Here is a 57483-nt window from a genome sequence, read left to right on the forward strand (position 1 = left end):
TTCCTCGCGAACACCGGAGAGGGATTGTCCGGCCGGCTGCGGCCCGGAAACGCCGGCGCCAACACCGCGAGCGACCACATCACGGTGCTCGACCAGGCACTCGCGCAGATCCCCGACGCCCACCGGCACGGCACTGACATCCTTGTCCGCACCGACAGCGCCGGATCCGCGAAGGTCTTCCTCGCCCACGTCCGAGATGGGCGGAAACGAGGAATCCGTACCTTCTTCTCAGTCGGATACGCGGTCACCGAGCCTGTCCGCCACGCGATCCGAGCCATGCCCGACCGTCTCTGGCATCCCGCCCTGGACCAGGACGGCTCGCTCCGCGCCGGCGCCGAGGTCGCCGAGCTGACCGGCATGGTCGACCTGACCGGCTACCCGGCCGGCACGCGCATCATCGTGCGCCGCGAGCGACCACACCCCGGCGCCCAGCTGTCCCTGTTCGACCAGGACGAGGGCCTGCGGCACCAGGTGTTTCTCACCGACACTCCCTACTCCGGTGGTGGTTCCGCCCAGTTCCTGGAGGTCCGTCACCGCGGGCATGCCACCGTCGAGGACCACATCCGGTGCGGCAAGACCACAGGCTTCGGCCGTTTCCCCTCCCGCCACTTCGCGATCAACTCGGCCTGGCTCGAACTCAGCCTCGCGGCGATCGACCTGCTGGCCTGGATGCGCGTCCTGCTGCTGGACGGGGAGCTGGCGGCTGCCGAGCCGAAGAAGCTCCGCTACCGGCTGCTGCACGTCGCCGCCCGTCTGACCCGGGGCGGTCGGCGACTGCGCTTGCGGATACCGCAGACCTGGCCCTGGAGAAACGAACTGGCCATGGCCTTCCACCGCCTTGCCGCACTGCCCCGTCCCGCCGGCTGACCGGCAAACCCCTGACCGCCCACGACCCGAAAGACCTTGGAGAACCCGACCCCCGCGCCGGGACTCCGCCATGCTCAAGCAACGAAGTCACCTCGCCCACCTGGCAGCAGACGATCAGCGACGTCTCATCACCCCAAGTGAAACGGCGAGGTTAAAGGGGGAGCCAAGACCGGACGAAGCCCTGTCGACCGGGGCAGGACGGGCAGTAAGCATCACCTGATCACCGACGCCACCGGCATCCCACTCGCGGTCACCCTGACCGGCGGCAACCGCAACGACGTCACCCAGTTGCTCCCACTCCTTGAGGCAGTACCGCCGGTGCGGGGCAAGTGCGGCCGGCCCCGGCGCCGCCCGGACGTGGTGCTCGGCGACCGCGGCTACGACCACGACAAGTACCGCCGGCTCGTCTGGGACCTCGGAGTGAAGCCGGTCATCGCCCGCCGGGGCACCGAGCACGGTACCGGCCTGGGTACCCAATGCTGGTTCGTGGAGAGCGCGTTCGCCCACCTGCACTAGTTCCGCCGCCTGCGGATCCGCTGGGAGATACGCGACGACATCCACGAAGCGTTCCTCACCCTCGGATGCGCACTCATCTGCTGGCGGCGACTGCGCGCTCTGCCATGCGAGAGAGAGCTAGTCGGCCGCCGCGAGTCGTATGAGGACTTCGACGGGAGTGAAACTCCATCCGACGAGACGGGGTCCGCTCCAGTTGATGCCGATCATGAGTCCCTCACTGGCGGCAGCAGGCAGGTCGCTGTCGCGCCAGGCATCCAGAGGCATGGATTCAACCCGTAGCCCATTTGCCCAGATCTTCGCCGCCCGCGCGGCGCGGGCCGACGTCGACCAGTAAGGAAGACTCCGGGTGCCGTCAGCCGCGAGGGGAGCCGGACTCCCCTCGTCATCCCGCACAAGCCAGACCACTCCGCTCTGGCGGACGTCTCGGAAGAATGCTGCTGTTTGCGAACCACTCTGACTCATGATCACCTGAGCCTAACGTTCCGCGCCACTCATTTCGTTAGGAGTTCTAAAAGAGCCCGACGCAAGAGGGCTGCGTTCAATGAAGCCCTCAACCTGCGGTGGAGAAGGGGTACTTCGCAGAGAACCCCCTCAAGGGGCTCCGGTGGCAAGCGCCAGCAGTCAATGAGGAGGTGGATCCGGCCGCCGTTCCCAATCCGGCCCAGGTGCTTCGGCTGCTCGAGGCCGTTGCTCGCCAGCGGGGGCGGGGTGCTCATCTTGAAGCATTCTTCGGTTGCATGTACTTCGCGGCTATGCGGCCAGCTGAGGTCATCCACGTTCGGATCGAGCAATGCCACTTGCAGAAGACGGGATGGGGGATGCTGAACCTCTCGGGCGGGGTTGCCACGTCTGGCAAGGGGTGGACCGACGACGGGGAGGTGCACGAGGTGCACTCGCTCAAGCGTCGTGCGGCAAGCGCGACGCGGCCTGTTCCCATTCCGCCGCAGTTCGTACGCATGCTGCTGACGGCCTTCGAGAGCAGGCGAACCGTCTCATCGAGCAGTCCATGAACGAGTGGCAGCGCGTCAGCCAAGGTGACGTACCCGAGGGCTGAACCGGGGGTTTGGTCCGTGACTGGTCCGGAAGCACTGGTCAGGAGGGGTGCAGTCGTGGGAGGAACTGGGAGTTGGCGCGCAAGCCGGGCCGGTCGAGAGCGGGTGGCAAAGAAGGGCGCCTGACGGGTGAAAACCCAGGTCAGGCGCCCTTTCGCAGGTGTCTAGAAGAAGCCCAGCTTCTTCGGCGAGTAGCTCACCAGCAGGTTCTTCGTCTGCTGGTAGTGCTCCAGCATCATCTTGTGCGTCTCGCGGCCGATGCCCGATCCCTTGTAGCCGCCGAACGCCGCGTGCGCCGGGTAGGCGTGGTAGCAGTTCGTCCAGACGCGGCCCGCCTGGATCGCGCGGCCCGCACGGTAGGCGGTGTTGATGTCCCGCGTCCACACGCCCGCGCCGAGACCGTACAGCGTGTCGTTGGCGATCTTGATGGCGTCGTCGAAGTCGTCGAAGGAGGTCACCGAGACGACCGGGCCGAAGATCTCCTCCTGGAAGATCCGCATGCGGTTGTCGCCCTCGAAGATGGTCGGCTGGACGTAGAAGCCGCCCTTCAACTCGCCCTCGTGCTCGATCCGTTCACCGCCGGTGAGGACCTTGGCGCCCTCCTGGCGTCCGATGTCCAGGTAGGAGAGGATCTTCTCCAGCTGGTCGTTGGACGCCTGCGCGCCGATCATCGTGTCCGTGTCGAGGGGGTGGCCGGTCTTGATCTGCCGGGTCCGCGCGACCGCCGCCTCCATGAACTCGCCGTAGTGGCCCCGCTGCACCAGGGCGCGCGACGGACAGGTGCACACCTCGCCCTGGTTGAGGGCGAACATCGTGAACCCCTCGAGGGCCTTGTCGCGGAAGTCGTCGTCCGCCGACCAGACGTCCTCGAAGAAGATGTTCGGGGACTTGCCGCCGAGTTCCAGGGTGACCGGGGTGATGTTCTCCGAGGCGTACTGCATGATCAGCCGGCCGGTGGTGGTCTCGCCGGTGAACGCCACCTTCGCCACCCGGGGACTGGACGCCAGCGGCTTGCCCGCCTCCACGCCGAAGCCGTTGACGATGTTGACGACGCCCGGCGGCAGCAGGTCGGAGACCAGGCTGAGCCAGTAGTGGATCGACGCCGGGGTCTGCTCGGCAGGCTTCAGCACCACCGCGTTGCCCGCGGCCAGCGCCGGGGCGAGCTTCCACGTGGCCATCAGGATCGGGAAGTTCCACGGGATGATCTGCGCGACGACCCCGAGCGGCTCGTGGAAGTGGTACGCCACCGTGTCGTCGTCGACCTCGCCGAGCGAACCCTCCTGCGCGCGGAGCGCCCCCGCGAAGTAGCGGAAGTGGTCGATGGCCAGCGGAATGTCGGCCGCCAGCGTCTCCCGCACCGGCTTGCCGTTCTCCCAGCTCTCGGCGACCGCCAGCGGTTCGAGGTAGGCCTCCATCCGGTCGGCGATCTTCAGCAGGATGTCCGAGCGTTCGGTGACCGACGTACGGCCCCAGCCCGGGGCGGCCGCGTGCGCCGCGTCGAGCGCCCGCTCCACGTCTTCCGCCGTACCGCGCGCTATCTCGGTGAACGGCTGTCCGTTCACCGGTGACGGGTTCTCGAAGTACTGCCCGCGAACCGGCGGCACGTACTCGCCCCCGATGAAGTGGTCGTAACGCGCCTGGTAGGAGACGATCGCGCCCTCGGTACCGGGCGCCGCGTAACGGGTCATGCCGGAGTGCCTCCTTCGACAGCGCTGCCCGCCGTTGGGCAGCGTCCGTCCGGAGGCTAGGGACGCGCACGTTGCAACCACGTTGCCGCGTCCGGCCGGCGGACCGCCGCCCGGCGCCCGCCCGCCTCCAGCGCCAGTTCTGCCTCCAGAGCCAGCTCCGCCTCCAGCGCCGCGAGGCGCGAGCGGACCGCCGGTGACGGCCGCACCGCGGCGAGCGCCCGCCAGACGTCCAGGTCGTCCTCGCCCCACGGCGCGTGCGCCCAGTCGGCGAGCAGGTCGGGATCGCGGCGGGCGATCAACGCCGTCCGCAGCCCGTCCGCCACGCGGTGCCTGAGACGTACGACCGCCGGGGCCCGGGAGCCGGGCAGCAACGGTCCGGTGTAGGCCGCCGCGGCCGAGGTGACCGCGCCGGTCCGCAGCCGCCGCTCGACGACGCCGACGTCGGACTCGACGGGAACGGTGAGCCGGTACGGCCGTGAGGCCAGCAGGCCCGGGCCGAGGATCCTGCGCAGCCGCGCCAGCTCGGCGCGCAGCGTCACCGGCGTCACCGACTCGTCCTCGTACAGCGCGCACAGCAGCTCGTCACCGGTCAGTCCCTCCGGGTGACGGGAGAGCAGGACCAGTATCTCGCTGTGCCGACGGCTCAGTCTGATCCGGCGCCCGTCCGTGAGCAGCCGCGCCTCGTCGCGGCCCAGCGCGGTCAGCTCGGGCGGGCCGGCGGCCGGCCGCGGCGGATCGAGCAGCGCCAGCTGCGACTCGGCGGCTCGCGCGACCGCCTGCACGAACGCCAGGCTGTGCGGATGCGCGAGCCCGTCCCCGCCGGTGACGTCCACCGCGCCGAGCACCCGGCCGGTACGCGGGTCGTGCACCGGAGCCGCGGCGCACGTCCAGGGCTGCACCCGCCGGATGAAGTGCTCGGCCGCGAAGACCTGGACGGGCCGGTCCACCGCGACCGCCGTGCCCGGCGCGTTCGTCCCCATCGCCGTCTCCGACCACCGGGCGCCCGGCACGAAGTTCATCCGCCCCGCCTTCCGCTGCGTCGTCGGGTGGCCCTCCACCCACAGCAGCCTGCCGTGCGCGTCGCACACGGCGAGCAGATGTTCGCCGTCCGCCGCGAACGTCCCCATCAGCTCCCTGAACAGCGGCATCACCCGCGCCAGCGGATGCTCGGCTCGGTAGGCGCCGAGGTCCCCGTCCACGAGCTCCACGCTCGCCGTGCCGTCGGGCCCCACCCCGGCGCGCGCGGAACGCCGCCAGGACGCGGCGACCACCGGCCGCACCGGTCCCGGCACGGTACCCGCCTCGGTGAACGTCTCATGCGCGCGACGCAGTATCCGCGCACGCTCGGCGGGGTCGGCCCCCGGCTCCAGGGCCACCCACGGCTCGGTCACTCGGCCTCCCCGAAGTGCGATGCGGCTGGGGACATCGTCACCCCCGGCCTGCGCGGGGACAACCTTTTCGACCGGCGTCACCCGAACGTGGTGCCGCCTTTGGACTTCAGGCGAAATTGACGAGCCTTATGTACCGTGTCCAGTCCCAGTTCGGGCCCGGGTCGGTGTGGTCCGTCCCCGGCACCTCGTAGTGCCCGATGATGTGTGCCCGGTCCTTGGGGATGCCGTACTTGGTGCAGATCGCCGCCGTGAGCGCGGCCGACCGCTCGTACAGGGCGTCGGTGAACCAGGCGGGCTGGTCGACCCAGCCCTCGTGCTCGATGCCGATGCTGCGCGTGTTGTAGTCCCAGTTCCCCGCCTGCCAGGCGATGTCGGCCTCGCGGACGCACTGTGCCACGTGCCCGTCGGCCGAGCGCACCACGTAGTGGGCGGACACCTTCTTCTTCGGGTTCTGGAAGATGGACAGGGCGCCGGCGTAGGTCACCTGCGTGACGTGGATGACGACGTAGTCGAGGGGATAGGCGGCCGGCCGGTTCGACACCGTGTAGTTGGAGGTGCTCGCCGGCCGCCACTCGGCGAGCGGGTAGTCGACGGCCTGGGCGTCGGCCCCGGCCCGCGTGCTGGGGAGTAACGCGTAAGGGACGACGGCCAGCGCGGTGCCCTTGAGGAACCGCCGCCTGGTGCCGTCCGGTCTGGTGCTTTCCATGGAGTCCTGCCTCTCGGTCCCTTGTCGTCCCTTGTCGTCCCTTGTCGTGTACCGGTTGAAATGAACGCGGTCCGCCGCCGGATGCGGCTCGCGTGCATCACGGTACGGCGCACACGGGTTGGGCAGGAGGATGATGCGTGGTTCGGTGGACAACGGCGCAATTGTGGATAACTCGGTCACCCGCGCGAGTGGCCGACGCTGCGTCAAAAGGCGGAGTCCGCGGGGAATCAGGCCCGTGCGGCCACGGACGCCGGGTCGTCCAGTACCGCCCGTACCACCGAGTGCGCGGCGCCGAGCAGCGGTCCCTCGGGGCCCAGCCGTGACACCGACACCGGGCAGGCCGGTCCCGCGGTCCGGCGGGCCAGCTCCGCCTCCAGGGACGGCAGCAGCCAGGGGGCGAGCGCGGCCAGCGCGCCGCCCAGGACCACGCTCTCCGGGTCGAGCAGATTGACCGCTCCGGTCAGGGCTATGCCGAGTGCTGTGCCGGCGTCGCGCAGGGCGCGCCGTACGGCCTCGTCGCCCTGCGCGGCCCGGTGTGCCAGCAGTCCCACCCGGTCCTCGCCCGGCTCCAGCCCGGCCGCGCGCAGCACCGCCTCCTCGCCGGCGTACTGCTCCAGGCACCCGTGCCCGCCGCACGGGCACGCGGGCCCCTCCGGACGCACCGGTACATGCCCCAGCTCACCCGCGAAGCCGCGGGTTCCGCGCAGCAGCCCCCCGGCCACGACGACCGCGGCGCCGATGCCGATCTCCGCCGACACGTGCAGGAAATCGCGCGGAATGCCCTCGCCCAGCCAGAGTTCCGCCAGGGCGCCGAAGTTGGCCTCGTTGTCGACCGTCAGCGGGAGATCGGCCGGCAACAGGGCCCCGAGGTCGGTGTCGTGCCACTCGAGGTTCGGGGCGCGGACGACGGTTCGGGCGTCGCGGGCCACCAGACCCGGCACGGCCACCGCGAGCCCCGCCGGCCACAGACCCTCCCGCTCCGCCTCGGCGGTCACCCGGCGCACCAGACCGGTGAGTTCCGCGATCACCGGCTCGGGCGCGCGGCCGCGGTTCGCGCCGTGGCGCACGGCCCGGGACCGTACCTGACCGCGCAGGTCGACCGCACAGACCGCCAGGTGATCGACGCCGACCTCGGCGCCGATCCCGGCGGGGCCGCGTCCGCTGACGGCCAGTGCCGAACCGGGCCGGCCCACCCGGCCGGGCCGCTCGGGGCCCAGTTCCTCCAGCAGCCCCGTGCGTATCAGCTCGTCCACGAGGGTGGACACGGCCGCCCGGGTCAGCCCGATGCGCGAGGCGACGGCGGCACGGGAGAGCGGGCCCTCGGCGCTGACGGTGTGCATCACCCGGGCGAGGTTGCGGCGGCGCATGCCCTGCTGGGTGTCGGGCAGTGCCCGCCCCGGTCCGGCCGGGCGGGCCTCGTGCAGGGGTGCGGTCATGCCTCCGTGTCCTCAGTGAGCGCCGGTGCCCCGCTCCAGCAGCGGGGCCGCGTCGGAGAGTACCCCGGAGATCCTGGCCAGGGTCGCCTCGTCCCGTTCCACGGCCTCGAGCACCGGGCCCGCGGCCGTGTTCCAGCGCCGCGCGACCGCGGCCGGGTCCTCGCCGGTCAGCAGGCCCGCCGCCTGGGCGGCGGCGCCCAGCGCCACCAGCTCCTTGGCCTCGGGGACCTGGACCGGGCGTCCCGACAGACGGCGCACCGTCCGCTGCCAGGCCGCACCCCGGGCGCCCCCGCCGATCAGCAGCAGCGGGGCCGAGCGGTCCGCGTCCTCGTCGAGGACCAGGTCGAGCGCCCCGAGCAGCGAGTGCACCGCGCCGTCGTAGGCGGCCTGCAGGAGCTGGCCGGCGGTCGTGTCGTGACGCAGCCCGTGCAGCAGGCCCGAGGCGTTCGGCAGGTTCGGGGTGCGCTCGCCGTCCAGGTAGGGCAGGAGGGTGACGGCTGTGGTGGGCTCCACGGCCTCGCGGTCCAGGCCCAGCAGCGACGCGATCCGGTCGACGGCGAGCGTGCAGTTCAGCGTGCAGGCCAGCGGCAGCCAGTCGCCCCGGGCATCGGCGAAGCCCGCCACGGTGCCCGTCGGGTCGGCGGGCCGGTTCGCCGACACCGCGTACACCGTGCCGGAGGTGCCGAGACTCATGACCGGCGTGCCGGGACGCAGTCCGAGGCCGAGCGCGGCGGCGGCGTTGTCGCCGGTGCCGGGGGCGACCAGGGTGCCCTTGGAGAACGGCAGATCGTGGCTGTCGCGCACGGTGCCCGCCACCTCGCCGGGCCGCACCACACGGGGCAGCAGCGCGGGATCGAGCCCCACGTGGGCGAGGGTCTCCTCGTCGTACGACTCCGTCCCCGAAGCCCACCAGCCGGTCCCGGACGCGTCACCGCGGTCGGTCGTGCCCTGCCCGGTGAGGCGTTCGGTCAGGTAGTCGTGCGGCAGGCGGACCGCCCTGGTCGCGCGGACCGCCTCCGGCTCGTGCTCGGCGAGCCAGGCCCACTTCGTGACGGTGAAGGAGGCACCGGGCACGCTCCCCGTGCGCTCGGCCCAGGCCTTCGGCCCGCCCAGCTCCTCGACGAGCCGGCGGGCCTGCGGCGCGGAGCGCACGTCGTTCCACAGCAGGGCCGGGCGGACCGGCTCACCCCGGTCGTCCAGCGTGACCAGGCCGTGCTGCTGCCCGCCGATCGACACCGCGGCGGCCTCGTGCGCCGCGTCGCCGCACTGGCGCAGGGCCTCGCACAGCGCGTCCCACCACTGGCGCGGGTCGCTCTCGCGGCCGGCGCCCGAGGACACGGTGTGCGGTGCCTGGCCGCTCGCGACGACCTGCCCGGTGGCCGCGTCGACGACGAGCGCCTTGGTGGACTGGGTGGACGTGTCCACGCCGACGACGAGCGGACCTTCGGCTGCTGACATGCTCTCCCTCTTTCCGCGGCTCTACGGCTCTGACCTGCTGGTTCGAGGGCGTCCGAGTCAAGATCACCCGGACATCACCTCTTCGGGGACATCGTGTCCCTTCCCAGGGATGCGTCCGCATACTAATTTGTAAACCGCCATGACGAAATAGTCGCAAGCGAGCAAGGAGCCGCGGCATGAACTACCAGCCCACCCCCGAGGACAGGTTCACCTTCGGCCTGTGGACCGTCGGCTGGCAGGGAAGGGACCCGTTCGGCGACGCCACACGGCGTGCCCTCGACCCCGTCGAGACGGTGCAGCGCCTGGCCGAGCTCGGCGCCTACGGCGTCACCTTCCACGACGACGACCTGATCCCCTTCGGGTCCTCCGACAGCGAGCGCGAGTCGCACATCAAGCGCTTCCGCCAGGCTCTCGACACGACCGGCATGACCGTGCCGATGGCCACCACGAACCTCTTCACGCACCCCGTCTTCAAGGACGGCGCGTTCACCGCCAACGACCGCGACGTGCGCCGCTACGCGCTGCGCAAGACCATCCGCAACATCGACCTCGCGGTCGAGCTGGGCGCGAAGACGTACGTCGCCTGGGGCGGCCGCGAGGGCGCCGAGTCCGGTGGCGCCAAGGATGTGCGCGTCGCCCTCGACCGTATGAAGGAGGCCTTCGACCTCCTCGGCGAGTACGTCACCTCCCAGGGCTACGACCTGCGCTTCGCCATCGAGCCCAAGCCCAACGAGCCGCGCGGCGACATCCTGCTGCCCACCGTCGGCCACGCCCTCGCGTTCATCGAGCGCCTGGAGCGGCCGGAGCTGTACGGCGTCAACCCCGAGGTCGGCCACGAACAGATGGCCGGGCTGAACTTCCCGCACGGCATCGCCCAGGCGCTGTGGGCCGGAAAGCTCTTCCACATCGACCTCAACGGCCAGTCCGGCATCAAGTACGACCAGGACCTCCGCTTCGGCGCCGGCGACCTGCGCGCCGCCTTCTGGCTCGTCGACCTCCTGGAGAGCGCCGGTTACGACGGTCCCCGCCACTTCGACTTCAAGCCGCCGCGGACCGAGGACTTCGACGGCGTGTGGGCGTCGGCCGCGGGCTGCATGCGCAACTACCTCATCCTCAAGGAGCGTTCGGCCGCCTTCCGGGCCGACCCGGAGGTGCAGGAGGCGCTGCGCGCGTCGCGTCTGGACCAGCTCGCGCAGCCGACCGCGGCGGACGGGCTCCAGGCGCTGCTCGCGGACCGCGGCGCCTTCGAGGAGTTCGACGTGGAGGCGGCCGCCGCGCGCGGCATGGCCTTCGAGCAGCTCGACCAGCTGGCGATGGACCACCTGCTGGGAGCGCGCGGCTGAGCACACGCACGCGCGTGTGCGCGCCTTGAGCGGGCACACGCGCGTGCTCGATCACCGATGCGCACGGACCCAGGCGCGCACCTGGGATCACCGATGCGCACGGGCACACGTCGCGCACGCCCTCCGCGCGGACAATGCTCCGGAATCGTGCCGTCCATGGCATGGTGCCGTACCGACCTCCGCGCGGAGGCCGTCTCGTCGCCGGACGCGGGCGACGCTGGTCGGTATGGCCATCCCGCCCGTACCGCCTCAGCCGCCCGGCCCACCCGCGCCGTCCGGTCCACCCGAGCCCTTCGGTCCGCCCGCGCCGTCCGGTCCACCCGAGCCCTTCGGTCCGCCCGCGCCGTCCGGTCCGCCCGAGCCCTTCGGTCCGCCCGCGCCGTCCGGGCCGGGACGGCGCCGGAGGCCGGTCTTCGTGCTGCTCGTCGTGCTCGTGGCGGCGGCGGCCGTCACCGTGGTCGTGCTGCTGTCGGTCTCCTCGGGCAGCGGCGACTCGCCCGGCGGGAAGCCCGCCGGGGACGGCGCGAGCGGCGGCCGCACGCCCTCGCCGTCCCTGAACCTCCCGTCGGGACTGCCGAGCGAGCTGCCCACCGCACTGCCGTCCCGGCTGCCCACCGCACTGCCGTCCCGGCTGCCCAGCGGGCTGCCGAGCGGCATCCCGAGCGATCTGGAGTCGCTGATCCCCTCCCTGACGGGCGGCGCACTGCCGTAGCCGTCCGGGAGCGCGCCGCGTGCGCGTGAGCCGCGTCGCCTGTGGCGTCTCACGCGCCGGCGACGCGCGCGGCCGCGCCGCCGTCAGACGCCGTGCGGCAGCCGCACGTACGTCACCGTCGTCTCGACCCCGCTGTCGACCAGCCGGCCCCGCGCGTCGAACGCGCCCGCGCCGTCCGTCATCCCGAAGTCGTTGTCGTTGATCAGGGCGAGCGTGTCATGGTCCACGCGCGCGACACCCTCGATCTTCCCGGGCACGCCGGCGACGGCGCCCAGGTCGACGACGAGCCGCTTGCCGAGCACCGGGACGCCCGCGGCGGCGGGGTCGTCGAGCTGCTCCAGGGAGGGAGACGTCGTGTCGTCGTCCCAGGGACCTCCGAGGATGTCGGCGTTCTTGTCCAGCTTCACGAGCTGCAGACGAGCCGCCTTGTCCGTGCGTTCCTCCACCAGCAGCCGGTCACCGCCGACGGCGACCACGGAGGAGATCTTCAGCTCGGAGGTGTCGTCCTCGCTCGGGTCCACCACACTCACCGGGTCGAAGCGGTACGCGTACTCGGCGGTGACCGCCTTCCTGCCGGGGGAGAAGCGCAGCAGCCGGGTCGTGCGGGAGGCCTCCCCGGCGCCCGTGTCCGGCAGCGACAGCGGGCTCTGCAGGGCCATCACCAGGTCCCCGCCGGGCAGTTGCGCAAGGCCCTCGAAACCGCGGTTCGTCTTGCGGTGCAGCAGAACGGAGGGCAGCGCCTCGACGACCGGATAGTCGGCGCCCGTGAGGCCGAGCCCCTTCGGGACGTAGCGCGTGAGGACCTGCCCGCGCGCGGAGACGTGCACGAGCGAGGGCCCGTACTCGTCGACGAGCCAGAAACTCCCGTCCTGCGCACGCACGATGCCCTCGGTGTCGAGCCCGTTCGGGTCGTGGGCGAGCGCCGTCCGCGCGTCGTAGGAGTACGGGGCCTCGTCGCGCCCCGCCTGGTTCGGCAGCCCGGTGACGGGCTCGCCGGAGGCAGTGGTGAGCGGGACGGCGTCCAGCACCCGCACGGTGTCGCCCGACACGCGGATCTTCACGATCGCCGGATCGAAGCCCGGCACCGGGAAGGTGCGGCGCTTGGCGCCGTTCACCTTGATCTGGCCGTTGGGTCCGCGGTCGGTGACCGTCCAGAACTCGCCCTTGCGGCCGGCCGGGTAGATGTCGCTGCCGATGCCGCCGAGGTCGACGCCCCGGTCGTCGTCCACCGTCCCCGGCAGCAGGGCGTTGCTGAACGCGCCGAGCGGGATGTCGCCGAGCGTCGCCGAGCGGGTCACGTACGCGTCCTTCGGCGCGGCGCCCGAGGCCGGGCCCGCGGCCACGAGTGCACCGAGCACGGCGAGCGGCACACCCGCCGCGACGGAACGTCTGACACGGCGCCGGACGGTGGCGTGCGGGGACATCGGGCCTCCTGGGGAGAAGTTCGCTGACAGCGGCAAGGTTTGGGCCCCAGGGCGAACGCGCTCCGACCGTCCGGTGAACTCGGGGCGTCGGGCACCCGAGCACGTCGCTGTCGCCAGCGGCGCGCGCGTCTTCCGGTCTCAGGGATGCGTCGGGGGCGTGACTCAGGGACGTATCAGGGTCGCGATGCGGAACCGCGGGAAGCGCGGACCCGTTTTCACGACAGAGAGCGGCAGTGGCCGCGAAGGAGGCGACGCACATGTCGAAGAACGCGAAGATCGCCGCAGGAGGTGTGGCGGCCGGACTGATCCTGCTGATCTGGCTGCCCTGGTGGGCCGCGCTTCTGATAGTCCTGGGAGTCCCGGCCGCCGCCTACCTCGCCCTGGACCCCTCGCAGCGGCGGCGACTGCGCCGCGTCACCCGCAAGGAGCTCGGCCGCTGAGGCGCTAACGCGCGGAAACGGCCCGGTCGGACAGGGCGCAGGAGCCGACCACGTCGCCGTCCGCGGGCCTGGCCACGGTATGGTCCGCGGGCGGCTGCGCGCCTCGTTCCACCCATGACACCAGCGCGTCGAAGGCCGACCGGTAGCAGGGCAGGATCGGCCGCAGCCGGTCCGGATAGGTGTCGTACAGGCCGTCGACGTGCGTGCCGCCCTGGATCGTGTAATAGCGGTGCAGGAGGCCGCGTCCGCTCCCGTCGACCATGCGGGCGTACACATCGGAGTCGGCGGCCGCGGGCAGCAGCGCGTCCAGGTCGCCGTGCAGCGTGATCAGCGGCTTGCCGATGCGCCCGGTCAGCGACACCCGTGCCACGGCGCGATGGACGGACGCGGGCCGCGACGCGAAGTCGTACGCCGCGTCGGATGCGCACGGCGCCAGGATCTGCTCCGTGGTGGTCCCGGCCGAGGAGCCGGGGCAGGCGGCGTCGTAGCCCGGGTCGAACTCCGCACGGTAGATCTTCTGCGTGAGCCCCCAGTAGGCCTTCTCGTGGTACGGCCACAGGAACTCGGAGCCGCGCGCGAATCCCACCGCGTAGAGGTCCTCGTCCCGTGCCGTTCCCAGCGTGCGCGCCACGGCGGCCGGCAGCGAGGTGAGCAGGCTGGGACCGTCCTCGGTCCACAGGGCGCCCTCCCAGTCCACGCCGCCGTCGTACAGCTCCGGGTGGTTCTCCAGTTGCCAGCGGGTGAGATAGCCGCCGTTGGAGATGCCGGTCATGTACGTACGGCGCGGAGCGTGGCCGTACCGCTGGGCCACGGCGCGCTTGGCGGCCCGGGTGAGCTGGGTGGTCCGCGCGTTCCACTCGGCGACCGCGTCACCGGGCCGGGTGCCGTCGCGGTAGAAGTCGACCCCGTTGTTGCCCTTGTCGGTCGCCGCGTACGCGTACCCCTGGGCGAGGACCTGGTCGGAGATCGCCGTGTCGGTCGCGTACTGCTTGCGCGTGCCGGGTGCGCCGGTGACCACCAGACCGCCGTTCCAGTGGTCCGGCAGCCTGATGACGAACTGGGCGTCGTGGCGCCAGCCGTGCGTGGCGTTGAAGTGCGAGGAGTCCGGGAAGTAGCCGTCGATCTGCACCCCGGGCACTCCGGAGGGTTTGGGGGTCGCCCTGGCCGTCAGCCCGGCCTGGTCGGCCACGTCGGTGTACTGCGTGCCGGCGAGCCCGGCCGTCGTCAGGTCGGGCAGACAGGCGCTCTGCTGGAAGGCCGCACCCGGCGCGTGGACCCGCGTCTGCCACGCGCAGTGCCCCACGTCGTCGGCTCCCGTGGCCGAGGCGGGGACCGGCCAGGTGAGGGTCGCCGCCGCGAGCGCGGCGACGACGGGCGGGACATGACGGGACGGACGCATGGCAGCCTCCAGGCAGGCGGAAGGAAACGGCGACCGGTGGGAACAGGGCGCCGGGGCTGCCTCATGGTGCTGTCAGGCGTATGCCGCATCCATGGGCTGGGGCCACATGGAACGACCTCGTCACATAGGGATCGAGGACAGGAGTGGAAGTGAGGGTTGGGCGTGCGTCCACGGACCGGCGCGTGGATCAGCTGGGACGGACGGCCATCTTGTCGAGCGCCTCCAGCAGACCCGGCAGTTCCGGCCCCCTGCCCACCGGCAGCACCTCACCCGGCTCCTCGTCGAGCAGCACGAACGCGATGTCGTCGGTCCGGGCGACGAGCGACCAGCCGGGACCGTCGGCGCGCAGGGTCCGCGCGTCACCCGGGGCGAAGGACGACCGGACGCGGCCCAGCGGCGGGGGCGTGTCCACGTACGCGCGTGCCTCCGCGAGGACCCGCCGGATCCTGCTGGAACCCGCGCTCCCATCCGCCTTCCTCACCCGCTCGGCGCTCGCCGCCCCGCCGGCGTCCTCGGAGATCTCCGCGCCCTCGGAGGGCTCGGAGGCGCCCGGCGCCGACGGGAACTCGGAGTCGTCGATCTGCTCCCGCCACAGCGCCCACTGCAGCGCGATCTCGTCGGCCCCGAGCCGGCGCTGGGCAGGCCCCCACGTGGAGGTGTCCGGCGACGACAGCGGAGGCCGCTCGGCGACCTCCGGGTCCGGGTCGTGCGGGTCGGGCACGCCGGGGGCCGCGACGGCGACCGCGAGCGGCCAGCCGGGCAGGGCGGCGACGACCGAGCGCTCGTCGGGCGACAGGTCGTACTCCATGCCGCAGTCCCAGGACGCGATGGCGACGGCGACCAGGGAGACGTCGTCGACGACGACGGTCCAGCGGGCCCCCTCGCCGTCCTGGCCGAGCACCAGACCGTAACCGTCGGCCAGCGGCGCAAGGCCGAGCGCCGCGCAGGCCTCCGGGTAGTCGTCGCCCAGCACGCTCGGGAACTTCGCCGGCGTCAGCAGCACCGCCGTGAGCACATAGAGCGCGTCGTCCGCGGCGGCGACGGCGTCCTCGTCCGTCCCGGCCATCCCAGCCTCCCCATCGGTTCGTCCAACGGCGCGCACCCTAATCCGACCGGAAGGCGCTTGTCACGACTCCCCGGCCACGCGGAGCTGCGCAGTTTTCCGGCTGGACGGGGCGAATCGACCGCTCATCGACCCGCGCGACGGGCCGCCGGGACCCCCACGAGCGCCCGGGCGACGGCGCCCCGCCCGACTCCCCGCGCTCCCGCGCGAGCGCGACGACGGCCCGGCCCGCCGGCTCGCTGACCCCGAAGGACAGCGCTTCCGGCGACAGCCGGCCGGCCGCCCCGCCAGGTGGTCCCGGCCGTCCTCCGCGCGGCAGCGACAGACCCGGCGGCGGCTTCGAAAAGATTGTGTGTACGTTTGGCCCGGCCGGCGTTCCTCCCCGCACGGACCGGGCCGAGGAACCCGGCACCGGAGCTGCGCACCCGTCTGACATGCCGACCGTTCCTCCCCCGCGGCCGCCGCCCTCGCTGACCGTCCACGTCCCGTGACGCAACGTAGAGTTGGAGTCCCGGCGGCGGAAGAAGGAGCGCGCGGTGAAGCGGTTCGAGCGGCTGGAGCAGATCCGGCGGATGGACCCGTACGAAGACGCGTCCGAGATCTACCGGCTCAGTTCGGCGTACGAGTTCCCGTGGGACTTCACCCGCTCCCTCGAACTGGCCCTCTACCGCACCTACGCGGTCCCCGGCATCGGCCGGCTCCTCGCCGAGACGGCCGAACTCACGGAGCGGGCGCAGAAGCGCTACGACGACACCAGCCTGCTCCTCGACGCCGTCGTCGAGCACGGATTCGGCAGCCCGGAGGGCCGCACCGCGATCCGCCGCATCAACCAGATGCACCGCAGCTACGACATCAGCAACGACGACATGCGGTACGTGCTGTGCACGTTCGTCGTCATGCCCAAGCGGTGGATCGACGCCTACGGCTGGCGCAGGTTCTCGCGCCACGAGACCGTCGCGGCGAGCGTCCACTACAACACCCTGGGCCGCCACATGGGCATCAAGGACATTCCGGGATCCTACGAGGAGTTCGAGGCCTGCCTGGACGCCTACGAGGAGGCGCACTTCGCCTGGGACGAGGGCGCGCGGCGGGTGTCCGACGCCACGCTCGACCTGATGGCCTCCTGGTACCCGCGCCCGCTGGCGCCCGTGCTGCGCGCCTCGACGCTGGCCCTGCTCGACGAGTCGCTGCTGCGCGCCTTCCGCTACCCGGCCCCGCATCCGGCCACCCGGGCGCTGGTGCGGCGCGCGATGCGCGCGCGTGGCCGCCTCGTGCGCCTGCTGCCGCCGCGCCGGGCAGCGCACCACGCGCGCCAGAACTGGGAGGTCAAGGGCTACCCGAACGGCTACCGTCTCGACGAACTGGGCACCCGCCCGGTCCCCGGCGTGCGCGGCTGCCCCGTGCGGCACCTGGACGTATCGGCCGCCGAGTGACTCCGGCCACGCCCGAGGACCACTCCGGCGCGGCGGCGGTCGCCGGCCGCCGCTGAGCACCGGCGTCAGCCTTCACGTACCGCCAGCGCCAGGAAGCGGGCGTCCTCGTCGACGTACGAGGTCAGGCGGAAGCCGGAACCGGCCAGCAGGGGACGGAGATTGCCCTCCGCGCGCAAGTCGTCCGGGGTGAGCCGGCGGCCCTGGCGCGCGGCGAGCGCCGCTCTGCCGATCGGGTGGAACAGCGCCAGCGTGCCGCCGGGCCGCAGTACCCGGAACAGCTCCCGAAGATTCCGCGCCGGGTCGGGCAGGTGCGCGATCAGGCCGGCCGCGAACACCGCGTCCAGCGACTCGGACCGCAACGGCAGCGCGGTGACGTCGGCGAGCAGCAACCGCCCGTCCCGGTCCCGTCCGGCCCGTACGGCGGCCTGCAGCATGGCCGGGGTCAGGTCGGCCCCCACCACCACCCCGGACGGGCCCACGGCCGCCCGCAGCGGCGGCAGGGCGCGCCCCGTGCCGCAGCCCGCGTCCAGCACCCGACCCCCCTCCGGCAACCCGAGGGCGGCCACCGCGGCCGCGTAGGCCGGGCCGTCGTCCGGGAAGCGGCTGTCCCAGTCGGCGGCGCGGGCGGTGAAGAACTCCTGGACGTGTGTGTGATCGTCGCTCATGCCGCGCATGATCCCTCACCCACGGTCCGGAGCCGTTGCGCACATGCTCGACAGCCGGGCGGCAAGCGTCCACCCGGCTGCTCACCGGTGGCCGTCGGCCGGGAACGTCCAGCAGGAACCAGACCGGCGCCACATGCGGGCTCCCATCGGCCCGTACGGTCGAGAGCTTGCCGGTGCGGGTGCCCTCCGAGACGAACGCCCGCCGTTCCTCATCGGTCATCTTCTCTGCCATGCCCCCCTCCTCCTTGCCCGGCGATCGGAGGTGGGGAAGGCTGGCGAGCAGATCCTCCGGCCGGGGGGAGTCGTCACACGGGGAGACCGAAACATGGTGCAGAACCAGGGACTTGGCTGGCTCCTGGACGACCTGACCGAGCGCGTCGATCACGTACGGCACGCCTTGGTCCTGTCCAACGACGGGCTGGTGGCGGGAGCGAGCACCGGGCTGCGACGGGAGGACGCCGAGCATCTCGCGGCCGTCTCGTCCGGACTGCACAGCCTGGCCAAGGGTTCGGGACGGCACTTCGGCGCGGGCAGAGTCCGCCAGACGATGGTCGAGTTCGACGACGCGGTGCTGTTCGTCACCGCGGCCGGCACCGGCAGCTGCCTGTGCGTGCTCAGCGCCGCGGACGCCGACATCGGCCAGATAGCCTACGAGATGACCCTCCTCGTCAACCGGGTCGGCGAGCACCTCGGCGTGGAGGCCCGGCAGCCGGAGCGGAACTCGCCCGAAGACCTCTGACCGGAGGACTCCACAAGGAGACGAGGGTGTTCGCATGGATCCGAACGCCCGGAAACCATGCCCCAAATCTGTAGCGATCATGACAGATGGGGGTAGTCATGCCGACATGCCTTTACATCGGTCACGTTCGGGAACCAAAACGCCTCGCCGCGCTTGTCGCCACCGTGGCGCTGATCCTGGTGGGCTGTGACAGCGGCGGCACACCGCACTCCGGTGGCGGCCGACCGCAGGTGACCGTGGCGGCACTGCCGCTCACCGACTCCGCCGCCCTCTATCTGGCCCGGGACCGCGGACTGTTCGCCAAAGAGGGCCTGGACGTGCGCATCCAGCCCGTGCAGCAGAGCATCCAGGCGCTGCCCGCGCTGCTCAAGGGCCAGGTGGACGTCATCGCGAGCGCGAACTACGTCACCTACTTCCAGGCGTACGAGAAGGGCACCCTGGACCTGCGCATCCTCGCCGAGGGCGTGCGCATCGCCCCGCACATGATGGATGTCCTCGTGCCCGAGGACTCCGACCTGAAGTCGCCCGCGGACCTGGCCGGCAAGAAGGTCGCCGTCGCCGTCCTGAACAACATCCAGTCCCTGACCCTGAACGCGATCCTCGACGCCCGGCACGCCGGGCGACCCGTCTACCGGCAGATCCTGTTCCCGCAGATGGGCCCCGCTCTGCAGAGGGGCCAGGTGGACGCCGCACACGCGGTCGAGCCGTTCGACACGGCCATCCGGGGCGAGCTGGGCGCGAGGGTTCTGCTCGACGGCGGTTCGGGACCGGCGAGGGGCCTGCCCGCCAGCGGGTACGTCACCACGGCCGACTTCGTGAAGAAGAACCCGAAGGCGGCGGCGGGCTTCCGGCGTGCCGTCGAGGCGGCGTCCGAGCTGGCCGCCGAGAACCCGGCGGCGGTGCGCACCGAACTGCCGAAATACACCAAGGTGACCGCGGACCAGGCCAAGTCGATCCACCTGCCGGCCTATCCACCGACCGCCGATCCGTCCGTCCTGCGCCGGCTCATCCGGCTGATGCGCACCCAGGGACTGCTGAGCAAGGACATCGAACCGGCATCCCTGCTGGTGAAATGACCCGGCGTCAGGAGGTTCTGCTGGGCCTGAGCGGCGCGGCGGCAGCCTTCGGGACCTGTGAGGCGGTGGCCGGGGCCGGGATCGTCCGGCGCAGCTATCTGCCGCCCGCATCCGAAGTCCTCGCCCGCGCCGCTCGGTTGGCGGGTGACCCGGCCTTTCTCGACGGGATCGGGGTGACCCTGCGGGCTTGGGCGCTCGGCCTCGGGCTCGCCTGTGCGCTCGCCGTGCCGCTGGGACTGCTGCTGGGCGCGGTGCCGGTGCTGGAGGCCGCCGCGCGCACCCTGATCGAGTTCCTGCGGCCCCTGCCGTCCGTCGCGCTGATCCCGCTCGTGTCGCTGCTGCTCGGGTCGGGCACACAGACGGAGGTGACGCTGATCGCGTACGCCTCGCTGTGGCCGGTGCTGTTCAACACCGTCTACGGCCTCGGCGAGAGCGATCCGCTGGCCAAGGACACCCTGCGGGCCTTCGGGTTCGGCCGGCTCGCGGTGCTGCTGCGGGCGGAACTGCCGGCCACCGCCCCGTTCATCGCCGCCGGTGTGCGGATCTCGGCCGCGATCGCCCTGATCCTCGCCGTCGCGACGGAGATCCTCTCCGGCTTCGGCCAGGGCCTCGGCATCTTCATCGCCCAGGCCCAGACGGGGACCGACGGCACGCGGGACGTGCTGGCCGGGGTGGTCTGGGCAGGCGGCCTCGGGCTGGTGATCAACGGCGTACTGGTCGGTGCCGAGCGGCGGTTGTTCGCCTGGGCGCAGGAACCCCGCCCAGTGTCGGGGAAGCCGGAGCGGGGCCGCCCATGACGCAGACGCAGAGCGGATCCGCACCCCGCTCGCCGCACACCACCGCCGTGTCCTTCCTGCTGCGCTGGTCGGTGTTCCTCGGCACCGTCCTGTGCTGGGAACTGGCCGCCCGTGCGCTGCGCAGCGTGTACTTCCCGCCGCTGCGGATCGCCCGGCACGCCCGCGACCTGTGGTTCTCGGGCCCTGCCGGCCATCTGTTCGTCACCTCGGGCGCCGTCGGCACCATCCTGCCGAGCCTGGGCCGGATGGCGGCCGGGTTCACGTGCGCCGCTGTCGCCGGGATCGCCCTGGGGATCTCGGTGGGCCGCTTGCGCCGGGCGTACGCGCTGTGCAACCCGGTGCTCCAGTTCGCGCGGGCCGTGCCGCCGCCCGCGCTGGTGCCGGTGTTCGTCGTCGTCTTCGATGTCGGTACGCCCATGCAGGTGGCCTCGATCGTGTTCGGCGCCGTGTGGCCGGTGCTGATCAACTCGGCCGAGGGCGCCCGCGCCACCGATCCGCTGCGGCTCGAGGCGGCGGCCGTGCTGCGGCTGACGGCACCCGAGCGGCTGTGGTTCCTGATCCTGCCCTCGGCGCTGCCCCGGATCTTCGCCGGGCTCCGGCTCAGCCTGTCGCTGTGCCTGATCCTGATGGTGTTCTCGGAACTGCTGCCGGGTAGCGACGACGGCATCGGGTTCACGCTCACCGACGCCCAGACGCGCTCCGACCTGCTCACGGTGTGGTCCGCGCTGCTGCTGCTCGGCGTACTCGGGTATCTCCTCAACACCGGACTGCTGGCGGTCGAGAAGCGGCTCGTCGGCCCGGGATCGTCCGCAGGGAGGACAGCATGACGACGGCCACGGTGCGCGAGGCGGTCGTACGGTTTCTGCGCGACACCGGCATGACCACGATCTTCGGCAATCCGGGCTCCACGGAACTGCGGATGTTCCGCGACTGGCCGGACGACTTCACCTATGTGCTGGGCCTGCAGGAGTCCGTCGTCGTCGGCATGGCCGCCGGGCACGCGCTCGGCACCCGGCGGGCCGCGTTCGTCGGCCTGCACTCGGCGGGTGGGATGGGGCACGCGCTCGGTGCGGTCTTCAACGCCTTCCGCGACCGGGTGCCGCTGCTGATCGTGGCGGGCCAGCAGGCGCGCTCGCTGATCCAGCTGCGGCCGTTCCTCGGCGCCGACGAACCGGCCCTGTTCCCGCGCCCGTACGTGAAGTTCGCGCGCCAGCCGGAGCGGGCCGAGGACGTGCCGGCCGTGCTTGCCGAGGCGTACCGGGTCGCGATGGCGCCGCCCCGCGGCCCGGTCTTCGTGTCCGTGCCCGAGGACGACTGGGACCGGCCCGCCGAGCCCCTCACACCCCGCACGGTGCACGCGGGGTTCACCGCCGCCCCCGCCGCCCTCGACGCGCTCGCCGCCCGGCTGGCGACCTGTCGGCGCCCGGCGCTCGTGGTCGGTCCGGGCGTGGACGACGAGGACGCGCTGGAACAGGTGCGGGCGCTGGCCGAGCGGATCCGAGCCGGGGTGTGGATCAGCCCCCTGTCCGGCCGCTCCGGCTTCCCGGAGTCGCATCCGCTGTTCCAGGGCTTCCTGCCGCCGGTCGCCCGCCAACTGTCCGCACGCCTCGCGCCGTACGACGTGGTGGTCGCCCTCGGCGCCCCGCTGTTCACCTATCACGTGGCGGACGGCGGCCCGCCGCTCGCGCCCGGCACCGAGCTGTTCCACCTGGACTGCGACCCCGGCCAGGCCGCCTGGCTGCCGACCGGCACCAGCCTCGTCACGACGTTGCGGCCCGCCCTGGAACGGCTCACCGGGCTGCTGAAGGAACCCGACCGCGACCCACCGCCACCCCGGCCGGCACCCGTTCCGGCCGCCGCCGAGGGGCACATCACCCCGGAGCTGGTCTTCGACCTGCTGCGCGCCAGGCTGCCACGCGACCGGGTCCTCGTCGAGGAGGCGCCGAGCCACCGTGACGTGCTCCACGCGCGTGTGCCCGTCGAACAGAGCGGCGGCTTCCTCACCACGGGCAGCGGCGCGCTCGGCTGGGGCCTGCCCCTCGCGGTGGGCCGGGCGCTCGCCGACCGGCGCCGGGTGGTGTGCGTGGTCGGGGACGGCTCGGCGCTGTACTCGGTGCAGGCCCTGTGGACCGCGGCCCGCCACACGGCGCCGGTCACCTACATCCTCCTGGACAACGGCGGTTACGCGGCCGTGCGCGCGCTGGGCCGCCGGATCGGCATCGCACCCGTTCCCGGCACCGACATCACGGGCATCGACTTCGCGGCACTCGCGGAGTCCTTCGGCTGCCCCGCGGCCCGCGCCGAGCACCCCGGGGAACTGCCGGCCGCCCTGGACCACGCCCTGGGCCGGTGCGACGACGCCGGCCCCTTCCTGCTGCACGTCGCGGTGACCGGCAGCGCGGGCACCCTGTACGAGCCCTGGGCCGGGTGAGCGATGCTGCGCCTCGATTCCGTCAGCCGGCACTTCGGCGACCAGCACGTCCTGGACGGCATCAGCCTGACCGTGCCCGACGGGCAACTCCTCAGCGTCGTCGGGCCCTCCGGCTGCGGCAAGTCCACGCTGCTGCGCACCATCGCCGGGCTGCTGCCCGCACAGGAGGGCACGGTCACGGTCGACGGGACACCGGTGACCGGCGTCCCCGAGCGGCTCGCCGTGGTCTTCCAGGAGTACGGCCGCTCGCTGCTGCCCTGGCTCACCGTACGCGACAACGTGGCCCTGCCGCTGCGCCGCCGGGGCCTGACCCGCGCCGCCCGCCGAGCCGAGGCCGAGACGATCCTCGAACGGGTCGGCTTGCACGGAGCCGCCCGGCGCCATCCCCGGGAGCTGTCCGGCGGTATGCAGCAGCGCGTCGCCATCGCCCGTGCCCTCGTCTGCCGGCCCTCGCTGCTGCTCATGGACGAGCCGTTCGGCTCGCTGGACGCCGGCACCCGCGAGGATCTGGAGGACCTGCTGCTGGAGGTCCACCGCGCCGACGACACGACCATCGTGTTCGTCACCCACGACATCGACGAGAGCGTGTACGTGGGAGACCGTGTCGTCGTCCTCTCTCCCGGCCCCGGCTCGCGTGTCGTCCGGGACCTGCCGGTCGCCCTGCCGGGCGAGCGGGACCAGATCACCACGCGCAGTTCTCCCGGTTTCGTGGCGCTGCGCACGGAGGTCGGACGGGCGGTGCGAAACGCTCCGCCGGAAGGGCCGAAATGAGTGACCGCCACGATGTGCCGCCTGCCGTCCGCGGCCCCGTGGGGTCTGGTTGCATCACGGCACCACGTCCCGCCTCCCGCACGCGGAACCGTGCGGCCAGGGAACCGGGTCACGAGCGGGTCGAGTTCGACTCGCGGCGGGTGACGGGCTCACCGGCCGCGCTCCTTGCCGGACGGATCATGACGGCGGACGATCCGGACGAGGTCGGCCGGCTCAACGCCGACCTCACCGGAGCCCTGGCGGCGGCGCGCGAGCACCGGCGGGTCCCGCGCCCGCTGCCGGCGCCGGCGACCGCCCGGCCGGCGCGGTCGCACGGCGCGCCGCCGCCGGTGACCGCCGGCCGACACGGTCGCACGGCGCGCCACCGCCGACGCGGCCGGAGCGCTTCCGCGGCGGCCTGCTGGTCCGGCTGCTCGGCAGGGAGGGCGGGAGACGCGAGGGCTACAGGGCCCTGAAGAGGCCTTCCTGCACCACGGACACCAGCAGCCGCCCCTTCACGTCGTAGATGCGCCCGCGGGCCAGGCCGCGTCCGCCCGTCGCGATCGGTGACTCCTGGTCGTACAGGAACCACTCGTCCGCGCGGAACGGCCGGTGGAACCACATGGCGTGGTCCAGCGACGCCATGTCGAAGTTGCGCGGCCCCCACAGGGGTTCGACCGGGAGGCGGACGGCGTCCAGCAGGGTCATGTCGCTGGCGTAGGTCAGCGCGCAGGTGTGTACGAGCGGGTCGTCGCCCAGCGGCCCGACCGCGCGCATCCACACGGCACTGCGCGGCTCGGCGCCCTTGACCTCCTCGGCGCTCCAGCGCAGTCGGTCGGCATAGCGGATGTCGAAGGGCTGCCGGCGCGCCATCCGCTCCAGCTGCTCCGGCAGCGCGCCCAGATGCGCCCGGACCTCTTCCATGACGGTCGGCAGGGATTCCGGATCGGGGACCTTCCGGGCCGGCGGCAGCTGGTGCTCGAACGGACCGTCCTCAGGCCGGTGAAAGGAGGCGGTGAGAATGAAGATCGTGCGGCCCTGCTGCACGGCGGTGACCCGGCGGGTCGTGAACGACCTGCCGTCCCTGATCCGCTCGACCTGGTACACGATCGGTACCCCCGGCCGGCCCGGGCGCAGGAAGTACGCGTGCAGCGAGTGCACCGGACGGTCGTTGTCCGTGGTGCGGCCCGCGGCGACCAGCGCCTGGCCCGCCACCTGGCCGCCGAAGACCCGCTGCAGGGACTCCTGGGGGCTGCGGCCACGGAAGATGTCGACCTCGATCTGCTCCAGGTCGAGGAGGTCGACCAGTCTGTCGGCCGGGTTCGTCATGCGGGGGAGTCTCCTTGGTTCACAGCTGACCGACGTCGGTGACGCGGACCACCGCGCGGCCCTCCGCGTCGGAGGCCGTGAGGTCGATCTCCGCGCTGATGCCCCAGTCGTGGTCGCCGTTCGGGTCGTCGAAGATCTGCCGGACGCGCCACAGGCGGTTGTCCGGTTCCTCCTGGATGACCAGCAGCTTGGGCCCCCGGGCGTCGGGGCCGGTGCCGAGGTCGTCGTACTCGTCCCAGTACTTGTCCATCGCCCGGCCCCAGGCCTCGGCGTCCCAGCCGGCCTCGGCGTCCATCTCGCCCAGCTCCTCGACCTGGTCCAGGGCGGCGAGCTCGACGCGGCGGAACAGGGCGTTGCGGACCAGCACGCGGAAGGCACGCGCGTTGGTGGTGACCGGCTTGACCTCGTCGGCCTTCTCCTGGGCCTCCTCGGCCGTCATCTCCTCCGGGTTGGCGAGCTGCTCCCACTCGTCCAGCAGGCTGGAGTCGACCTGGCGGACCGTCTCGCCGAGCCACTCGATCAGGTCCTGGAGGTCCTCGGACTTCAGATCGTCCGGGATGGTGTGGTCCAGGGCCTTGTAGGCGCCGGCCAGGTAGCGCAGCACGATGCCCTCGGTGCGGGCCAGCTCGTAGAGGGACACCAGCTCGGTGAAGGAAAGCGCCCGTTCGTACATGTCGCGGACGACCGACTTCGGCGACAGCGGGTGATCGCCCACCCAGGGGTGGCTCTTGCGGTAGGTGTTGTAGGCGTGGAAGAGCAGCTCCTCCAGGGGCTTCGGGTAGGTGATGTCCTGGAGGCGCTCCATGCGCTCCTCGTACTCGACGCCGTCGGCCTTCATCGCGGCCACCGCCTCGCCGCGCGCCTTGTTCTGCTGGGCGGCCAGGATCTGCCGGGGGTCGTCCAGCGTCGACTCGACGACCGAGACCATGTCCAGGGCGTACGACGGCGACTCCGGGTCCAGCAGCTCGAACGCGGCGAGCGCGAAGGTGGACAGCGGCTGGTTGAGCGCGAAGTCCTGTTGCAGGTCGACGGTGAGGCGCACGATGCGGCCCTCGGCGTCCGGCTCGTCGAGCTTCTCCACGATGCCGCCGTCGAGCAGCGAGCGGTAGATCGCGATCGCGCGCCGGATGTGCCGCAGCTGCTGCTTGCGCGGCTCGTGATTGTCCTCCAGCAGATGCCGCATCGCCTCGAAGGCGTTGCCCGGACGGGCGATCACCGACAGCAGCATCGTGTGCGTGACCCGGAACCGGGACGTCAGCGGCTCCGGCTCGGACTCGATGAGCTTGTCGAAGGTGTTCTCCGTCCACCCGACGAAACCCTCGGGCGCCTTCTTGCGGACGACCTTGCGGCGCTTCTTCGGATCGTCGCCGGCCTTGGCGAGCGCCTTCTCGTTCTCGATGACGTGCTCGGGCGCCTGCGCGACGACGAAGCCCGCCGTGTCGAAGCCCGCCCGTCCCGCGCGGCCCGCGATCTGGTGGAACTCACGGGCCCGCAGGGTGCGGACGCGGTTGCCGTCGTACTTGGTGAGCGCGGTGAACAGCACGGTGCGGATGGGCACGTTGACGCCCACGCCGAGGGTGTCCGTGCCGCAGATCACCTTCAGCAGCCCGGCCTGCGCGAGCTTCTCCACCAGACGGCGGTACTTGGGCAGCATGCCGGCGTGGTGGACGCCGATGCCGTGCCGGACGTAGCGGGAGAGGTTGCGGCCGAACTTGGTGGTGAAGCGGAAGCTGCCGATCAGCTCGGCGATCTGCTCCTTCTCCTCGCGCGAGCACATGTTGATGCTCATCAGCGCCTGCGCCCGCTCGACGGCCTGCGCCTGAGTGAAGTGGACGATGTAGACCGGCGCCTGCCTGGTCTCCAGCAACTCGGTCAGCGTCTCGGTGAGCGGGGTGAACCGGTACGCGTACGACAACGGCACCGGCCGGGTCGCCGAGCGGACCACCGACGTCGGCCGGCCGGTGCGCCGGGTGAGGTCCTTCTCGAACATCGAGACGTCGCCGAGCGTGGCGGACATCAGGATGAACTGCGCCTGGGGAAGTTCCAGCAGGGGGATCTGCCAGGCCCAGCCGCGGTCCGGCTCGGCGTAGAAGTGGAACTCGTCCATGACGACCTGGCCGACGTCCGCGTGCTTGCCGTCGCGCAGCGCGATCGACGCGAGCACCTCCGCGGTGCAGCAGATCACCGGGGCGTCGGCGTTGACGGACGCGTCACCGGTCAGCATGCCGACGTTCTCGGTGCCGAACAGCTTGCACAGCTCGAAGAACTTCTCCGACACGAGCGCCTTGATCGGAGCGGTGTAGAAGGTGACCTCGTCCCGGGCCAGCGCGGCGAAGTGCGCCCCCGCCGCGATCATGCTCTTGCCGGAGCCGGTGGGCGTCGACACGATCACGTTGGCCCCGGAGACCGCCTCGATCAGCGCCTCCTCCTGGTGGGGGTAGAGCGTGAGACCGCGCTCCTGGGCCCATGCCTCGAAGGCTTCGTACAGGGCGTCGGGGTCGGCGGTCGGCGGCAGCTGGTCGATGAGGGTCACGCACCCATCTTGCCTGGCCTTCTGCCCGGTAGGGGAATCGGATGTCCTGAGGAAGATCACGGCCGCTACGCTGTGTCGCCGACGGCGCGTCAGCGCACCGCGTCAACTGGACAGCGGCACAGGACGAATGGGGCGGGCAGCGGCGATGATGGGACCAGCACACTCACTGTCGGGGGCCGCCGCCTGGCTCGGCGTCGGTGCGGCCGCCGCCGCGACCGGGCACGCGATGCCCTGGCCCGTCCTGCTGACCGGCGCCCTGATCTGCGCCGGAGCCGCGCTCGCTCCGGACCTCGACCACAAGGCGGCCACCATCTCGCGCGCCTTCGGGCCGCTGTCGCGATGGCTGTGCGAGATAGTCGACAAGCTCTCCTACGCCGTCTACAAGGCGACCAGGAAGCAGGGCGACCCGCGCCGCTCGGGCGGCCACCGCACGCTCACGCACACCTGGCTGTGGGCCGTCCTGACCGGTGCGGGCGCCTCGGGCATCGCGATCACCGGCGGGCGCTGGGCGGTGCTGGCCATCCTCTTCGTCCACATGGTGCTGGCGATCGAGGGCCTGCTGTGGCGGGCGGCCCGCGGGTCCAGCAGCGACGTCCTGGTCTGGCTGCTGGCCGCGACCAGCGCGTGGATCCTCGCCGGGGTCCTGGACAAGCCGGGGAACGGATCGAGCTGGCTGTTCGCGGAGCCCGGTCAGGAGTATCTGTGGCTGGGGCTGCCGATCGTGCTGGGGGCGCTCGTCCACGACATCGGGGACGCGCTGACGGTGTCCGGCTGCCCGATCCTGTGGCCGATCCCGGTGGGCCGCAAGCGCTGGTATCCGATCGGCCCGCCGAAGGCCATGCGGTTCCGGGCGGGCAGCTGGGTCGAGCTGAAGGTGCTGATGCCGGCGTTCATGCTGCTCGGCGGAGTGGGCTGCGCGGCGGCGCTGAACTTCATCTGAGCCGGGCACCCGCGCGGGCCGTCTGCGGCGGGCCGGGCCGCACGCGGTTCAACGTCCGGCGCCGGGTGACACCCGCCCTGCCCCGCACCGCCCCGCACCGCCGCTCGAACCGGCCGAGGCGACCCTCGGAGTCCACGGTCCTGGCCTTCCCCGTGCGGAAGGGATGGCTTCGGGCGCACGACGCGGAGCGTCACGGTGAACCGGACAGGCCGTCCTCGTCGACGATGTGCATGGCGGCCTCCTCCGCGGACGCCGCCGCGCCGTCGATGCCCACGTCGGTGGCGATCAGCGCGCTCTCCTCGTCCTCGTGCACCCCCTCGTCGGGGGCCACCAGCCGGCCGGAGCGGACGGCGCCGACCTCGTTGTCCAGGGGTTCCCCGTCGGTGCCGTCGCAGTCGCCGATGCCGTCGCCGTCGGGCGGCGCGAGGTCGGGCAGTTCCTCGGCGAGCCGCTGGTCCAGGGTCTCCCCCTCCTGGCGTTCCGCCGCCGTGACCCCGACGTGGTCCACGGCCCAGGGCCTCTCCGGAGGGGACCAGCCCCGGTCGAGGGGGTCGTCGACCCCGTCGTAGTCCAGGGTGTCCTCCGCATCCAGCACACCCGAATCCTCCCGGATCTCGGACGCGTCTGGCTGGTAGACGTCGTCTCCCCATCCTTCGGCGCTGGTCACGGTACCTCCAGGTGCTGGGGACGGGCCCTTCTCGCCGCGGTCGGCGGCAGGCCGCCGGGACGCGGGGCACAGACCGCGCACGCGGAGGGACCGACGCTCCCCGGGCGCTCCCCGAGCCGGTGCCGATTTCCAGCCTTCCACCCCGGTTCGGGGCTGCGCAACGCCACGGCGCGTGTGCCGGGGCGATCGGGAGCCCGGCGGGCCGGCGTTACTCACCCACCGCGCCGTACGACGCCCCGGTCACCGCCCCCGGTCACCGCTCCCGGCAACCGCGCACGGTCACCCGTGCCACGACCTCCACAGCGCTGCGTAGGCGCCCTCCGCCGCGACCAGTTCGTCGTGGCTGCCCAGCTCACTGATGCGGCCGTTCTCGACGACGGCGATGACGTCGGCGTCGTGGGCGGTGTGCAGGCGATGGGCGATGGCCACGACGGTGCGGCCGTCGAGGACCCGGGCCAGCGACCGTTCCAGGTGCCGGGCCGCCCGCGGGTCGAGGAGCGAGGTCGCCTCGTCCAGGACCAGCGTGTGCGGGTCGGCGAGCACCAGCCGGGCCAGCGCGATCTGCTGGGCCCGGGCGGGGGTGAGCGCGAGCCCTCCCGAGCCGACCTCGGTGTCCAGTCCCTCGTCGAAGGCGCGGGCCCAGCCGTCGGCGTCGACCGCGCCGAGCGCCGCCCACAGCTCCGCGTCGGTGGCGTCGGTGCGGGCCAGCAGCAGATTGTCGCGCAGCGAACCCACGAAGACGTGGTGCTCCTGGTTGACGAGGGCCACGTGCGAGCGCACCCGCTCGGCGGGCATCCGGGCCAGTTCGGCGCCGCCGAGCAGGACCCGGCCGTCCCGGGGCGCGTAGACGCCGGCGAGCAGCCTGCCCAGGGTGGACTTGCCGGCGCCCGACGGGCCGACCAGCGCCAGCCGGGTGCCGGGGGCGACCTGGAGGGACACCTCGCGCAGGACGTCCACGCCCTCCAGGTAACCGAAGCGGACCCGGTCGGCGTGCACGTCCCGCCCGTCGGGGACCACCGAGGCGTCACCGGCCGCCGGCTCGATGTCCCGCACCCCTACCAGGCGGGCCAGCGACACCTGCGCCACCTGCAGTTCGTCGTACCAGCGCAGGATCAGTCCCACGGGGTCGATGAGCATCTGCGCGATCAGCGCGCCGGTCGTCAGCTGCCCGACCCCGATCCAGCCGTGCAGGACGAACACACCGCCGATGATCAGGATCGAGGACAGGACCGTCACATGGGTGACGCTGATGACCGGGAACAGCACCGACCGCAGCCAGAGCGTGTAGCGCTCCCAGGCCGTCCACTCCTTGATCCGCCGTTCCGACAGCGCGGTGCGGCGCGGGCCGAGCCGGTGGGCCTCGACGGTGCGCCCGGCGTCCACGGTCTCGGCGAGCGCGGCGGCGACGGCCGCGTACCCGGCGGCCTCCGACCGGTAGGCGGCCGGCGCCCGCCGGAAGTACCAGCGGCAGCCGACGATCAACAGTGGCAGCGCCAGCAGAACGACCGGGGCCAGCGGCGGAGCGGTGACGACCAGCCCGCCCAGCAGCAGCGTGACCCACACCACGCTGATGGACAGCTGGGGCACGGCCTCGCGCATCGCGTTGGCCAGCCGGTCGATGTCGGTGGTGATCCGGGACAGCAGGTCGCCCGTCCCGGCTCGTTCCAGGACGCCCGGCGGCAGGGCGACCGACCGCACCAGAAAGTCCTCGCGCAGGTCGGCCAGCATCCGCTCGCCGAGCATCGCCCCGCGCAGCCGCACCTGCCGCACGAACACGGCCTGCACGGACAGCGCGAGCAGGAACAGCCCGACGGTGAGTTCCAGATGGAGTTCCCGCGCTCCGTCCGACACGCGCTGCACGAGACCGCCCAGCAGCCAGGGGCCGACCATCGAGGCGCCGACGGCCACCGTGTTGACGGTGACGAGCAGCAGGAAGGCCCGGCGATGGCGCCGGAACAGTTCGGCCACGTAGGCGCGCACGGTCGCGGCGGCGCCGACCGGCAGGGTGTTCGCCGTCGTCGGGGCCGCCGGGTCGTACGCCGGCGGTGCCACGCCGATCATGCCGACTCCTCGATCTCTGCCAGGACGACCCGCAGGGCGCCGTCATCGTTCATGTCCGGTGCGCGCGGGGCGTCGGTGCCTGTGCCCCGTCCGCGGGGGGCGTCGGTGCCTGTGTCTCGTCCGCGGGGAACGTCAGCGTCTGTGTCTCGTCCGTGCAGGGCGGCGCGGGCGTCCACGTCCCGCGAGGCTGTTTCGGCGGCCGTCTCGCGGGACACCACCGCCCCGTACCGGGGCTCGGTGCGGACGAGCTCCCGGTGCCGGCCGACCGCCGCGACCTCGCCTTCGTGCACCAGCACGACCCGGTCCGCACGATCCAGCAGCAGCGGCGACGAGGTGAACACCACCGTCGTGCGGCCTGCCCGCAGATCCCGTACGCCCTGCGCGATCCGCGCCTCCGTGTGCGAGTCGACGGCGGAGGTCGGCTCGTCCAGGACGAGCACCTCCGGGTCCGTGACCAGGGACCGGGCCAGCGCGAGTCGTTGGCGCTGGCCGCCGGAGAGCGACCGGCCGCGCTCGGTGATGCGGGCGTCCATCGGGTCCGCCGCGTCGAGCGACCCCTGGGTGAGCGCCGCCAGCACGTCCGCGCACTGCGCCGCTGCCAGCGCCTCGGCCGCCGACACCTCCCCGGAGGCGGGGACGTCGAACAGCTCACGCAGCGAGCCCGACAGCAGGACGGGGTCCTTGTCCTGGACGAGGACGGCCGCCCGGGCCGAGTCGAGCGGCAGATCGTCCAGCGGCACCCCGCCCAGCAGCACCGACGTGCCCTTCTCGGCGGGATGTGCGGGGTGCCCGCCCAGCCGTTCGGCCAGCCGCCCGGCAGCGTCCGGGTCGCCGCACACCACGGCGGTCAGCAGGCCCGCGGGCGCGAGCAGACCGGTCTCCGGGTCGTACAGCTCTCCGGCGGGGAGGCCGTCGGCGCCCGTGCCCGCGGTGTCCGTGGCCCGCTCCAGCGACAGCACGCGCGCCGCCCGCCTGGCCGAGGGCCGCGAGAAGGAGTAGGCCATCGCGATCTCCTCGAAGTTGCGCAGCGGATAGGTCAGGACCATCACCGAGCTGTAGACGGTGACCAGTTCGCCCACGGTGACCCGGCCCTCGCGGGCCAGACGGACGCCGTACCAGACGACCGCGATGAGCAGCAGCCCCGGCAGCAGTACCTGGATCGCGGAAATCAGCGACCACATGCGGGCGCTGCGCACCGCGGCCCGCCGCACCTCCTGGGAGGCACGGCGGTAGCGGTCGAGGAACAACTCCTCACCGCCTATGCCGCGCAGCACGCGCAGACCCGCGACGGTGTCCGAGGCCAGTTCCGTGGCCCGGCCCGCCTTCTCGCGCTGGAGGTCGGCGCGCCGGGTCGCCCGCGGCAGCAGCGGGAGCACCGCCACCGCCAGCACCGGCAGGCCCACGGCGACGACGGCACCGAGCGCCGGCTGGTAGACGACGAGGGCGACGCAGACCAGCACGACCGTGACCGCTGCCGCGGTGAACCGGGAGACGGCCTCGACGAACCAGCCGATCTTCTCGACGTCGCCCGTGGAGACGGCGACCACCTCGCCGGCCGCGACGCGCCGGGTCAGCGCCGAGCCCAGCCGGGCCGCCTTGCGGGCGAGCAGTTGCTGCACGCGGGCGGCCGCGGTGATCCAGTTGGTGACCGCGGCCCGGTGCAGGAATGTGTCGCCGACCGCGTTGCCGGCACAGACGAGTGCCAACAGCCCGCCCGCCAGGGCGAGTCGGCTACCGGAGCGGTCGACGACGGCCTGCACGGCGATGCCCACGCAGAACGGCAGCGCGGAGACCGAGGCGAAATGCAGCAGTCCCCAGGCGAACGACGCGAACTGTCCACCGAGCTGATTCCGGGCCAGCCACCACAGAAATCGCGGCCCGGAGCGCGCGTCCGGCAGGCCGGGGTCGGAATAGGGAAGATCTTGGATCTGCATGACGGATGACGTCCCGGAAGCTCGTGTCAGGGACCCGGAGGCTCGGGTCGTGAAGGGTCGTGAAGGGGCGAGAAGGAGCGGGGAGGGCGGGAAGGGGCGGGAGGGGGAACAAGGACGAACCGCGCGGTGTGGCAGCAAACCGTGAAAGGCTCGCGTCAGAAAGCGGTCGGAGGCAAACGGTTTTCGACGCCACCGCTCAGAACCGGCTGTCGTGTCCGGTTCGCCGCAGCCGACGGTGCGACCATGGGGCGATGCACAGCGGCAGCCGTGTCCGGCACGCGATCGTCACCACAGCGGCCCTCTTCGGCCTCCTGGCCTCCCTGACCGTCCTGTCCGGATGCGACGGCGCACGCCACGCCGGAGGAGGCGACGGCGCGGACTCCCGGTCCGCCGGCCACCCCGCCGTCGACCACACCCGCGTTCCGGGCATCGGCGACCGTCTGCTGCGCAGGATCCCCGCCGGCTCCCGCCAGGTACTGGCCGTCTACGGCGAAGGCCGGGACTCCGCCGACTCCACCGCCGTTCTGTACACGAGGCACGGCATCTCCTGGCAGCGGGTCCGCGGCTGGCCCGCGCACAACGGCAAGAAGGGCTGGACCACCGACCATCACGAGGGCGACAACCGCAGTCCCGTGGGCGTGTTCACGCTCACCGACGCGGGCGGTGTCCTCCCGGACCCCGGGACGAGGCTGCCCTACACACGCTCCGCCGCCTTCGCGGCCCCCCGCTGGTGGGCCAGGTCGCACTGGCACGACTTCGACTACGTCATCGCCATCGACTACAACCGCGTCGAGGGCAGGCCGCCCAACGACCCGGCCCGACCGGAGGGCCAGGAGAAGGGCGGCGGCATCTGGCTGCACATGGACCACGGCAGCGGCACGTCGGCCTGCGTCAGCCTGTCGAAACCGGCGATGGAGTACCTGCTGCGCACCCTCGACCCGGCCAGCCGTCCGGTGGTGGTGATGGGGGACCGGGCCCACCTGAAGGACTGAACGACGTCGTGCCCGGCTCGCCACGGCACGAAGACGAGCGGCACGAAGACGGGCGACGCGACGCCGGGCAGCACGAAGACGGGCGACGCGAGGGGCGGCACGAAGACGGGCGGCGGAACGATACAGCGGCCCGTGCTCAGCAGGTGCTGCCCCGCTCGGGCGCCCCCTCCACCAGCGTGTCCAGCAGGTCGCCGAGCACCTCGCGCTGCTCGCCGGTGAGCGGCGCGAGGATCTCCTCGGCGGCCGACCTGCGGGCGCCGCGCAGCTCCCGCAGGGCCTTGCGTCCGTCGTCCGTGAGCTCGATCCGGATCACCCGGCGGTTGGCCGGATCCGGCACCCGGCGCACCTTGCCGCTCGCCTCCAGCCCGTCCACCAGCGTCGTCACCGCCCGCGGGACCACCTCCAGGTGCTCGGCCAGGTCGGCCATGCGGGGCGGCGAGCCGAAGTGCGCCAGGGTGCGCAGCAGCCGGGACTGGGCCGGGGTGACGCCCAGGCCGCACTGCTCGATGTGGCGCTTCTGGATGCGGTGCACGCGGCGCGTGAACCGCAGCAGCTGCTCGGCGAGCAGGCTGTCCGGATCGGGGGTCGTCATACCGGAACAATAACAGGACCTGGTTCATTGTGAGTATAGGTAACAATGAGCTAAGCTCCGTTCGTTCTCGTCCTCTCACTCCCCGTAGGAGCCCATGCATCCCGACCACGAACCCCGCTGGACCCCGCCGGCCGACGCCAAGGAGCAGCCCCGGCAGGTCCGCCGCATCCTGCGACTCTTCCGCCCCTACCGCGGGCGCCTCGCCGTCGTCGGCCTCCTGGTCGGCGCCGCGTCCCTGGTCTCGGTCGCGACCCCCTTCCTGCTGAAGGCGATCCTCGACGTCGCCATCCCCGAGGGCCGCACCGGGCTGCTCAGCCTGCTCGCGCTCGGCATGATCGTCAGCGCCGTCCTCACCAGCGTCTTCGGCGTGCTGCAGACCCTGATCTCCACGACGGTCGGCCAGCGCGTCATGCACGACCTGCGCACCGCCGTCTACGGCCGTCTGCAGCGCATGTCGCTCGCGTTCTTCACGCGCACGCGTACCGGCGAGGTGCAGTCCCGCATCGCCAACGACATCGGGGGCATGCAGGCCACCGTCACCTCCACCGCCACCTCCCTGGTCTCCAACCTGACCAGCGTGGTCGCCACGATCGTCGCGATGATCGCCCTCGACTGGCGCCTGACCGTCGTCTCTCTCCTGCTGCTGCCGGTCTTCGTGTGGATCAGCCGCCGCGTCGGCAACGAACGCAAGCGGATCACCACCCAGCGCCAGAAGCAGATGGCGGCGATGGCGGCCACCGTCACCGAGTCGCTCTCCGTCAGCGGCATCCTGCTGGGCCGCACCATGGGCCGCTCCGACTCGCTCACCCGGACCTTCTCCGACGAGTCCGAGCGCCTGGTCGACCTGGAGGTGCGGGCGAACATGGCCGGCCGCTGGCGCATGGCCGTGATCACCATCGTGATGGCCGCCATGCCGGCCGTCATCTACTGGACCGCGGGGATGGCCCTGCAACTCGGCGGACCCGAGGTCTCGATCGGCACGATCGTCGCCTTCGTCTCGCTCCAGCAGGGCCTGTTCCGCCCGACCGTCAGCCTGCTGTCGACCGGCGTGCAGATCCAGACCTCCCTCGCGCTGTTCCAGCGCATCTTCGAGTACCTCGACCTGCCGATCGACATCACCGAGCGGGACAACCCCGTCCGCATCGACCGGATCAAGGGCGAGGTCCGCTTCGAGGGCGTCGGGTTCCGCTACGACGGTCAGGACGGCCGCGACGGCAGGAGCGCCCCGATCCTCGACGGCATTGACATCGCCGTCCCCGCGGGCAGCAGCCTCGCGGTCGTCGGCCCGACCGGGGCCGGCAAGTCGACGCTGGGCTACCTGGTGCCGCGCCTGTACGACGTGACGGGCGGGCGGGTCACCCTCGACGGGGTCGACGTCCGCGACCTCGACTTCGACACCCTCGCCCGCGCGGTCGGCGTCGTCTCGCAGGAGACGTACCTCTTCCACGCCTCGGTGGCCGACAACCTCCGCTTCGCCAAGCCGGACGCCACCGACGAGGAACTGCGGGCGGCGGCCGAGGCGGCGCAGATCCACGAGCACATCGCGTCGCTGCCCGACGGCTACGACACGGTCGTCGGCGAGCGCGGCCACCGCTTCTCCGGCGGTGAGAAGCAGCGCCTGGCCATCGCCCGCACCATCCTGCGCGACCCGCCGGTGCTGATCCTCGACGAGGCCACCAGCGCCCTGGACACCCGTACCGAGCACGCCGTCCAGGAAGCCATCGACTCCCTGTCGGCCGACCGCACCACGATCACCATCGCGCACCGCCTGTCCACGATCCGCGGCGCGGACCAGATCGTGGTCCTCGACTCCGGGAAGGTGGCCGAACGGGGCACGCACGAGGAACTGCTGGAGCAGGACGGACGGTACGCCGCGCTCGTACGCCGGGATGCCCAACTGGAGCCGACAAGCTGAAAATATGCCGGGTTTGTGGCGGTATGCGGGTTAACGTGCCCGCATGCAGACGAACAATCCGCCTCGGAACACGATCCGACTGACGCGCCGGGGCCGGCTCGTCCTCATCGCGACCGGAGCCGTCGTGGCCGGCACCGCCGTGGCGGTGCCGCTGCTGACCCGGGAGGGGAACGGCGACACCCGGCCCACCTCGCTGGTGATCCCGGAAGGCTGGCGGGCGAGCCAGATCTACGCGGCCGTCGACAAGGCCCTCGCCCTGCCCCCGGGCAGCACGCGGAAGTCGCTCCCGAAGGCGAACCTGAAGCTGCCGAACGACGCCCGGGGCAACCCCGAGGGGTATCTCTTCCCGGCGACGTATCCACTGCCCGAGAAGGCGACTCCGGAGTCCCTGCTGTCGGCCATGACCGAGAACGCCGGAAGGAAGTTCAACGGCGCCCCGATCGCCGCCGGCGCGCAGCGCAACGCGATGAACGTCTACCAGGCGGTCACCATCGCCAGCCTCGTCCAGGCCGAGGCCGCCACCAAGGCCGACATGGGCAAGGTGGCGCGGGTCGTCTTCAACCGGCTGGAGCGCGGCATGCCGCTGCAGATGGACTCCACCGTCAACTACGCGCTCAACCGCGGGAAGGAGCGGACGACCGAGAACGACACCCGGATCGACAGCCCCTACAACTCGTACCAGCGCATGGGTCTGCCGCCCACGCCCATCGACAACCCGGGGGTGGACGCCATGCGCGCGGCGATCAGTCCGACGCCGGGCGACTGGCTGTACTTCGTCACCGTCAAGCCCGGCGACACCCGCTTCACCGCCAGCTACGCCGAGCACCGGCGCAACGTCGCCGAGTCCGACGCCCGCCGCCGTGGCGGAAAGCCGGCGCGATGACCGGGAGGCCGTCCGCCTCGGCAGTGCCGCCGCGGGGCGTCACGCGGCGACGGCCGGCTCCGGCTCCCCGGCGAGCAGGCGCCTGATGTCACGGACGGCGGCCCGGCCGGCCCGGTTGGCCCCGACGGTGCTGGCCGACGGCCCGTAGCCGACCAGGTGGACGCGGGGATCGGCGACCGCGCGCGTCCCCTCCATCCGGATACCACCGCCCGGTTCACGCAGCCGCAGCGGCGCCAGATGGTCGATCGCCGCCCGGAACCCGGTGGCCCACAGGATGACGTCGGCGGCGACGTGCCGCCCGTCCTTCCACTCCACCCCGTCCGGTGTGATCCGGTCGAACATCGGCTGCCGGTCGAGCACCCCGTCCGCGATCGCCTGCCGTACCGCGTCGTTCAGGGCCAGCCCGGTCACCGACACCACGCTCCGCGGCGGCAGCCCCTGCCGGACCCGCTCCTCCACCAGCGCGACGGCCGCCCGGCCCACGTCCTCGGTGAAGGGACCCTCGCGGAAGACCGGCGGCCGGCGGGTCACCCAGGTGGTGGCGGCCGCGTACGGGGCGATCTCCATCAGGTGCTGGGTGCCGGACGCGCCGCCGCCCACCACGACCACCCGCTGCCCGGCGAACTCCTCGGGCCCGGGGTACTGCGCCGTGTGCAACTGCCGTCCGAGGAAGGTCTCCTGACCGGGGTAACGCGGCCAGAACGGCCGCTCCCAGGTGCCGGTCGCGTTGATCAGCGCCCGCGTCGACCAGGCGCCGGCCGAGGTCTCGACGAGCAGCCGGCCGCCCGCGCCCTCCCGCACGGCACGCACGTCGACCGGCCGCCGCACGGGCAGGCCGAAGGCGCGCTCGTACGCGGCGAAGTACTCGGCGATCACCTCGGAGGACGGCCGCGCGGGATCGGCGTCCGTCAGCTCCATCCCCGGCAGCGAGTGCATTCCGTGCACCTTGCCGTACGTCAGCGACGGCCACCGGAGCCGCCAGGCGCCGCCCGGACCGGGGGAGTGGTCCAGCACCACGAAGTCGCGCTCCGGCTCGAAACCGGTACGACGCAGGTGGTAGGCGCCGGACAGGCCGGCCTGACCGGCGCCTATGACGACGACCTCGACCTCGCGCACGTTGTTCACGTTTCCACCAACCATGCTCGGGTCACGGGTCTTCCCGCCGCTCGGCACCCGTGGGCGCCGGACAGGTGGAACACCCGGAGCATGGGCCAGGATGGGGGCATGTCAGATGCCTTCACCACCCGAGTCCTGAACGTGGCCTCCGGCTCCCGCGAGCGGGTCGTGGACCTCACGCGCGACTGCGAAGCCTTCCTGCGGGAGGCGGCGGCCGGCCGTGACGGCCTGCTGAACGTCTTCGTCCCCCACGCCACCGCCGGCATCGCGATCATCGAGACCGGGTCCGGCAGCGACGACGACCTCCTCGCCGCCCTGCACACCCTGCTGCCCGCCGACGACCGGTGGCAGCACCGGCACGGCAGCCCCGGCCACGGCCGCGACCACGTCCTGCCGGCGTTCGTGCCGCCGCACGCCACGCTGCCGGTGCTGGGCGGCCGGCTGGAACTGGGCACCTGGCAGTCGGTGTGCCTGGTCGACACGAACCGGGACAATCCCGATCGAAAGGTGCGCTTGAGCTTCCTGGCGTGAAGAATCCGGCCCCCGACGGCGACCTGGCCTCCCGAACACCGGCCGACCGCGAGATCATGGAGGTGACCCATACGAGTCCGGTCAAGGAGAGCGTGATGGGAACGTACGAAGATGTCTTCCGCGCCAGCCTCGAAGCCCCGGAGACCTTCTGGCTGAAGGCGGCGCAGGGCATCGACTGGGAGGTGTTCCCGTCGCGGGCCCTGGACTCCACCGGTGCCCCCTTCCACCGCTGGTTCCCGGACGGGCGGCTGAACGTCTGCTTCAACGCGCTCGACCGGCACGTCGAGGCCGGCCGCGGCGAGCAGCCCGCGCTCGTCCACGACTCCCCGGTCACCGGCACCCGCCGCACCTACACCTACGCCGGCCTCCGGGACGAGGTGGCGGCCTTCGCCGGAGCGCTCACGCAGCTCGGCGTGGGACCCGGCGACCGGGTGGTGATCTACATGCCGATGGTCCCCGAGGCGGCCGTGGCGATGCTGGCCTGCGCCCGTATCGGCGCCGTCCACTCGGTCGTCTTCGGCGGTTTCGCCCCGCCCGAGCTCGCGGTCCGCATCGACGACGCCACCCCCAAGGTGGTCGTCTCCGCCTCCTGCGGCATCGAGGGCAAGCGCGTCATTCCCTACAAGCCGCTGCTGGACCGGGCGATCGAACTCGCCGCCCACAAGCCGGAGAAGTGCGTCGTCCTGCAACGCCCGCAGGCGGAGGCCGAGCTGGGGCCGGACGACCTCGACTGGAACGATGCGGTCGCCGACGTCGAGCCGGCCGGCTGCGTCCCCGTGGCCGCGACCGACCCGCTCTACATCCTCTACACCTCCGGAACGACCGGGAAGCCCAAGGGAGTCGTCCGCGACTGCGGCGGCTACGCCGTCGCGCTGCGCTGGTCGATGGACGCCGTGTACGACGTGGGCCCGGGCGAGACCATGTTCACCGCCTCCGACGTGGGCTGGGTGGTCGGGCACTCGTACATCGTCTATGCGCCGCTGCTGGCGGGCGCGACCACGATCCTGTACGAGGGCAAGCCGGTCGGTACGCCGGACGCGGGCCAGTTCTGGCGGGTGGCCGCCGAGTACCGCGTCAAGTCCATGTTCACGGCGCCGACCGCCTTCCGCGCCATCCGCAAGCAGGACCCGGAGGGCGCCCTCGCCGCGCAGTACGACCTCTCCCACCTGCGCTACCTGTTCCTCGCCGGTGAGCGCCTCGACCCCGAGACCTACCGCTGGGCGAGCGAACTGCTGGACATCCCGGTGATCGACAACTGGTGGCAGACGGAGACCGGCTGGCCCATCGTCGCCAACCCGGTCGGCATCGAGGCAGCCCCCGTCAAACCCGGCTCGCCCACCTTCCCGCTGCCGGGCTGGGACGTCCGCGTCGTCGGCCCCTCGGGGCAGCCGCTCCCGGCGGGCGTCGACGGCGCGATCGTCGTCAGGCTCCCGCTGCCGCCCGGCGCCCTGCCCACCCTCTGGAACGACGACGCGCGCTACGTCGCCTCCTACCTCTCCGCCTTCGACGGCTACTACCTCACCGGCGACAGCGGCCACATCGACGAGGACGGCTACGTCTTCGTCATGGGCCGCACCGACGACGTCATCAACGTCGCCGGGCACCGGCTGTCCACCGGCAGCATGGAGGAGGCCCTGGCCTCCCACCCCGACGTCGCCGAGTGCTGCGTCATCGGCGTCGCCGACGCCCTCAAGGGACAGGTGCCGCGCGGCTTCGTCGTGCTGAAGGCGGGCAGCGACCGTGATCCCGAGGAGGTCGAGGCCGAACTCGTCCAGCTGGTGCGCGAGCGGATCGGCGCCGTCGCCTCCCTCAAGGACGTCGCCGTCGTGCCCGCGCTGCCCAAGACCCGCTCGGGCAAGATCCTGCGCAAGACGATGCGAGGCATCGCCGACGGACAGGAGGAACCCATCCCCTCCACGGTGGACGACCCGAGCGTCATCGAGACGCTCCGCCCGGTCCTGCGCCGCACCGGCCAGCCGGGCTGAGCGGGACATCGCGCGCGGGGCGGGACTGGGCGGGCGGGGCTTCTACGACGCCGGGCGCGCCGAGTCGATCCCCTGCCGCACCGCCCTGGCCCAGGGAGGTACCCCACCGGGTCGGTCCGCATGGACTCGAAGTCCATGCGGGCCACCTCGCGGTACAGGTGCTCGACCGGAGACGGTCCCGCGCATGCCGCCGCTCTCGATGACCAGGGCCAGGCGCGGCCGTCGCGGCGTTCGCCGGGGTTGCTGCCGTCACAGACCTCGTACGGCGGGCGGTTCTCATGCTCACACGGGCCCGTCGCCCGCGGCGGCCGGGTGTGCCGGCCTCCACGGGCGACGGTCTCAGCCTTGTGGGATCCCCTTGCGCGCCAGGTACTTCGCGCGCCCCCGCCGGCCGATCGCCTCCGCCGGGCCCAGCAGGTGCGGCACCACCCACGGGAACGACTCGAGGATCCGGCACAGGACCGAGTCGCTGTACGGAAGGTAGTGCTCGAGGCGGCGCCGGCGCAGCGCACGCTCGAAGACCCGCGCGACGTCGTCGGCCGTGCTCACCTTGCCCAGGAAGTTGAGCAGGCTGCCGTCGTGTGTCGCCTCGTGGAGCAGCATCGGGGTGTCGACGGCGCTCGGGTAGATTCCGCTGACCGCGACCCCGCTCCCGCGCAGTTCGGCGCTCAGCGCCGCGAGATAGGCGCGCAGCCCCGCCTTGGCGGCCGAGTACGCCGCCGAGCCGGGGAGCGCGAGAATGCCGCCCGTCGACACCGTGGCGACGATGTGCCCCCGGCCGCGCGCCTTCATGACGCGGGCCGCGGACGCCGCGACCTCCGTGACGGACCCGAGCATGACGTCGAGCTGGAGGCGGAGCCGGGCGGCCGAGGAGTCCACGACGTCCCCGGGAACGATCACGCCGGCGTTCAGGAAGACCAGTTCCAGCCGGTCGGCCCAGTCCTCCTCGATCCGTGCGCACAGCGCCGCCACCGCGTCCCGGTCGGACAGGTCGCAGGCGACGGGGACGGCGTCCGCTCCGGCCGCGAGGGCCGCTTTCCCAGCGAGTGTCTCGTCGCGCTCGACGCACAGCAGGGTGCCGCCCTGTGCGGCGAGCCGGGCGCAGACGGCCTCGCCGATCCCGCCGGCCGCGCCGGTGACGAGCGCGAGGAACGGACGGTCAGACATGGGTGGGCTCCTTCGGCGGTTCGGATGTGCGGTTCGAGGAGGTCGGGGATGTCGAGGAGGTCGAGGAGGTACCGGCCGGCGCGTCGGCGCGCAGGCCGTCGTAGGTGCGGTCGTCGACGTCGTGCCAGCCGAACCGGTCGCGGAACTGCGCGAGGTAGGCCATGTACGTCGAGCGCTCGACGTAGTTGGTGTGCCGCGGGCTGTCGACGTACTTGACGCCACCGCGCAGGTCCGGGGTGTCGGTGCGCTTGAGCTCGGTCAGCTCGTCCTTGCGGACGCCGGTCTCCCGCGCGTTGATGTCGATCATGATGAGCTGGGCCATCTCGTCGAACCGCTTGTACGCGGCGTCCGCGAACTCGACGAAGCCCAGCACGTACAGGGAGTCCAGCTCCCGCGAGAAGACGTTGAGGTACAGCTGCGGGTGGCCGTGCTTCCACTCCAGCAGTCCCTGGTCGAGGAACGGCATCCGGTACTCGTAGCCGGTCGCGAGGAGGATCTCGTCGACCTCGGCCTCGCTGCCGTCGGCGAACACCACGCCGGTCTCGGTCAGGCGCGCGATGTCCGGCTTGGCGACCAGGTCGCCGTGCGCGAGGTGGTGCAGCACCTGGGTGTTCATGATGGGGTGGCTGCTCAGCGCGTCGTGGTCCGGCGCCGGGAGTCCGAAGCGGGTCAGGTCGCCGACGAGCGAGTCGAGCATCGCGTTGACGTCGCTGGAGAGCACGACACCCTTCGGCGGGTCGAGCTTCCCGGTGAGCAGGGCGTCGGTCGGCAGACCGGCGACGTGCTTGGGCACGAACCGGTAACCACGCCGCACCGACAGGTACGCCGTCTCCGCGTGCCGTGCGGCGTCGCAGGCGATGTCGACGCCGGAGTTGCCCGCGCCCACGATGAGCACCCGCTTGCCGCGGAACTCCAGGCCGTCCCGGAAGGTGACCGAGTGCCTGATCGTGCCGCGGAAGACCTCCTGTCCGGGCAGGGCGACCTCGTTGGGGTGCCAGGTGACGCCGGGGCAGCAGATGAGCCCGTCGTACTCGCGGACCGTGCCGTCGGAGAGCGTGACCCGCCACCGGTCGTCGGCGATCGGCTCGGCGGACGTGACCTCGGTGCTGAAGCGGACGTGCCGGTGGAGGTCGTACTGGCGGCCGAAGTCCCTGATGTAGTCGCGGATCTCCCGCCAGCGCGGGTAGTCCGGGAAGTGCGCGGGCATGGGCGCGCCGTAGAAGCCGCTGGTGTACTTGGAGCTGATGAAGTGGCAGCTGTCGTACATCGGGCTGCCGGCGAAGTCCGGGTCCCAGATCCCGCCGAAGTCCGGATTGCGCTCGTACCAGTCGAACGGCACGCCTTCGCGCAGCAGGTTGCGCGCCATGATCATCCCGGACGGTCCGGCGCCGACGACGCAGTAGCGCCGGGTGTACGCCGGCCGCTCGTCCGGGGTGCGCCGGTCGGGGCGGTGCCGGTTCCTGGTGCCGGCCAGTTGGGTGTAGGCGAGCGGGCGCCGGGAGCGCAGTCGCAGCGCGGCGACGACACCGGCGGCGGCCGTGACGACGATCAGCAGCGGAACGGCGTTGACGATCACGTTGTCCGAGCCGGTCAGGGTCTCGTAGTTGGTGGAGGCCAGGACGAACGCCGTCCCGAGTCCGAGCGCGCCGACCACCGGCGCCACGACGCCGGAGAACGGCCGCCGGTCGCCGCGGCCGCGGAAGAACAGCGCGACCGCCAGCGCCGTGCAGGCCTGGACGAGGACGATCGACAGCGTGCCCAGGCCGACGACCGCCGCGGCGATCGTCTCGTAGGGGTCCGCGCCCGCCAGACCCATCACGCCGACGACGCCGACCGTGACGGCGGTGACGACGGTGCTGCCGATGTGCGGGCTCTGGTGCACCGGGTGGTAGCGGCCGAGGGCCCGCGGCGCGACCTGCTCCCAGCCGAGCGCGAACAGGTAGCGGCTCGCGGCGTTGTGCAGCGCGATCCAGGAGGCGAGGACGCTCATGCACAGCAGCACCGCGCAGGCGTCGAGCAGCACGGTCCCGCCGTACTGCTGGGCGAGGGTGAAGACCAGGTTGCCCAGATCCTTGCGGGCCCGCGCCGGCGCCGCGGTGCCGCCGGCGCCGCCGATCACGATCCACGCGGTGAGCACGTAGAAGACGGCGATCGAGGTCACCGAGATGTACAGCGCGCGCGGGATGCTGCGCGCCGGGTCTCCGGTCTCCTCCCCGTACAGGGCCGCCGACTCGAAGCCCACGAAGCTCGTGAAGGCGAACATCAGCGCGATGCCGAGCGAGCCGCCGAACAGCTGGCCCGCCGAGAAGGACTCGGCCGGGAACGCGGCGCCGCCCTGGTGCCCGACGACGAGGACGTCGAGGACGAGCAGGACGGCGAACTCGAGGGCCATGAGGATGCCGAGGAAGCGCGCCGAGACGTCCGCGCTGCGGTGCCCGAACGCGGCCACGACCACCACCCCGGCCGCGGTGAACACGCCCCACGGGACGTCGACGCCGGACTGGGCGAAGACCAGGGAGGTGAAGTACCCGAACACCGCGGCCATCCCGACCGCGAGCGAGAGGTAGCCCAGGGCGGCGATGTACGCGGTGGCGACGCCGGCCTGCTTGCCGAGGCCGCGGGCGACGAAGACGTAGAACGCGCCGTCGTTCACGACACGCCTGCTCATCGCCGAGTATCCGACGGCGAAGCACAGCAGGACCGCGGCCGCCAGGATGTACGCGGCGGGCAGCGATATGCCGTTGCCACGGACGAGTGCGAGGGGTGCGTTGCCGGAAATGGCGGCCATGGGGGCCGCGGCGGCGATGACAAGGAAGACCACCCGGCGGGTGGACAGTACGCGGCGCGCTCGGCCCTTGCCCGCTTCGGGCGCGCCTGTGCTGGGCGCGGAACGTTCGCCTTGCTGATCGGTTCTCACGGTGCCTCCTCTTGCTGTGCTCGGCGAGGTTGGGCGTGAGCGTACGCGGCGTTTGGTCGGCTGACCAGATATCTTGGTCACGTGACCAAACCGAGACGCCGTGCGAGACTGAGGCCCATGGATGCCGAACCCGTCGAGTCCGGGCAGTCGCCGAGCAGACGCCGTCGCGCGCAGCGCGCCACGAGCGAGGAACTCGTCACGGCGGCCATCCGGGTCATCGGCCGGGAGGGCGTCGCCGCGGCCACGACCCGCAAGATCGCCGAAGAGGCCGGCGTTCCGCAGGGCACCGTCCACTACTGGTTCACCGACAAGAACGAACTGCTCCAGGACGTGGTCCTCGCCATCGTCGAGCGCCTGCGGAAGTCGGTCGCCGCGGGTGACCGGCTGGACGGCGTCGTGACGCCCGACGACCTGCGGGCGGGCCTGCGCGCCGCGTGGGCCGAGGTGTCCGGCGACGACCCCGGCACCCAGCTCGGGTACTACGAACTCACCGCGCTCGCGCTGCGGAACCCGTCCATGCGCGAACTGGCCAGGCGCCAGTACCGCAGCTACCGGGACCTGGCGGCGCACACCCTCGCGCCCCTGCTCGTGGACGTCGAACCCGGGCGGGCCGCCGCGCTCGCCCAGCTCGTGGCCGTCACCTTCGACGGCCTCGCCCTGGCCTGGCTCGCCGATCCCGAGGGCACGCGGCCCGAGCAGGTCCTCGACCTGCTCGCCGACGCGGTTCTCCAGGCGAAGGAAGCCGGCCGCGGCGTCGCCGCGCAGGCGGACGCCGGAGCCTGACGGCAGGAACGGCCGGTCGCCGAGTCACGTCGGCGCCGCGCCGGGCGAGGAAGGCGCGGGCCCGCGGGCCCGCGGGCCCGCGGGCCCGCGGCGGCCGGTCCGGGCCGTGCTCCGGGGCAGGGCACCCGGTGGGCCCGGCCTCCGTGCGCCGCTGAACGGGCGCGTCGTGCCGCGTGTGCCACCGGCCACCTGACGCCCGTCGGCTGAACGCCGTCGCCGACTACTGCCGGACGGCCACGCACGGGCGGTCGGCCACGCGCGGGCGGTCGGCCACGCACGGGCGGTCCGGCGTGCGCAGGCGGTCGGCCACGCGCAGGCGATCGGCCGGGCCCGCGCCCGTTCCCGGCTGTCGTCGGCCGCCGGCCTCGGACACGGTGTCGACCTCGACCGGCCCGGGGATCCCCGGCAGGGCCTGCCCGGTTCCGGAGCGGTGAGCCGGGTTCATGTCCGTGGTCGGAGCTCCGGCCCGGCGGCCGGGCGCGTCGGGGCCGCGGCATGCGCGCACCCCGCGGCCGGGGCCGGAGTCGGTTGAAGGTAACACCGATGCAATCCTTGCGAAAGAGCTTTCACGCACCGCGTTCCACTGTTGCCTGGTCAACTCCGTTTTCTGTGAGAAGGGTTGACCTCCGGTAACCCGCGGCTTACGGTCTCGACGAAATTTCTTGCAGCAAGAACCATCGACGAGGCCTTCCCTGGCACGGCGCGTTGTCACACGAGGCCGCCTCCGGTATCACCCCCTCCGGAACTGGAGAAAACATGGCCAGAAAGACCGTGGCCGCTGCACTCGCCCTGGTGGCGGGAGCCGCTGTGGCCGTCACGGCACCGACGCCGGCGCAGGCAAGCGCGCCCGGCGGCAAGGACGTCACCGCGGTGATGTTCGAATGGAACTTCGCGTCCGTCGCGAAGGCCTGCACGGACGAGCTGGGCCCCGACGGGTACGGGTACGTCCAGGTCTCCCCGCCCAACGAGCACATCCAGGGCAGCACCTGGTGGACGGCCTACCAGCCGGTCAGCTACAAGATCGGCACCAAGCTCGGCGACCGCTCGGCCTTCAAGAACATGGTCGACACCTGCCATGCGGCGGGCGTCAAGGTGGTCGTCGACAGCGTGATCAACCACATGGCGAACGCCTCAGGCACCGGCACCGCCGGGTCGTCCTTCACCAAGTACGACTACCCCGGCACGTACTCCGCCGCCGACATGGACGACTGCACGGCCAACATCACCAACTACGCCGACCGCTGGAACGTCCAGCACTGCGAACTGGTGGGCCTGCCCGACCTCGACACCGGTGAGGAGTACGTCCGCAAGACCATCGCCGGCTACCTGAACGACCTGCTCTCCCTCGGCGTCGACGGCTTCCGCATCGACGCCGCCAAGCACATCGCCGAGGACGACCTCGCCAACATCAAGTCCCGCCTGAGCAACCCGGGCGTGTACTGGAAGCAGGAGACCATCGGCGCCTCCGGCGAGGCGGTCCAGCCGTCCGAGTACTACAACACCGGCGACGTCCAGGAGTTCCACTACGGCTACGACCTGAAGCGGGTCTTCAACAACGAGAAGCTCGCCGAGCTGAAGAACTTCGGCGAGGCCTGGGGCTACGTCCCCAGCGGCAAGGCGTCCGTCTTCGTCACCAACCACGACACCGAACGCAACGGCGGCACCCTCACCTACAAGGACGGCGCCAACTACACCCTGGCCCACGTGTTCATGCTGGCCTGGCCCTACGGCTCGCCCGACGTGCACTCCGGCTACGAGTTCAGCAACACCGACGCCGGCGGGCCGAACAACGGCCAGGTGAACGCCTGCTACACCGACGGCTGGAAGTGCCAGCACGCCTGGCGCGAGATCGCGAGCATGGTCAAGTTCCGCAACACGGCCGCCGGCACGGCGGTGACCAACTGGTGGGACAACGGCAACAACCAGATCGCCTTCGGCCGCGGCGACAAGGCGTACGTCGTCATCAACCACGAAGGCGCCACGCTGAGCCGTACCTTCCAGACCTCCCTGCCCTCCGGCAGCTACTGCGACGTGCAGAGCGGCAAGGGCGTCACGGTCAACTCCTCCGGGCAGTTCACCGCGACGCTGGGCGCCAACACCGCGCTCGCCCTGCACGTGGGGGCGAAGAACTGCGACACCACCACCCCGCCCGACCCGGCGCCCACCGCCGGCGCCTCCTTCAACGTCAACGCCACCACCCAGTGGGGCGAGAACATCTACGTCGTCGGCAACACCTCGGCCCTCGGCAACTGGAACACCTCCGCCGCCCTCAAGCTGGACCCGGCGAGCTACCCCGTCTGGAAGCTCGACGTGTCGATGCCCGCGGGAACGTCCTTCGAGTACAAGTACATCCGCAAGGACGCGAACGGCGCGGTCACCTGGGAGAGCGGCTCCAACCGCACGGCCACGGTCCCGTCCAGCGGCGTGATCACGCTGAACGACACCTGGCGCGGCTGACCGCCGCTTCCCCCGGCACACCCGCACCGGACCGCCCCGGCACCTGCACCGGACCGTCCGGCCGCCTCACCGCGGCCGGGCGGTCCGGCTTCTCCGCAGGTTCGCCCCGTCGCTTCAGCGCCTCGTCCGTCAGCACCACGAGCGTGCCCCCCAAGCCCGCCTCCCAAGCCCGCTGGTCACTCCTGCTTCTCGCCGGAGGCGAACCGCGAGATGACCAGGGCGACGATGATGATCGCCCCGTTGAGGAACTGGTTCCACAGCGGGGGCACGCCCGCCAGCGTCATGACGTTGACGACGAGCTGGAGCGTCAGTACGCCGGTGAGCGCGCCGAAGACGGACCCCTTGCCGCCGTTGAGGCTGACCCCGCCGATCACGGTCGCGGCGAAGACCTGGAAGATCCAGCCGCTGCCCTGGGTGGCGGAGATGGAGCCGTAGTGGCCGCTGTACAGGACACCGGCGAACGCGGCCAGCAGGCTGCCGAGGACCAGCACCGCCCACACGATCCGGTCGACCTCGATGCCGGCCGTGCGAGCCGCTTCCGTGTTGCCGCCGATCGCGTACAGCGCCCGGCCGTGGCGCAGCCAGGCCAGCGCACTGCCGCCGAGGGCGAACAGCACCGCACAGATCCAGATCGCGGCCGGCGCACCCAGCCAGGACGCTCTGCCCAGGTAGGTGAAGGAGGAGGGCAGTGCGACGATGGACTGGCCCTGGGAGAGGGCCACCTGAAGGCCGCGCAGCATGGTCAGCATGCCGAGGGTGACGATGAAGCCGTTGAGGCGCAGCTTCAGGATCAGGAAGCCGTTCACCGCGCCGATCACGACGCCGACCAGCAGGCAGAGCGGTACGGCAGTCCACTCGGGCAGCAGTCCGAGCCCGTCGAACCGGCCGCCATGGGCCGGCAGCACCAGCCAGACCGCGATGACCGGCGCCACGCCGATGGTGGACTCCAGGGAGAGGTCCATCCGCCCGGAGATGAGGATCAGCGCGGTGGCGAGGACCAGCAGGCTCAGCTCCGTGGACTGCTGGGCGACCCCGATCAGGTTGTCGGCGGTCAGGAAGGCCGGCGAGACGATGAAACCGATCACCGTCAGCACGAAGATGGCCGGGATCAGGGACAGTTCACGGAAGCGGCCGAGGCGGAGCCCGCGCCGGGTGTCCCCGGCGACGGCCTGTGCGGTGTTCGCCGTGGAGTCGGTGACATCTGTGGTGGCGGACATGACTACCCTTCGTGCTCTTCGGTGTCGGATGCTCCGTGCCCGCCGGCCACGCCCTCCATGGCGGCGACCAGTTCCTCGTCCCTCCAGCCGTGCTCGAACTCGGCGACCGTCCGGCCGTGGAACATGACGACGACCCGGTCGCACGCCCTGAGGTCGTCCAGTTCGTCGGAGACGATCAGCGCGGCCTTGCCGCCGTCCGCCACCTGCCGGATCCGGTTCAGGAGGAACTCCTTGGACCTGACGTCCACTCCGTTGGTGGGGCGGATGGCCACCAGTACGTGCGGGTCGGTGGCCAGGGCCCGGGCGACCACGACCTTCTGCTGGTTGCCGCCCGAGAGCGCCGACACCGGGGTGGCCGCGCTCGGCGTCTTGATGCCCAGGTCACGGATCATCCGCTGGGCGAACGAGCGGGTGCGGGCGGGCAGGACCGTGCCGTAGGGGCCCAGTTGGCCGGTGACCGTCAAGGTGGCGTTCTCCGCCACGCTGCGGCCGTTGACCAGGCCCTGCAGATGCCGGTCCTCGGGGACCAGACCGACCCCCGCGGCGAGCGCGGACGGAATGCTGCCGGTGCGGACGGACCGTCCGGCGACCGAGATCGTGCCGGCCGCGGCGCGGTGCAGACCGGCGATGGCCTCGCCGACCCGGACGTTGCCGCTCGCCGTCGCGCCGGCGAGCCCGACGACCTCGCCCGCGCCGACGGACAGCGAGAGGCCGCGGCAGACGCCCTCCAGCGTCAGGCCGTCGACCGTCAGCAACTCCCCGGCGTCGGCCCGTCTCGCCGCGGGACCGGTTCCGGCGAAGACTCCGGTGGCCGCTGACTCACCGGTCATGGCCTCCACGAGCGCCTGGTGGCCCAGGTCGGCCACGGGCGCGGTGAGGATGTGGGCGGCGTCGCGGTAGACGGTGACCGTGCCGCAGAGGTCGTACACCTCTCGCAGGTGGTGCGAGATGAAGAGGAATGCGACGCCCTGGCTCCGCAGGTCGCGGAGCTTCTCGAAGAGCCTTCCGATGCCCCGCGCGTCCAGCTTCGCGGTCGGCTCGTCGAGGATGATGAAGCGCGCGCCGAACGACAGCGCCCGGGCGATCTCGACGAACTGCCGCTGCTCGACGGAGAGATCTCCGGCCCGTGCGGTGGGCTCTACATCCACGCCGTACTCGCCGAGCAGTTCCTCGGCCCGGCGCCTGAGAGCCTTCCAGCGGATGGGGCGCAGCGCGCGGTCGCTCTGCCGGTTGAGGAAGAGGTTCTCGGCGACGGTGAGGTCCTGGATGATGGTGGACCGCTGGTAGACACAGGCGACCCGGGAGCGCCAGGCGGCGATGTCCCCGAAACCGGGCGCCGGTTCGCCGGAGAAGCGCAGGGTGCCGGTGTCGGGCTGCTGCAGCCCCGTGAGGACCGACACGAGCGTCGACTTGCCGGCGCCGTTGCGGCCGACCAGCGCGTGTGCCTCACCGGCGGTGACGGTGATGCGTGCGTCCCGCAGGGCGACGGTGGCGCCGAACCGCTTGCTGATTCCGGCGGCCTCGGCCACCGGGACGGGGGGCCCGTCGCCGTACACGGGGACGGTCGCGGTGTCCGCCATGGTGGATACCCTCCTTCAGGTGGAGTGACCGGGGCCTGTCCGGCGGCCGGGCCGGAGCGGGTCTGGAGGCCCCGAGGCCCTGGACGCGGGGGCGGCGCGGGTGGGGCGGAGGCGACAGGCGCGCCCGGCTGTTCCGCGCGCGTGCCGCCCGGCGGCTCACTGGCTGACGGTGTTTCCCCACAGGCTCTTGTCGTCCACGTTGTCCTTGGTCACCAGCGGCGCGGGCAACTGGTCCTCCAGCCCGCCCGGGATCTTGACGATGACGGAGTCGTGGTCGGTCTTGCCGGGCTCGAAGGTCTTGCCGTCGGCCGCGGCCTGGGCGTAGTACAGCGCGTACTTGGCGTAGAGGTCCGCGGGCTGGGAGACGGTGGCGTCGATCCGGCCCTTGCGGATGGCGTCGAACTCCTGCGGGATGCCGTCGTTGGAGACGATCGCGATGTGGCCCTTGCTGCCGGCGGGCTTGAGCAGGCCCTTCTGCTGCAGCAGGGCCAGGGTCGGCTGCAGGAAGGCACCGCCGGCCTGCATGTAGACGCCGTTGAGGTCGGGGTGCTGGGCGAGCAGGCTCTGCAGCTTGGCGGAGGCCACGTCGCCCTTCCAGTCGGTGGGCAGCTCGAACACCTTGACGGCCGGGAACTTCTCCTTCATGCAGGCGGCGAACGCCTCGGAACGGTCCCGCCCGTTGATGGAGTCCAGGGCGCCCTGGAGTTCGGCCACCTTGCCCCTGCCGCCGAGCTGCTTGCCGAGGAACTCGCAGGCCTTGATGCCGTAGGCCTTGTTGTCGGCGCGCACCACCATGTAGACGTCTCCGCTGTCCGGCCGGGTGTCGACGCTGACCACGGGGATCTTCTTGGCCGCGAGGGCGTCGAGGGTGGAGGCGATGGCACCGGTGTCCTGCGGGGCCATGACAACCACCTTGGCGCCCGTGTTCTCGAACACCTGGACGTTGGCGACCAGTTTGGTGATGTCGTTCTGCGAGTTGCTCAGCGGCAGCGCGTTGATGCCGTCGCTCTTGATGCCCTTCTTCAGGTACTGCGCGTAGGAGTTCCAGAAGTCGGTGTCGGAACGCGGCAGGTCGATTCCGATGGCGGGCCTGTCACCGCCCGAGCCCGCCGCGCCGCCGCTGCTGCGGTTGCAGGCGGTGACGAGAGAGAGGGCCGCCAGGACGGTTCCTGCGACCGCGGCGGTTGAGCGCGTGCGAGCGAGCTTCATGACCGTGTTCTCTCCTTAGCCTGACGAGAGGCCGCGGACGACGCCGACAGGACGCGGGTCGCCCGGTGTCCGGGCGGATGGCGCGTGATTCCTCCGATGTATCTCGGGATGTCGAGGACGTTACGGTGGCCTTGCGGATGCTGACAAGGGGGGCGTCGCGACGATTTGCGGCCGGTGGCCGCGAGTTCGTCCATGCCGGTGTTTCTGGCGCGCGATGTGCCCGGAAAACAACAAATATGACGAACCGTCAGATGTGCGCGGGCCGGCTCGCGGGGTGCACGCGCCCGAGGGGTCCGTTGCCAGGCAGTCGTAGGGCGTCTACAGTCACGTTGCTGTCATTCCTCCGATGAATCCATAGTGAGGCGTTCGAGCGCGCTCTGGACCCCCCAGCCCGTGAGCCCATCACGCCTGCGCGAAAGGCACCTCTGTGACTGCAACCTCCCCCCGGATCACCGCGGTCGACACCTACGACGTCCGTTTCCCCACCTCCCGGGAACTGGACGGCTCCGACGCGATGAATCCGGACCCCGACTACTCGGCCGCGTACGTGGTCCTGCGCACCGACGCCGGCGACGGCCTCGAAGGGCACGGCTTCACCTTCACCATCGGACGCGGCAACGACGTGCAGGTCGCCGCGATCCGGGCCCTCCGCCCCCATCTCGTCGGCCGTTCGGTGGACGAACTGTGCGCCGACCCCGGGACACTGAGCCGGGACCTGATCGGAGACAGCCAACTGCGCTGGCTGGGACCCGAGAAGGGCGTGATGCACATGGCGATCGGGGCGGTCGTCAACGCCGCCTGGGACCTCGCCGCGAAGCGGGCCGGACAGCCGTTGTGGCGCCTGCTGGCCCACGCCGACCCGGAATGGCTGGTCTCGCAGGTCGACTTCCGCTACATCGCCGACGCCCTCACCCCCGAGGAGGCCCTCGCCCTGCTGCGCGAGGGCCGCGCCGGACTGGCGGACCGCGAATCCGTCCTGCTGGAACGCGGCTACCCGGGCTACACCACGTCACCGGGCTGGCTCGGCTACCCGGACGAGAAGCTCACCCGGCTGGCCAAGCAGGCCGTCGCCGACGGCTTCACCCAGATCAAGCTGAAGGTCGGCGCCGACCTGGACGACGACATCAGGCGCCTGCGCACCGCCCGGGCCGCCGTCGGCGACGGCGTACGCATCGCGATCGACGCGAACCAGCGCTGGAACGTCGCCGAGGCGGTCGAATGGACCACCGCGCTCGCCGGATTCGACCCGTACTGGATCGAGGAACCCACCAGCCCCGACGACGTCCTCGGGCACGCCACGGTCCGGGCGGCGGTCGCGCCGGTCAAGGTCGCCACCGGGGAGCACGTGCAGAACCGCATCGTCTTCAAGCAGCTGCTGCAGGCCGGTGCCGTCGACGTGCTCCAGATCGACGCGGCGCGGGTCGGCGGGGTCAACGAGAACCTGGCCATCCTGCTGCTCGCCGCGAAGTTCGGGGTCCCGGTCTGCCCGCATGCCGGCGGGGTGGGCCTGTGCGAACTCGTGCAGCACCTGTCCATGTTCGACTACCTGGCGCTGTCCGGCACCACCGAGGACCGGGTCATCGAGTACGTCGACCACCTCCACGAGCACTTCACCACACCGGTCGTCATGCGCGAAGGCCATTACACCGCCCCGCTCGCCCCTGGCTTCTCCGCCACCATGCGCCCCGAATCCATCACCGCATACCGTTACCCGGACGGCACGTTCTGGGCCGCCGACCTCGCGGAGCAGGAGGAGCGCGCATGACCGGTCTGACAGGCCTGAAGGCGATCGTTACGGGTGGCGCCTCCGGCATCGGTCTCGCCACGGCCCGGATGCTCGCCGGCCAGGGCGCCGCGGTGGCCGTGCTCGACCTGGACCCCTCCAGCGTGCCCGCCCCGTTGCTCGCCCTGAAGGCCGACGTCACCGACGACGCCGCGGTGCGCGGGGCGGTCGCCGACGCGGCCGGGCGGCTCGGCGGCCTCGACATCCTCGTCAACAACGCCGGGATCGGCGCGCAGGGCACCGTCGAGGACAACCCCGACGAGCAGTGGCACCGCGTCCTGGACGTGAACCTCCTCGGCATGGTGCGCACCAGCCGGGCCGCCCTGCCGCATCTGCGGCGCTCGCCGCACGCGGCGATCGTCAACACCTGCTCCATCGCTGCCACCGCCGGGCTCCCGCAGCGCGCCCTGTACTCCGCCAGCAAGGGCGCGGTCCTCGCGCTCACCCTGGCCATGGCCGCGGACCACGTCCGCGAGGGAATCCGCGTCAACTGCGTCAACCCCGGAACCGCCGACACCCCCTGGATCGCACGGCTGCTCGACGCCGCCGACGACCCCGAGGCCGAGCGCGCCGCCCTGAACGCGCGCCAGCCGATGGGGCGCCTGGTCACCGCGGAAGAGGTGGCGGCGGCCGTCGTCTATCTGGCGAGCCCCGCCGCCGCGTCCGTCACCGGCACGGCCCTCGCGGTGGACGGCGGAATGCAGGGGCTCCGGCTGCGTCCGGCGGCCGGCTCGTGAGGACGACGGCGCTGGGCGGCTCCGGAGTCCGGGTGAGCGAGCTGGCGTTCGGGGCCGCCGGCATCGGCAACCTCTACCGCCCCGTCACCGACGAGGCGGCCGCCGCGACCCTGGAGGCCGCCTGGGACGCGGGCATCCGGGCCTTCGACACCGCTCCCCACTACGGACTCGGCCTGTCCGAACGCCGCCTGGGCGCCGCCCTGCGCGGCCGGCCCCGGGACGCCTACACCGTCTCCACGAAGGTCGGACGCCTGCTGCTCCCGGACGACGACGGCGGCGGCGACGACCTGGCGAACGGCTTCGCCGTGCCGGCGAGCCACCGCCGCGTCTGGGACTTCAGCGCCGACGGCGTCCTGCGCTCACTGGAGGCCAGCCTGGGCCGGCTCGGCCTGGACCGGGTGGACGTGGTGCTGCTGCACGACCCCGACGACCACGCCGAGCAGGCCCTCCGCGAGGCGTACCCGGCCCTGGAACGACTGCGCGGCGAAGGCGTCGTCGGCGCGATCGGCATCGGCATGAACCAGTGCGCCGTGCCCGCCCGGTTCCTGCGCGAGACCGACATCGACGTCGTTCTGCTGGCCGGCCGCTACACCCTCCTCGAACAGGAGGGACTTGCCGAGGTGCTGCCCGCGGCCTCCGCCCGCGGCCGCGGCGTCCTCATCGGCGGCGTCTTCAACTCCGGTCTGCTGGCCGACCCGAGACCGGGCGCCGCATACGACTACGCGCCCGCGCCGCAGGCCGTGCTCGACCGGGCGCTGCGGCTGAAGGCGGTCACCGAACGTCATGGTGTGCCGCTGCGCGCCGCCGCCCTGCGCTTCCCCTTCGGCCATCCGGCCGTGGCCGCGGTGCTGACCGGCGCCCGCTCCGCCGACGAGGTGCGCGACTCCGTGGACCTGCTGCGGTGCGCCGTTCCGGACGCCGTCTGGGACGACCTGCGCGCGGAAGGTCTGCTGGACCACGACACGCCGGTCCCCGCGCCCGAACCGGCCGCCGGACAAGCCCCGCCGCCGAAGGCGCCGAGGTGCGGATCGCCCTGCACACCGAGGTCCGCGCGGACCGCGTCGAGGAGTACGAGGCCGCCCACCGGGAGGTCCCCGCGGAACTGACCGCCGCCATCCGCGCGGCCGGCGTCACCGCCTGGACCATCTGGCGCAGCGGCACCCACCTCTTCCACCTCCTGGAGGCCGAGGACTACTCCGCGATGATCGCCGAACTGGAGAAGCTGCCCGTCAACATCGCCTGGCAGGCCCGGATGGCCGACCTGCTGGAGGTTGTCCACGACTACTCCGCCGAAGGCGCCGACGCCTCGCTTCCCGTGGTGTGGGAGCTGTGAGCACCGTGCCGGACGAGCCGGCCGTCGTCGACGCGCACCACCACGTCTGGGACCTTGCCGTCCGCGACCAGGACTGGCTCGACGAAGCGGAACTGGCCCCACTGCGCCGTGACTTCACCCTCGCCCACCTCGAACCCGAGGCCCGTGCCGCCGGCGTCACCGCCACCGTGCTCGTCCAGACGGTCGCCGTCGCGGAGGAGACCCCGGAGTTCCTGGTCCTGGCGGCCGGCAGCGACCTGGTCGCCGGGGTCGTCGGCTGGAGCGACCTGACCGCCCCGGACATCGCCGACGCCCTGGCCGCGCTGCGCGAATCGCCGGGCGGCGAACACCTGGTGGGAATCCGCCACCTGGTGCAGGGCGAGCCCGACCCGCGCTGGCTGCTGCGGCCCGACGTCCTGCGCGGACTGTCCGCCGTCGCCGACGCCGGACTCGTCTACGACCTGCTGGTCAAGCCGCACCAGCTCCCCGCGGCCGTCGAGGCGGCGCGGCGTCTGCCGGGCCTCACCTTCGTGCTGGACCACCTGGCCAAGCCCCCCATCGCCTCCGGCGGGCTCCACCCCTGGGCAGAGGAGGTGCACCGGCTCGCGGCCCTGCCCAACACCGTGTGCAAACTCTCCGGCATGGTCACGGAGGCCGACTGGGCGTCCTGGACCGTCGACGATCTCGCGCCGTACGCGGACACCGTCCTGAACGCCTTCGGTCCCGAGCGGGTGATGTTCGGCTCCGACTGGCCGGTGTGCCGGCTCGCCGCCGGCTACGCCGACGTCCTCGGGGCGGTCCGCGTCCTGATCGCCGGTCTCACCCCGGCCGAACAGGGGGACATCCTGGCGGGCACCGCCGCCCGCACCTACGGGCTGCCGCCCGGTCCGCTGTAGGCGAGGGTCCTGCGCGCGGGCCGGTCCCGCCGGGGAGCGGCGGGACCGGCCCTGTCACGGCGTGACGGCTTTCAGAACTGTGTGAAGAACTTCCAGACCTCGCCCGGCACCCAGGTCCTGGAGCCGCTGTCGCCGCCGGCTCCGTCCTGGGGCGCGGCGATGTGTCCCTCGTCGAACGCGGCCCATTCGACGGGGTGCCCGGCCGAGCATCCCGAGTATGAGGTGACGCGGTGCGTCAGGCTGCCCTGCGCCGGCTCGGGCGGGTTCTGCGGGGTGCAGCCGTTGTTCCTGACGAACCTGTCGCGCAGCGACCGTCCCCCGGAGATGTTGAGGACGCCGTCCCGGATGCCGTGTATGCCGAGGTAGGCGATGGGCTGGGTGCCGCCGGCGCACCCGCTGAGCTGACCGCCGGACTGGACCGCGACCGCCCGGAAGACCGTCGCCCGGGAGCACGCCAGCGAGTAGCTCATGGCGGCGCCGTAGCTGAAGCCCACGGCGAAGAGCCGGGTGGTGTCGACGCAGAGTGCTCCCTCGATCTGACTGATGAGGTTGTCGACGAGG

The 57483-nt window shown here is 72.1% G+C and carries 47 protein-coding genes and 4 pseudogenes (2 of these 51 running past the window's edge); 26 read left to right on the forward strand and 25 right to left on the reverse strand.

All coding sequences use genetic code 11. The features are described 5' to 3' along the window. Positions 1-867: the 3' portion of an IS1380 family transposase gene (locus AB0G63_RS10130; protein ID WP_360747425.1), read on the forward strand. Its footprint begins 570 nt before the window's first position; only the last 867 of its 1437 coding nucleotides appear in the window; its start codon lies off the left edge, out of view; the stop codon is at positions 865-867. A 159-nt stretch (positions 868-1026) separates the two neighbouring features. After that, positions 1027-1479: pseudogene (locus AB0G63_RS10135) on the forward strand (IS5 family transposase); the annotation flags it as partial. A gap of 21 nt (positions 1480-1500) precedes the next feature. Here the strand turns inward: AB0G63_RS10135 and AB0G63_RS10140 are convergent. Beyond that, the gene (locus AB0G63_RS10140) at positions 1501-1845 is read right to left on the reverse strand and encodes a DUF2750 domain-containing protein (RefSeq protein WP_360747166.1); all 345 of its coding nucleotides are present in this window, start codon (positions 1843-1845) and stop codon (positions 1501-1503) included. Positions 1846-1943: 98 nt separating this feature from the next. Between AB0G63_RS10140 and AB0G63_RS10145 the strand changes: the two genes are divergently transcribed. Continuing rightward, positions 1944-2393 carry a hypothetical protein gene (locus AB0G63_RS10145; protein ID WP_360747169.1) on the forward strand — a complete coding sequence of 150 codons (450 nt, stop codon included), beginning with the start codon at positions 1944-1946 and terminating at the stop codon, positions 2391-2393. A 206-nt stretch (positions 2394-2599) separates the two neighbouring features. Here AB0G63_RS10145 and adh read toward each other — a convergent pair whose 3' ends face one another. The 5 genes from adh to xylB form a co-directional block, all read right to left on the reverse strand. After that, positions 2600-4123: an aldehyde dehydrogenase gene (gene adh, locus AB0G63_RS10150; protein WP_360747172.1), complete on the reverse strand. Its 1524-nt coding sequence runs from the start codon at positions 4121-4123 to the stop codon at positions 2600-2602. Positions 4124-4179: 56 nt separating this feature from the next. Further along, positions 4180-5514 carry a GAF domain-containing protein gene (locus AB0G63_RS10155; protein ID WP_360747175.1) on the reverse strand — a complete coding sequence of 445 codons (1335 nt, stop codon included), beginning with the start codon at positions 5512-5514 and terminating at the stop codon, positions 4180-4182. Between the two features lie 106 nt (positions 5515-5620). Beyond that, positions 5621-6220 (reverse strand): N-acetylmuramoyl-L-alanine amidase, encoded by a 600-nt coding sequence (locus tag AB0G63_RS10160; RefSeq protein ID WP_360747178.1) that lies wholly within the window; start codon positions 6218-6220, stop codon positions 5621-5623. 227 nt (positions 6221-6447) lie between these two features. Continuing rightward, positions 6448-7656: an ROK family transcriptional regulator gene (locus AB0G63_RS10165; protein WP_360747181.1), complete on the reverse strand. Its 1209-nt coding sequence runs from the start codon at positions 7654-7656 to the stop codon at positions 6448-6450. Positions 7657-7668: 12 nt separating this feature from the next. Further along, positions 7669-9114 (reverse strand): xylulokinase, encoded by a 1446-nt coding sequence (xylB, locus tag AB0G63_RS10170; RefSeq protein ID WP_360747184.1) that lies wholly within the window; start codon positions 9112-9114, stop codon positions 7669-7671. A gap of 176 nt (positions 9115-9290) precedes the next feature. Between xylB and xylA the strand changes: the two genes are divergently transcribed. Continuing rightward, positions 9291-10457: a xylose isomerase gene (xylA, locus tag AB0G63_RS10175; protein ID WP_360747186.1), complete on the forward strand. Its 1167-nt coding sequence runs from the start codon at positions 9291-9293 to the stop codon at positions 10455-10457. A gap of 415 nt (positions 10458-10872) precedes the next feature. Continuing rightward, positions 10873-11169: a hypothetical protein gene (locus tag AB0G63_RS10180; protein WP_360747189.1), complete on the forward strand. Its 297-nt coding sequence runs from the start codon at positions 10873-10875 to the stop codon at positions 11167-11169. An 83-nt stretch (positions 11170-11252) separates the two neighbouring features. On the opposite strand, the gene AB0G63_RS10185 is transcribed toward AB0G63_RS10180, so the two are convergent. Next, positions 11253-12593, reverse strand: a complete 1341-nt coding sequence (locus AB0G63_RS10185; protein WP_360747192.1) for an esterase-like activity of phytase family protein — start codon at positions 12591-12593, stop codon at positions 11253-11255. A gap of 257 nt (positions 12594-12850) precedes the next feature. Here AB0G63_RS10185 and AB0G63_RS10190 point away from each other — a divergent pair, with 257 nt between their 5' ends. Further along, complete coding sequence (locus AB0G63_RS10190) at positions 12851-13033, forward strand: hypothetical protein (protein ID WP_073943599.1); 183 nt, start codon at positions 12851-12853, stop codon at positions 13031-13033. Positions 13034-13037: 4 nt separating this feature from the next. On the opposite strand, the gene AB0G63_RS10195 is transcribed toward AB0G63_RS10190, so the two are convergent. Continuing rightward, the gene (locus AB0G63_RS10195; RefSeq protein WP_360747195.1) at positions 13038-14432 is read right to left on the reverse strand and encodes a tannase/feruloyl esterase family alpha/beta hydrolase; all 1395 of its coding nucleotides are present in this window, start codon (positions 14430-14432) and stop codon (positions 13038-13040) included. Positions 14433-14619: 187 nt separating this feature from the next. Beyond that, on the reverse strand, positions 14620-15498 hold the full coding sequence (locus tag AB0G63_RS10200) for a hypothetical protein (RefSeq protein ID WP_360747198.1): 879 nt from the start codon (positions 15496-15498) through the stop codon (positions 14620-14622). 533 nt (positions 15499-16031) lie between these two features. Here AB0G63_RS10200 and AB0G63_RS10205 point away from each other — a divergent pair. Then, positions 16032-16928 carry an oxygenase MpaB family protein gene (locus AB0G63_RS10205; RefSeq protein WP_360747201.1) on the forward strand — a complete coding sequence of 299 codons (897 nt, stop codon included), beginning with the start codon at positions 16032-16034 and terminating at the stop codon, positions 16926-16928. Positions 16929-16993: 65 nt separating this feature from the next. On the opposite strand, the gene AB0G63_RS10210 is transcribed toward AB0G63_RS10205, so the two are convergent. Together AB0G63_RS10210 and AB0G63_RS10215 are read right to left on the reverse strand one after the other, a co-directional pair. Beyond that, positions 16994-17593: a class I SAM-dependent methyltransferase gene (locus tag AB0G63_RS10210; RefSeq protein ID WP_360747203.1), complete on the reverse strand. Its 600-nt coding sequence runs from the start codon at positions 17591-17593 to the stop codon at positions 16994-16996. Positions 17594-17699: 106 nt separating this feature from the next. Then, a pseudogene (locus AB0G63_RS10215) lies at positions 17700-17825 on the reverse strand (pyridoxamine 5'-phosphate oxidase family protein); the annotation flags it as partial. Between the two features lie 93 nt (positions 17826-17918). Between AB0G63_RS10215 and AB0G63_RS10220 the strand changes: the two are divergent. From AB0G63_RS10220 to AB0G63_RS10245, 6 genes are all read left to right on the forward strand, one after another. Continuing rightward, positions 17919-18332 carry a roadblock/LC7 domain-containing protein gene (locus AB0G63_RS10220; RefSeq protein WP_360747206.1) on the forward strand — a complete coding sequence of 138 codons (414 nt, stop codon included), beginning with the start codon at positions 17919-17921 and terminating at the stop codon, positions 18330-18332. 164 nt (positions 18333-18496) lie between these two features. After that, the gene (locus AB0G63_RS10225) at positions 18497-19408 is read left to right on the forward strand and encodes an ABC transporter substrate-binding protein (protein ID WP_360747209.1); all 912 of its coding nucleotides are present in this window, start codon (positions 18497-18499) and stop codon (positions 19406-19408) included. Further along, a complete protein-coding gene (locus AB0G63_RS10230) occupies positions 19405-20205 on the forward strand; it encodes an ABC transporter permease subunit (protein WP_360747212.1) in 801 nt (266 codons plus the stop codon). Before AB0G63_RS10225 ends, AB0G63_RS10230 begins: the two co-directional genes overlap by 4 nt. Beyond that, positions 20202-21032 carry an ABC transporter permease subunit gene (locus tag AB0G63_RS10235; RefSeq protein WP_360747215.1) on the forward strand — a complete coding sequence of 277 codons (831 nt, stop codon included), beginning with the start codon at positions 20202-20204 and terminating at the stop codon, positions 21030-21032. The genes AB0G63_RS10230 and AB0G63_RS10235 overlap by 4 nt, the downstream gene beginning before the upstream one ends. Continuing rightward, positions 21029-22636 (forward strand): benzoylformate decarboxylase, encoded by a 1608-nt coding sequence (mdlC, locus tag AB0G63_RS10240; protein WP_360747217.1) that lies wholly within the window; start codon positions 21029-21031, stop codon positions 22634-22636. The genes AB0G63_RS10235 and mdlC overlap by 4 nt, the downstream gene beginning before the upstream one ends. Before the next feature lie 3 nt (positions 22637-22639). Continuing rightward, positions 22640-23407, forward strand: a complete 768-nt coding sequence (locus AB0G63_RS10245; RefSeq protein WP_360747220.1) for an ABC transporter ATP-binding protein — start codon at positions 22640-22642, stop codon at positions 23405-23407. Between the two features lie 441 nt (positions 23408-23848). Here the strand turns inward: AB0G63_RS10245 and AB0G63_RS10250 are convergent, their stop codons facing one another. Both AB0G63_RS10250 and AB0G63_RS10255 read right to left on the reverse strand, forming a co-directional pair. Beyond that, positions 23849-24715 (reverse strand): acyl-CoA thioesterase II, encoded by an 867-nt coding sequence (locus tag AB0G63_RS10250; protein WP_360747223.1) that lies wholly within the window; start codon positions 24713-24715, stop codon positions 23849-23851. 19 nt (positions 24716-24734) lie between these two features. Then, positions 24735-27248 (reverse strand): DUF3516 domain-containing protein, encoded by a 2514-nt coding sequence (locus AB0G63_RS10255; RefSeq protein WP_360747226.1) that lies wholly within the window; start codon positions 27246-27248, stop codon positions 24735-24737. 145 nt (positions 27249-27393) lie between these two features. Here AB0G63_RS10255 and AB0G63_RS10260 point away from each other — a divergent pair, with 145 nt between their 5' ends. Further along, positions 27394-28188, forward strand: a complete 795-nt coding sequence (locus AB0G63_RS10260) for a metal-dependent hydrolase (protein WP_360747229.1) — start codon at positions 27394-27396, stop codon at positions 28186-28188. Positions 28189-28264: 76 nt separating this feature from the next. Here AB0G63_RS10260 and AB0G63_RS10265 read toward each other — a convergent pair. The 4 genes and pseudogenes from AB0G63_RS10265 to AB0G63_RS10280 all read right to left on the reverse strand — a co-directional run. Then, positions 28265-28363, reverse strand: a pseudogene (locus AB0G63_RS10265) (50S ribosomal protein L31); the annotation flags it as partial. 15 nt (positions 28364-28378) lie between these two features. Then, the gene (locus AB0G63_RS10270) at positions 28379-28855 is read right to left on the reverse strand and encodes a DUF5709 domain-containing protein (RefSeq protein ID WP_360747232.1); all 477 of its coding nucleotides are present in this window, start codon (positions 28853-28855) and stop codon (positions 28379-28381) included. 279 nt (positions 28856-29134) lie between these two features. Next, complete coding sequence (locus AB0G63_RS10275; RefSeq protein WP_360747235.1) at positions 29135-30916, reverse strand: ABC transporter ATP-binding protein; 1782 nt, start codon at positions 30914-30916, stop codon at positions 29135-29137. Beyond that, positions 30913-32850, reverse strand: coding sequence for an ABC transporter ATP-binding protein (locus AB0G63_RS10280; protein WP_360747238.1), 1938 nt, complete (start codon positions 32848-32850; stop codon positions 30913-30915). The genes AB0G63_RS10275 and AB0G63_RS10280 overlap by 4 nt, the downstream gene beginning before the upstream one ends. Positions 32851-33101: 251 nt before the next feature. Between AB0G63_RS10280 and AB0G63_RS10285 the strand changes: the two genes are divergently transcribed. Next, entirely contained in the window at positions 33102-33842 is a 741-nt protein-coding gene (locus AB0G63_RS10285) for a L,D-transpeptidase family protein (protein ID WP_360747240.1), read from the forward strand. 136 nt (positions 33843-33978) lie between these two features. On the opposite strand, the gene AB0G63_RS10290 is transcribed toward AB0G63_RS10285, so the two are convergent. Continuing rightward, positions 33979-34434, reverse strand: a complete 456-nt coding sequence (locus AB0G63_RS10290; RefSeq protein ID WP_360747243.1) for a MarR family transcriptional regulator — start codon at positions 34432-34434, stop codon at positions 33979-33981. A 94-nt stretch (positions 34435-34528) separates the two neighbouring features. Here AB0G63_RS10290 and AB0G63_RS10295 point away from each other — a divergent pair, with 94 nt between their 5' ends. Further along, positions 34529-36349: an ABC transporter ATP-binding protein gene (locus AB0G63_RS10295; protein WP_360747246.1), complete on the forward strand. Its 1821-nt coding sequence runs from the start codon at positions 34529-34531 to the stop codon at positions 36347-36349. A gap of 43 nt (positions 36350-36392) precedes the next feature. Beyond that, a complete protein-coding gene (mltG, locus tag AB0G63_RS10300; protein WP_360747250.1) occupies positions 36393-37232 on the forward strand; it encodes an endolytic transglycosylase MltG in 840 nt (279 codons plus the stop codon). A gap of 39 nt (positions 37233-37271) precedes the next feature. Here the strand turns inward: mltG and AB0G63_RS10305 are convergent, their stop codons facing one another. Further along, positions 37272-38357 (reverse strand): NAD(P)-binding domain-containing protein, encoded by a 1086-nt coding sequence (locus AB0G63_RS10305; protein ID WP_360747253.1) that lies wholly within the window; start codon positions 38355-38357, stop codon positions 37272-37274. 99 nt (positions 38358-38456) lie between these two features. Here AB0G63_RS10305 and AB0G63_RS10310 point away from each other — a divergent pair, with 99 nt between their 5' ends. Together AB0G63_RS10310 and AB0G63_RS10315 are read left to right on the forward strand one after the other, a co-directional pair. Then, positions 38457-38879, forward strand: coding sequence for a secondary thiamine-phosphate synthase enzyme YjbQ (locus tag AB0G63_RS10310; RefSeq protein WP_360747255.1), 423 nt, complete (start codon positions 38457-38459; stop codon positions 38877-38879). Between the two features lie 95 nt (positions 38880-38974). After that, positions 38975-40864 carry a propionyl-CoA synthetase gene (locus AB0G63_RS10315; protein ID WP_360747428.1) on the forward strand — a complete coding sequence of 630 codons (1890 nt, stop codon included), beginning with the start codon at positions 38975-38977 and terminating at the stop codon, positions 40862-40864. A gap of 339 nt (positions 40865-41203) precedes the next feature. Here the strand turns inward: AB0G63_RS10315 and AB0G63_RS10320 are convergent, their stop codons facing one another. Further along, the gene (locus tag AB0G63_RS10320) at positions 41204-42031 is read right to left on the reverse strand and encodes an SDR family oxidoreductase (protein ID WP_360747258.1); all 828 of its coding nucleotides are present in this window, start codon (positions 42029-42031) and stop codon (positions 41204-41206) included. Then, the gene (locus tag AB0G63_RS10325) at positions 42024-44948 is read right to left on the reverse strand and encodes an amino acid permease (RefSeq protein WP_360747261.1); all 2925 of its coding nucleotides are present in this window, start codon (positions 44946-44948) and stop codon (positions 42024-42026) included. Before AB0G63_RS10325 ends, AB0G63_RS10320 begins: the two co-directional genes overlap by 8 nt. Before the next feature lie 117 nt (positions 44949-45065). On the opposite strand from AB0G63_RS10325, the gene AB0G63_RS10330 reads away from it, so the two are divergent. Together AB0G63_RS10330 and AB0G63_RS10335 are read left to right on the forward strand one after the other, a co-directional pair. Next, positions 45066-45731, forward strand: a complete 666-nt coding sequence (locus tag AB0G63_RS10330) for a TetR/AcrR family transcriptional regulator (protein ID WP_360747264.1) — start codon at positions 45066-45068, stop codon at positions 45729-45731. Positions 45732-46487: 756 nt separating this feature from the next. Continuing rightward, positions 46488-48188 carry a carbohydrate-binding module family 20 domain-containing protein gene (locus AB0G63_RS10335; RefSeq protein ID WP_360747267.1) on the forward strand — a complete coding sequence of 567 codons (1701 nt, stop codon included), beginning with the start codon at positions 46488-46490 and terminating at the stop codon, positions 48186-48188. A gap of 176 nt (positions 48189-48364) precedes the next feature. On the opposite strand, the gene AB0G63_RS10340 is transcribed toward AB0G63_RS10335, so the two are convergent. From AB0G63_RS10340 to AB0G63_RS10350, 3 genes are all read right to left on the reverse strand, one after another. Then, positions 48365-49405, reverse strand: coding sequence for an ABC transporter permease (locus AB0G63_RS10340; RefSeq protein WP_360747270.1), 1041 nt, complete (start codon positions 49403-49405; stop codon positions 48365-48367). Positions 49406-49407: 2 nt separating this feature from the next. After that, on the reverse strand, positions 49408-50985 hold the full coding sequence (locus AB0G63_RS10345; protein ID WP_360747273.1) for a sugar ABC transporter ATP-binding protein: 1578 nt from the start codon (positions 50983-50985) through the stop codon (positions 49408-49410). A gap of 156 nt (positions 50986-51141) precedes the next feature. After that, complete coding sequence (locus AB0G63_RS10350; RefSeq protein ID WP_360747276.1) at positions 51142-52194, reverse strand: sugar ABC transporter substrate-binding protein; 1053 nt, start codon at positions 52192-52194, stop codon at positions 51142-51144. Between the two features lie 427 nt (positions 52195-52621). Here AB0G63_RS10350 and AB0G63_RS10355 point away from each other — a divergent pair, with 427 nt between their 5' ends. From AB0G63_RS10355 to AB0G63_RS10375, 5 genes are read left to right on the forward strand one after another with little or no spacing between them, the layout of a single operon-like run. Further along, complete coding sequence (locus AB0G63_RS10355; RefSeq protein WP_360747279.1) at positions 52622-53959, forward strand: L-fuconate dehydratase; 1338 nt, start codon at positions 52622-52624, stop codon at positions 53957-53959. Then, positions 53956-54714: an SDR family oxidoreductase gene (locus AB0G63_RS10360; protein WP_360747282.1), complete on the forward strand. Its 759-nt coding sequence runs from the start codon at positions 53956-53958 to the stop codon at positions 54712-54714. Before AB0G63_RS10355 ends, AB0G63_RS10360 begins: the two co-directional genes overlap by 4 nt. After that, positions 54711-55820 carry an aldo/keto reductase gene (locus AB0G63_RS10365; RefSeq protein WP_360747285.1) on the forward strand — a complete coding sequence of 370 codons (1110 nt, stop codon included), beginning with the start codon at positions 54711-54713 and terminating at the stop codon, positions 55818-55820. Before AB0G63_RS10360 ends, AB0G63_RS10365 begins: the two co-directional genes overlap by 4 nt. Further along, entirely contained in the window at positions 55736-56047 is a 312-nt protein-coding gene (locus tag AB0G63_RS10370) for an L-rhamnose mutarotase (RefSeq protein ID WP_360747288.1), read from the forward strand. The genes AB0G63_RS10365 and AB0G63_RS10370 overlap by 85 nt, the downstream gene beginning before the upstream one ends. 5 nt (positions 56048-56052) lie before the next feature. Next, the gene (locus tag AB0G63_RS10375; protein WP_360747431.1) at positions 56053-56922 is read left to right on the forward strand and encodes an amidohydrolase family protein; all 870 of its coding nucleotides are present in this window, start codon (positions 56053-56055) and stop codon (positions 56920-56922) included. A 74-nt stretch (positions 56923-56996) separates the two neighbouring features. On the opposite strand, the pseudogene AB0G63_RS10380 reads toward AB0G63_RS10375, so the two are convergent. Further along, positions 56997-57483 (reverse strand): annotated as a pseudogene (locus AB0G63_RS10380) (hypothetical protein) (its annotated part continues 401 nt past the right edge of the window); the annotation flags it as partial.

Source organism: Streptomyces sp. NPDC020996 (assembly GCF_040641355.1).
GTDB lineage: Bacteria > Actinomycetota > Actinomycetes > Streptomycetales > Streptomycetaceae > Streptomyces.

Bases quoted from the DNA above. Each gene is read 5' to 3' on its own strand.
- AB0G63_RS10140 (WP_360747166.1), bottom strand. From the start codon at position 1,845: ATGAGTCAGAGTGGTTCGCAAACAGCAGCATTCTTCCGAGACGTCCGC.
- adh (WP_360747172.1), bottom strand. From the start codon at position 4,123: ATGACCCGTTACGCGGCGCCCGGTACCGAGGGCGCGATCGTCTCCTAC.
- AB0G63_RS10160 (WP_360747178.1), bottom strand. From the start codon at position 6,220: ATGGAAAGCACCAGACCGGACGGCACCAGGCGGCGGTTCCTCAAGGGC.
- AB0G63_RS10165 (WP_360747181.1), bottom strand. From the start codon at position 7,656: ATGACCGCACCCCTGCACGAGGCCCGCCCGGCCGGACCGGGGCGGGCA.
- xylB (WP_360747184.1), bottom strand. From the start codon at position 9,114: ATGTCAGCAGCCGAAGGTCCGCTCGTCGTCGGCGTGGACACGTCCACC.
- xylA (WP_360747186.1), top strand. From the start codon at position 9,291: ATGAACTACCAGCCCACCCCCGAGGACAGGTTCACCTTCGGCCTGTGG.
- AB0G63_RS10185 (WP_360747192.1), bottom strand. From the start codon at position 12,593: ATGTCCCCGCACGCCACCGTCCGGCGCCGTGTCAGACGTTCCGTCGCG.
- AB0G63_RS10190 (WP_073943599.1), top strand. From the start codon at position 12,851: ATGTCGAAGAACGCGAAGATCGCCGCAGGAGGTGTGGCGGCCGGACTG.
- AB0G63_RS10195 (WP_360747195.1), bottom strand. From the start codon at position 14,432: ATGCGTCCGTCCCGTCATGTCCCGCCCGTCGTCGCCGCGCTCGCGGCG.
- AB0G63_RS10200 (WP_360747198.1), bottom strand. From the start codon at position 15,498: ATGGCCGGGACGGACGAGGACGCCGTCGCCGCCGCGGACGACGCGCTC.
- AB0G63_RS10210 (WP_360747203.1), bottom strand. From the start codon at position 17,593: ATGAGCGACGATCACACACACGTCCAGGAGTTCTTCACCGCCCGCGCC.
- AB0G63_RS10220 (WP_360747206.1), top strand. From the start codon at position 17,919: ATGGTGCAGAACCAGGGACTTGGCTGGCTCCTGGACGACCTGACCGAG.
- AB0G63_RS10230 (WP_360747212.1), top strand. From the start codon at position 19,405: ATGACCCGGCGTCAGGAGGTTCTGCTGGGCCTGAGCGGCGCGGCGGCA.
- AB0G63_RS10235 (WP_360747215.1), top strand. From the start codon at position 20,202: ATGACGCAGACGCAGAGCGGATCCGCACCCCGCTCGCCGCACACCACC.
- mdlC (WP_360747217.1), top strand. From the start codon at position 21,029: ATGACGACGGCCACGGTGCGCGAGGCGGTCGTACGGTTTCTGCGCGAC.
- AB0G63_RS10245 (WP_360747220.1), top strand. From the start codon at position 22,640: ATGCTGCGCCTCGATTCCGTCAGCCGGCACTTCGGCGACCAGCACGTC.
- AB0G63_RS10250 (WP_360747223.1), bottom strand. From the start codon at position 24,715: ATGACGAACCCGGCCGACAGACTGGTCGACCTCCTCGACCTGGAGCAG.
- AB0G63_RS10260 (WP_360747229.1), top strand. From the start codon at position 27,394: ATGATGGGACCAGCACACTCACTGTCGGGGGCCGCCGCCTGGCTCGGC.
- AB0G63_RS10275 (WP_360747235.1), bottom strand. From the start codon at position 30,916: ATGATCGGCGTGGCACCGCCGGCGTACGACCCGGCGGCCCCGACGACG.
- AB0G63_RS10280 (WP_360747238.1), bottom strand. From the start codon at position 32,850: ATGCAGATCCAAGATCTTCCCTATTCCGACCCCGGCCTGCCGGACGCG.
- AB0G63_RS10285 (WP_360747240.1), top strand. From the start codon at position 33,102: ATGCACAGCGGCAGCCGTGTCCGGCACGCGATCGTCACCACAGCGGCC.
- AB0G63_RS10290 (WP_360747243.1), bottom strand. From the start codon at position 34,434: ATGACGACCCCCGATCCGGACAGCCTGCTCGCCGAGCAGCTGCTGCGG.
- AB0G63_RS10295 (WP_360747246.1), top strand. From the start codon at position 34,529: ATGCATCCCGACCACGAACCCCGCTGGACCCCGCCGGCCGACGCCAAG.
- mltG (WP_360747250.1), top strand. From the start codon at position 36,393: ATGCAGACGAACAATCCGCCTCGGAACACGATCCGACTGACGCGCCGG.
- AB0G63_RS10310 (WP_360747255.1), top strand. From the start codon at position 38,457: ATGTCAGATGCCTTCACCACCCGAGTCCTGAACGTGGCCTCCGGCTCC.
- AB0G63_RS10315 (WP_360747428.1), top strand. From the start codon at position 38,975: ATGGGAACGTACGAAGATGTCTTCCGCGCCAGCCTCGAAGCCCCGGAG.
- AB0G63_RS10320 (WP_360747258.1), bottom strand. From the start codon at position 42,031: ATGTCTGACCGTCCGTTCCTCGCGCTCGTCACCGGCGCGGCCGGCGGG.
- AB0G63_RS10330 (WP_360747264.1), top strand. From the start codon at position 45,066: ATGGATGCCGAACCCGTCGAGTCCGGGCAGTCGCCGAGCAGACGCCGT.
- AB0G63_RS10335 (WP_360747267.1), top strand. From the start codon at position 46,488: ATGGCCAGAAAGACCGTGGCCGCTGCACTCGCCCTGGTGGCGGGAGCC.
- AB0G63_RS10340 (WP_360747270.1), bottom strand. From the start codon at position 49,405: ATGTCCGCCACCACAGATGTCACCGACTCCACGGCGAACACCGCACAG.
- AB0G63_RS10345 (WP_360747273.1), bottom strand. From the start codon at position 50,985: ATGGCGGACACCGCGACCGTCCCCGTGTACGGCGACGGGCCCCCCGTC.
- AB0G63_RS10350 (WP_360747276.1), bottom strand. From the start codon at position 52,194: ATGAAGCTCGCTCGCACGCGCTCAACCGCCGCGGTCGCAGGAACCGTC.
- AB0G63_RS10360 (WP_360747282.1), top strand. From the start codon at position 53,956: ATGACCGGTCTGACAGGCCTGAAGGCGATCGTTACGGGTGGCGCCTCC.